This is a genomic window from Streptomyces sp. NPDC002958 (genome assembly GCF_055563255.1).
Genome location: NZ_JBVHDS010000025.1, coordinates 1 through 56,104, shown reverse-complemented (window position 1 = coordinate 56,104; position 56,104 = coordinate 1). Strand labels below are relative to the sequence as shown.

45 protein-coding genes and 11 pseudogenes (1 of these 56 cut by a window edge) are annotated in these 56,104 nt (G+C 69.3%); 33 read left to right on the top strand and 23 right to left on the bottom strand.

Annotation, left to right across the window (positions count from 1 at the left end):
- Nucleotides 1-707, bottom strand: the 5' portion of a protein-coding gene (locus tag ACZ3IC_RS28730; RefSeq protein ID WP_467420791.1) for a succinate dehydrogenase. The gene continues 1 nt to the left of window position 1, outside the view; the window shows 707 of its 708 coding nt (coding positions 1-707); it begins with the start codon at nucleotides 705-707; its stop codon straddles the left edge of the window (only 2 of its three bases are visible, at nucleotides 1-2).
- Between the two features lie 95 nt (nucleotides 708-802).
- Here ACZ3IC_RS28730 and ACZ3IC_RS28725 point away from each other — a divergent pair, with 95 nt between their 5' ends.
- The gene (locus ACZ3IC_RS28725; RefSeq protein WP_467420789.1) at nucleotides 803-1,714 is read left to right on the top strand and encodes a LysR family transcriptional regulator; all 912 of its coding nucleotides are present in this window, start codon (nucleotides 803-805) and stop codon (nucleotides 1,712-1,714) included.
- 57 nt (nucleotides 1,715-1,771) lie between these two features.
- On the opposite strand, the gene ACZ3IC_RS28720 is transcribed toward ACZ3IC_RS28725, so the two are convergent.
- From ACZ3IC_RS28720 to ACZ3IC_RS28710, 3 genes and pseudogenes are all read right to left on the bottom strand, one after another.
- A complete protein-coding gene (locus ACZ3IC_RS28720) occupies nucleotides 1,772-3,946 on the bottom strand; it encodes a putative bifunctional diguanylate cyclase/phosphodiesterase (protein WP_467420787.1) in 2,175 nt (724 codons plus the stop codon).
- Entirely contained in the window at nucleotides 3,943-4,761 is an 819-nt protein-coding gene (locus tag ACZ3IC_RS28715) for an SAM-dependent methyltransferase (protein ID WP_467420784.1), read from the bottom strand. The genes ACZ3IC_RS28720 and ACZ3IC_RS28715 overlap by 4 nt, the downstream gene beginning before the upstream one ends.
- A gap of 202 nt (nucleotides 4,762-4,963) precedes the next feature.
- A pseudogene (locus ACZ3IC_RS28710) lies at nucleotides 4,964-5,910 on the bottom strand (SCO0930 family lipoprotein).
- A 579-nt stretch (nucleotides 5,911-6,489) separates the two neighbouring features.
- Between ACZ3IC_RS28710 and ACZ3IC_RS28705 the strand changes: the two are divergent.
- The 4 genes from ACZ3IC_RS28705 (at nucleotide 6,490) to ACZ3IC_RS28690 (ending at nucleotide 8,549) form a co-directional block, all read left to right on the top strand.
- Nucleotides 6,490-6,633 (top strand): hypothetical protein, encoded by a 144-nt coding sequence (locus tag ACZ3IC_RS28705; RefSeq protein WP_467420782.1) that lies wholly within the window; start codon nucleotides 6,490-6,492, stop codon nucleotides 6,631-6,633.
- 15 nt (nucleotides 6,634-6,648) lie between these two features.
- On the top strand, nucleotides 6,649-7,416 hold the full coding sequence (locus tag ACZ3IC_RS28700) for a bestrophin-like domain (protein ID WP_467420781.1): 768 nt from the start codon (nucleotides 6,649-6,651) through the stop codon (nucleotides 7,414-7,416).
- A gap of 176 nt (nucleotides 7,417-7,592) precedes the next feature.
- Complete coding sequence (locus tag ACZ3IC_RS28695) at nucleotides 7,593-8,126, top strand: hypothetical protein (protein ID WP_467420780.1); 534 nt, start codon at nucleotides 7,593-7,595, stop codon at nucleotides 8,124-8,126.
- Between the two features lie 159 nt (nucleotides 8,127-8,285).
- Nucleotides 8,286-8,549 (top strand): hypothetical protein, encoded by a 264-nt coding sequence (locus ACZ3IC_RS28690; RefSeq protein WP_467420778.1) that lies wholly within the window; start codon nucleotides 8,286-8,288, stop codon nucleotides 8,547-8,549.
- Here ACZ3IC_RS28690 and ACZ3IC_RS28685 read toward each other — a convergent pair.
- Nucleotides 8,527-9,369: a polysaccharide deacetylase family protein gene (locus ACZ3IC_RS28685; RefSeq protein ID WP_467420776.1), complete on the bottom strand. Its 843-nt coding sequence runs from the start codon at nucleotides 9,367-9,369 to the stop codon at nucleotides 8,527-8,529. The genes ACZ3IC_RS28690 and ACZ3IC_RS28685 overlap by 23 nt on opposite strands.
- A 269-nt stretch (nucleotides 9,370-9,638) precedes the next feature.
- Between ACZ3IC_RS28685 and ACZ3IC_RS28680 the strand changes: the two are divergent.
- From ACZ3IC_RS28680 to ACZ3IC_RS28670, 3 genes and pseudogenes are all read left to right on the top strand, one after another.
- Nucleotides 9,639-9,752 (top strand): annotated as a pseudogene (locus ACZ3IC_RS28680) (universal stress protein); the annotation flags it as partial.
- 109 nt (nucleotides 9,753-9,861) lie between these two features.
- On the top strand, nucleotides 9,862-11,304 hold the full coding sequence (locus ACZ3IC_RS28675; RefSeq protein WP_467420773.1) for an amino acid permease: 1,443 nt from the start codon (nucleotides 9,862-9,864) through the stop codon (nucleotides 11,302-11,304).
- Nucleotides 11,305-11,559: 255 nt separating this feature from the next.
- Entirely contained in the window at nucleotides 11,560-12,129 is a 570-nt protein-coding gene (locus ACZ3IC_RS28670) for a sigma-70 family RNA polymerase sigma factor (RefSeq protein WP_467420771.1), read from the top strand.
- Here the strand turns inward: ACZ3IC_RS28670 and ACZ3IC_RS28665 are convergent.
- The 7 genes and pseudogenes from ACZ3IC_RS28665 to ACZ3IC_RS28635 all read right to left on the bottom strand — a co-directional run bounded on the left by ACZ3IC_RS28665 (nucleotide 12,063) and on the right by ACZ3IC_RS28635 (nucleotide 17,928).
- Entirely contained in the window at nucleotides 12,063-12,260 is a 198-nt protein-coding gene (locus tag ACZ3IC_RS28665) for a zf-HC2 domain-containing protein (RefSeq protein ID WP_467420770.1), read from the bottom strand. The genes ACZ3IC_RS28670 and ACZ3IC_RS28665 overlap by 67 nt on opposite strands.
- 175 nt (nucleotides 12,261-12,435) lie before the next feature.
- Entirely contained in the window at nucleotides 12,436-13,656 is a 1,221-nt protein-coding gene (locus tag ACZ3IC_RS28660) for a sensor histidine kinase (protein ID WP_467420767.1), read from the bottom strand.
- Complete coding sequence (locus ACZ3IC_RS28655; protein WP_467420765.1) at nucleotides 13,653-15,134, bottom strand: sodium/solute symporter; 1,482 nt, start codon at nucleotides 15,132-15,134, stop codon at nucleotides 13,653-13,655. Before ACZ3IC_RS28655 ends, ACZ3IC_RS28660 begins: the two co-directional genes overlap by 4 nt.
- A complete protein-coding gene (locus ACZ3IC_RS28650) occupies nucleotides 15,131-15,493 on the bottom strand; it encodes a hypothetical protein (protein WP_467420763.1) in 363 nt (120 codons plus the stop codon). Before ACZ3IC_RS28650 ends, ACZ3IC_RS28655 begins: the two co-directional genes overlap by 4 nt.
- Nucleotides 15,494-15,557: 64 nt before the next feature.
- Nucleotides 15,558-16,310 (bottom strand): LytR/AlgR family response regulator transcription factor, encoded by a 753-nt coding sequence (locus ACZ3IC_RS28645; protein WP_467420760.1) that lies wholly within the window; start codon nucleotides 16,308-16,310, stop codon nucleotides 15,558-15,560.
- A 118-nt stretch (nucleotides 16,311-16,428) separates the two neighbouring features.
- Nucleotides 16,429-16,533 (bottom strand): annotated as a pseudogene (locus ACZ3IC_RS28640) (DNA-formamidopyrimidine glycosylase family protein); the annotation flags it as partial.
- A 3-nt stretch (nucleotides 16,534-16,536) separates the two neighbouring features.
- Nucleotides 16,537-17,928, bottom strand: a complete 1,392-nt coding sequence (locus tag ACZ3IC_RS28635; protein WP_467420758.1) for a wax ester/triacylglycerol synthase family O-acyltransferase — start codon at nucleotides 17,926-17,928, stop codon at nucleotides 16,537-16,539.
- A gap of 466 nt (nucleotides 17,929-18,394) precedes the next feature.
- Here ACZ3IC_RS28635 and ACZ3IC_RS28630 point away from each other — a divergent pair, with 466 nt between their 5' ends.
- The 3 genes and pseudogenes from ACZ3IC_RS28630 (at nucleotide 18,395) to ACZ3IC_RS28620 (ending at nucleotide 21,503) form a co-directional block, all read left to right on the top strand.
- Complete coding sequence (locus ACZ3IC_RS28630) at nucleotides 18,395-19,762, top strand: FAD-dependent oxidoreductase (RefSeq protein WP_467420756.1); 1,368 nt, start codon at nucleotides 18,395-18,397, stop codon at nucleotides 19,760-19,762.
- 155 nt (nucleotides 19,763-19,917) lie between these two features.
- Nucleotides 19,918-20,034: pseudogene (locus tag ACZ3IC_RS28625) on the top strand (DUF1990 domain-containing protein); the annotation flags it as partial.
- 32 nt (nucleotides 20,035-20,066) lie between these two features.
- On the top strand, nucleotides 20,067-21,503 hold the full coding sequence (locus ACZ3IC_RS28620) for a lipase maturation factor family protein (RefSeq protein WP_467420754.1): 1,437 nt from the start codon (nucleotides 20,067-20,069) through the stop codon (nucleotides 21,501-21,503).
- Nucleotides 21,504-21,587: 84 nt separating this feature from the next.
- On the opposite strand, the gene ACZ3IC_RS28615 is transcribed toward ACZ3IC_RS28620, so the two are convergent.
- Entirely contained in the window at nucleotides 21,588-21,764 is a 177-nt protein-coding gene (locus ACZ3IC_RS28615; RefSeq protein WP_467420752.1) for a hypothetical protein, read from the bottom strand.
- A gap of 347 nt (nucleotides 21,765-22,111) precedes the next feature.
- The gene (locus tag ACZ3IC_RS28610) at nucleotides 22,112-23,596 is read right to left on the bottom strand and encodes an SDR family NAD(P)-dependent oxidoreductase (protein ID WP_467420750.1); all 1,485 of its coding nucleotides are present in this window, start codon (nucleotides 23,594-23,596) and stop codon (nucleotides 22,112-22,114) included.
- Between the two features lie 656 nt (nucleotides 23,597-24,252).
- Between ACZ3IC_RS28610 and ACZ3IC_RS28605 the strand changes: the two genes are divergently transcribed.
- Together ACZ3IC_RS28605 and ACZ3IC_RS28600 are read left to right on the top strand one after the other, a co-directional pair.
- Nucleotides 24,253-24,708 carry an ATP-binding protein gene (locus ACZ3IC_RS28605; protein ID WP_467420748.1) on the top strand — a complete coding sequence of 152 codons (456 nt, stop codon included), beginning with the start codon at nucleotides 24,253-24,255 and terminating at the stop codon, nucleotides 24,706-24,708.
- A 55-nt stretch (nucleotides 24,709-24,763) separates the two neighbouring features.
- Nucleotides 24,764-25,114: a hypothetical protein gene (locus ACZ3IC_RS28600; protein WP_467420746.1), complete on the top strand. Its 351-nt coding sequence runs from the start codon at nucleotides 24,764-24,766 to the stop codon at nucleotides 25,112-25,114.
- Nucleotides 25,115-25,250: 136 nt separating this feature from the next.
- Here ACZ3IC_RS28600 and ACZ3IC_RS28595 read toward each other — a convergent pair whose 3' ends face one another.
- Both ACZ3IC_RS28595 and ACZ3IC_RS28590 read right to left on the bottom strand, forming a co-directional pair.
- Complete coding sequence (locus ACZ3IC_RS28595; RefSeq protein WP_467420744.1) at nucleotides 25,251-26,621, bottom strand: peptidoglycan DD-metalloendopeptidase family protein; 1,371 nt, start codon at nucleotides 26,619-26,621, stop codon at nucleotides 25,251-25,253.
- Between the two features lie 287 nt (nucleotides 26,622-26,908).
- Nucleotides 26,909-27,145, bottom strand: a pseudogene (locus tag ACZ3IC_RS28590) (ATP-binding cassette domain-containing protein); the annotation flags it as partial.
- 349 nt (nucleotides 27,146-27,494) lie between these two features.
- Here ACZ3IC_RS28590 and gndA point away from each other — a divergent pair.
- The 5 genes and pseudogenes from gndA (at nucleotide 27,495) to ACZ3IC_RS28565 (ending at nucleotide 31,772) form a co-directional block, all read left to right on the top strand.
- On the top strand, nucleotides 27,495-28,937 hold the full coding sequence (gene gndA, locus ACZ3IC_RS28585; RefSeq protein WP_467420743.1) for an NADP-dependent phosphogluconate dehydrogenase: 1,443 nt from the start codon (nucleotides 27,495-27,497) through the stop codon (nucleotides 28,935-28,937).
- Nucleotides 28,938-29,306: 369 nt separating this feature from the next.
- Nucleotides 29,307-30,389, top strand: coding sequence for a Dyp-type peroxidase (locus ACZ3IC_RS28580; protein WP_467420740.1), 1,083 nt, complete (start codon nucleotides 29,307-29,309; stop codon nucleotides 30,387-30,389).
- A complete protein-coding gene (locus tag ACZ3IC_RS28575) occupies nucleotides 30,386-31,183 on the top strand; it encodes a family 1 encapsulin nanocompartment shell protein (RefSeq protein WP_467420738.1) in 798 nt (265 codons plus the stop codon). Before ACZ3IC_RS28580 ends, ACZ3IC_RS28575 begins: the two co-directional genes overlap by 4 nt.
- A 6-nt stretch (nucleotides 31,184-31,189) precedes the next feature.
- Nucleotides 31,190-31,324: pseudogene (locus ACZ3IC_RS28570) on the top strand (transcriptional regulator); the annotation flags it as partial.
- Nucleotides 31,325-31,439: 115 nt separating this feature from the next.
- Complete coding sequence (locus ACZ3IC_RS28565; protein WP_467420834.1) at nucleotides 31,440-31,772, top strand: hypothetical protein; 333 nt, start codon at nucleotides 31,440-31,442, stop codon at nucleotides 31,770-31,772.
- A 478-nt stretch (nucleotides 31,773-32,250) separates the two neighbouring features.
- On the opposite strand, the gene panD is transcribed toward ACZ3IC_RS28565, so the two are convergent.
- A complete protein-coding gene (gene panD, locus ACZ3IC_RS28560) occupies nucleotides 32,251-32,676 on the bottom strand; it encodes an aspartate 1-decarboxylase (protein WP_467420735.1) in 426 nt (141 codons plus the stop codon).
- A 530-nt stretch (nucleotides 32,677-33,206) separates the two neighbouring features.
- Nucleotides 33,207-33,653: pseudogene (locus ACZ3IC_RS28555) on the bottom strand (IS701 family transposase); the annotation flags it as partial.
- 15 nt (nucleotides 33,654-33,668) lie between these two features.
- On the opposite strand from ACZ3IC_RS28555, the pseudogene ACZ3IC_RS28550 reads away from it, so the two are divergent.
- From ACZ3IC_RS28550 to ACZ3IC_RS28540, 3 genes and pseudogenes are all read left to right on the top strand, one after another.
- A pseudogene (locus ACZ3IC_RS28550) lies at nucleotides 33,669-34,160 on the top strand (IS701 family transposase); the annotation flags it as partial.
- A gap of 145 nt (nucleotides 34,161-34,305) precedes the next feature.
- Nucleotides 34,306-35,694, top strand: coding sequence for a vanadium-dependent haloperoxidase (locus ACZ3IC_RS28545; protein WP_467420733.1), 1,389 nt, complete (start codon nucleotides 34,306-34,308; stop codon nucleotides 35,692-35,694).
- A 273-nt stretch (nucleotides 35,695-35,967) separates the two neighbouring features.
- Entirely contained in the window at nucleotides 35,968-37,266 is a 1,299-nt protein-coding gene (locus ACZ3IC_RS28540; RefSeq protein WP_467420731.1) for an MFS transporter, read from the top strand.
- 114 nt (nucleotides 37,267-37,380) lie between these two features.
- On the opposite strand, the gene ACZ3IC_RS28535 is transcribed toward ACZ3IC_RS28540, so the two are convergent.
- Together ACZ3IC_RS28535 and ACZ3IC_RS28530 are read right to left on the bottom strand one after the other, a co-directional pair.
- Entirely contained in the window at nucleotides 37,381-37,509 is a 129-nt protein-coding gene (locus ACZ3IC_RS28535; RefSeq protein WP_467420729.1) for a hypothetical protein, read from the bottom strand.
- A gap of 189 nt (nucleotides 37,510-37,698) precedes the next feature.
- Entirely contained in the window at nucleotides 37,699-37,935 is a 237-nt protein-coding gene (locus ACZ3IC_RS28530) for a hypothetical protein (RefSeq protein ID WP_467420726.1), read from the bottom strand.
- Between ACZ3IC_RS28530 and ku the strand changes: the two genes are divergently transcribed.
- Nucleotides 37,856-38,824 carry a non-homologous end joining protein Ku gene (gene ku / locus ACZ3IC_RS28525; RefSeq protein WP_467420832.1) on the top strand — a complete coding sequence of 323 codons (969 nt, stop codon included), beginning with the start codon at nucleotides 37,856-37,858 and terminating at the stop codon, nucleotides 38,822-38,824. The genes ACZ3IC_RS28530 and ku overlap by 80 nt on opposite strands.
- A 117-nt stretch (nucleotides 38,825-38,941) precedes the next feature.
- On the opposite strand, the pseudogene ACZ3IC_RS28520 reads toward ku, so the two are convergent.
- Nucleotides 38,942-39,088: pseudogene (locus tag ACZ3IC_RS28520) on the bottom strand (ATP-dependent DNA ligase); the annotation flags it as partial.
- 183 nt (nucleotides 39,089-39,271) lie between these two features.
- Here ACZ3IC_RS28520 and ACZ3IC_RS28515 point away from each other — a divergent pair.
- The 5 genes from ACZ3IC_RS28515 (at nucleotide 39,272) to ACZ3IC_RS28495 (ending at nucleotide 47,018) form a co-directional block, all read left to right on the top strand.
- Nucleotides 39,272-42,139, top strand: coding sequence for a peroxidase family protein (locus tag ACZ3IC_RS28515; RefSeq protein WP_467420724.1), 2,868 nt, complete (start codon nucleotides 39,272-39,274; stop codon nucleotides 42,137-42,139).
- A 13-nt stretch (nucleotides 42,140-42,152) separates the two neighbouring features.
- Entirely contained in the window at nucleotides 42,153-43,526 is a 1,374-nt protein-coding gene (locus tag ACZ3IC_RS28510) for a hypothetical protein (protein ID WP_467420721.1), read from the top strand.
- 10 nt (nucleotides 43,527-43,536) lie between these two features.
- Nucleotides 43,537-45,243, top strand: a complete 1,707-nt coding sequence (locus ACZ3IC_RS28505) for a thiamine pyrophosphate-binding protein (protein ID WP_467420719.1) — start codon at nucleotides 43,537-43,539, stop codon at nucleotides 45,241-45,243.
- Between the two features lie 911 nt (nucleotides 45,244-46,154).
- The gene (locus ACZ3IC_RS28500; RefSeq protein WP_467420717.1) at nucleotides 46,155-46,697 is read left to right on the top strand and encodes a molybdopterin cofactor-binding domain-containing protein; all 543 of its coding nucleotides are present in this window, start codon (nucleotides 46,155-46,157) and stop codon (nucleotides 46,695-46,697) included.
- A 150-nt stretch (nucleotides 46,698-46,847) separates the two neighbouring features.
- Nucleotides 46,848-47,018 carry a hypothetical protein gene (locus ACZ3IC_RS28495; RefSeq protein ID WP_467420715.1) on the top strand — a complete coding sequence of 57 codons (171 nt, stop codon included), beginning with the start codon at nucleotides 46,848-46,850 and terminating at the stop codon, nucleotides 47,016-47,018.
- A gap of 64 nt (nucleotides 47,019-47,082) precedes the next feature.
- Here ACZ3IC_RS28495 and ACZ3IC_RS28490 read toward each other — a convergent pair whose 3' ends face one another.
- On the bottom strand, nucleotides 47,083-47,610 hold the full coding sequence (locus tag ACZ3IC_RS28490; protein WP_467420713.1) for a DoxX family protein: 528 nt from the start codon (nucleotides 47,608-47,610) through the stop codon (nucleotides 47,083-47,085).
- Nucleotides 47,611-47,878: 268 nt separating this feature from the next.
- On the opposite strand from ACZ3IC_RS28490, the gene ACZ3IC_RS28485 reads away from it, so the two are divergent.
- The 6 genes and pseudogenes from ACZ3IC_RS28485 to ACZ3IC_RS28460 all read left to right on the top strand — a co-directional run.
- Nucleotides 47,879-49,894: an FAD-dependent oxidoreductase gene (locus ACZ3IC_RS28485; RefSeq protein ID WP_467420711.1), complete on the top strand. Its 2,016-nt coding sequence runs from the start codon at nucleotides 47,879-47,881 to the stop codon at nucleotides 49,892-49,894.
- A 90-nt stretch (nucleotides 49,895-49,984) separates the two neighbouring features.
- Nucleotides 49,985-50,533: a PadR family transcriptional regulator gene (locus tag ACZ3IC_RS28480; RefSeq protein ID WP_467420709.1), complete on the top strand. Its 549-nt coding sequence runs from the start codon at nucleotides 49,985-49,987 to the stop codon at nucleotides 50,531-50,533.
- A gap of 552 nt (nucleotides 50,534-51,085) precedes the next feature.
- Nucleotides 51,086-51,697, top strand: a complete 612-nt coding sequence (locus ACZ3IC_RS28475) for a TetR/AcrR family transcriptional regulator (protein ID WP_467420707.1) — start codon at nucleotides 51,086-51,088, stop codon at nucleotides 51,695-51,697.
- Between the two features lie 240 nt (nucleotides 51,698-51,937).
- Nucleotides 51,938-52,792 carry an SDR family oxidoreductase gene (locus tag ACZ3IC_RS28470; protein ID WP_467420704.1) on the top strand — a complete coding sequence of 285 codons (855 nt, stop codon included), beginning with the start codon at nucleotides 51,938-51,940 and terminating at the stop codon, nucleotides 52,790-52,792.
- 22 nt (nucleotides 52,793-52,814) lie between these two features.
- Nucleotides 52,815-53,655, top strand: a pseudogene (locus tag ACZ3IC_RS28465) (SPFH domain-containing protein); the annotation flags it as partial.
- Nucleotides 53,640-54,041 (top strand): annotated as a pseudogene (locus ACZ3IC_RS28460) (hypothetical protein); the annotation flags it as partial. The pseudogenes ACZ3IC_RS28465 and ACZ3IC_RS28460, both read left to right, overlap by 16 nt.
- Before the next feature lie 151 nt (nucleotides 54,042-54,192).
- On the opposite strand, the gene ACZ3IC_RS28455 reads toward ACZ3IC_RS28460, so the two are convergent.
- Nucleotides 54,193-55,419: a cytochrome P450 family protein gene (locus ACZ3IC_RS28455; protein WP_467420701.1), complete on the bottom strand. Its 1,227-nt coding sequence runs from the start codon at nucleotides 55,417-55,419 to the stop codon at nucleotides 54,193-54,195.
- Nucleotides 55,420-56,104 lie beyond the last annotated feature (685 nt).

Sequence of the window (56,104 nt, the reverse complement as noted above, 5' to 3'; positions counted from 1 at the left end):
CAGCTCACGACTCCGGTCATGACGGCGACGGGTACGGAGATGAAGCCCACCGTCAGCACCAGTGCGAGGACGTTGGCGATGGTCTTGAGGGCACGGTCACGGGTCGCGTTCCCCGCGCCGAGGGTCTGTGCGGCGCTCCAGAATCCGTGCTGGACGTGGAGTCCGAGGGCGAGCACGGCGACGATGTAGATGGTGTTGCCGTACCAGGTGGAGAAGGTGTCGATGACGTTCTGGTACGGGTTCCCGGACTGGAATCCGCCGGAGTGCACGGTGCCCGTCGTCAGGTCGAGGATGTGCCAGACGATGAACAGGGCGAGGATGATCCCGCCCCAGCGCATGGTGCGGGTGGCATAGCCGGAGCGCGGCTTCTTGTGTACGTACTTGGCGGGGCGCGCCTTGATGTCGCGGCGGCTGAGCTGGTACGCGGATATGGCGTGCAGCACCACGGCGGCGACGAGCACGACACGGAGGATCCACAGGGCCCACTCGTAGTGCAGGAAGGGCTCTCCCATGGTCCGCAGCCAGTGTGCGTAACGGTTGAACTCGCCGGATCCGAAGAAGATCTTCAGGTTGCCGACCATATGGGCAACCAAGTAGAGGAGCATGATCAGGCCGCTCACGGCCATGATCGTCTTCTTGCCGACGGACGAGTCCCAGAACCTACGCGTCATGGACGGCCGTCGGTCCGTCCGTGTTGCCAATGCCATGGACACGACGCTAGGGCCGAAGGACCTCATCAGTCCAAGACATGGAACCGCTCATATTCATAGGCGTGGGCTATCGTGGCCGCTAGGCTGAGTGTATGCAATTCCAGCAGCTGACGTACTTCGTGGCCGTGGCCGAGACCCGCCACTTCACCCGCGCCGCTGAGGAGGTGCATGTCTCGCAGCCCTCGCTCTCCCAGCAGATCAGGGCGCTGGAGAACGAGCTGGGGGCTGAGCTGTTCAGCCGGGCCCGCGGCAACATCACCCTCACCGACGCGGGCGAGGCCCTGCTGCCGCTGGCCCGCCGCATCCTCGCGGACGCCGACACCGCACGCCACGAGGTGCAGGAACTGGCCCAGCTGCGCCGGGGGCGGGTCCGGCTCGGCGCGACGCCCAGCCTCTGCACGGGCCTGCTCCCCGACGTACTGCGCGCCTTCCACGACCGGCATCCGGGGATCCAGCTGCTGCTGGAGGAGGGCGGCTCGCTGGACCTCGTACGGGGGCTGGCGCGCGGCGCACTCGATCTCGCGCTGGTCGTGCTGCCGCTGCCTGCCGCTTCTCCCGCCCTCACCACCGTCGAGCTGCTCCAGGAGGACCTGGTCGTGGTGTCGTCTGCCCGGGCGCCGCGGCCGGGCCGGGGCGGGAGCGTACGGATCGCCGACCTTCAGGGTGAATCCCTGGTGATGTTCCGGCACGGTTACGACCTGCGGGAGCTGACGGTCGCCGCCTGCCGGGCGGAGGGCTTCGAGCCTTCGTTCACGGTGGAGGGCGGGGAGATGGACGCGGTGCTCGGCTTCGTCCGCGCGGGGCTCGGGATCGCGGTGGTGCCCAGCATGGTCGCGATCCGGGCCGGCCACGACCTGCGGACCACGCCACTTGCCCGCCCGGGCCTGCGGCGCACGATCGCACTCGCGCACCGCAGCGATGTGGCTCCGCCGCGCGCGGCACGCGAACTGCAGAAGGTGCTGCTCGACAGCCGGACGGGCGGATCAAGCCCGTCCGGCGATTGAGGACATCCTTCAGCCCGTCCGGCGATCGAGGACTGGACCCGCGCCCAGCCGCGTCGTTCAGACCGCGTCGGCCAGCAGCAGCGAGTGGATCCGGTCGGGCGCACCGGGCCGGGCGTAGTACCACCCCTGGGCCGTGTCGCAGCCCAGCTCCCGCAGCTGCTCCGCCTGAGCCCCGGTCTCCACACCCTCCACCGTGACCGCGAGGTCCAGGCTGTGCGCCAGCGAGACGATTCCCTCGACGATCTTCAGATCGACCGGGTCCGCCGGATGCTGCTGCATGCCCTGCGTGAAGGAACGGTCCAGCTTGAGCACACTCACCGGAAGCCTGCGCAGGTTCGCCAGGTTCGAGTAACCGGTACCGAAGTCGTCGAGCGCTATGTCGACGCCCATTTCCGCCAGTTGCCGCAGCGGCTTGAGCAGATCGTCATCCGCACCGATGAGCGCGGACTCGGTGACCTCCAGGCACAGCGCCCCGGGTTCGAGCCCCGACCGCTCCAGCACGTCGACCGTCTCGGCGACCAGCCGCGGATGGTGCAGCTGGGTCGGCGAGAGGTTGACATTGATCCGCAGTGGACCGCCGTCGCTGTGCCGCTCCTGCCAGAAGTTGGCCTGGCGCACGGACTCCTCCAGCACCCACCGGCCGAGCGGCACGATCAGCCCGGTGTGCTCGGCGAGCGGGATGAACCGGTCGGGACCGAGCACCCCGTGCTGCGGATGGCACCAGCGCACCAGCGCCTCCGCACCGTGCACCGTGCCGTCGCCCAGGTGCACGAGCGGCTGGTACTCGATGAAGAACTCACCGCGCTCCAGCGCGACGGGCAGCGCGGTGGTCAGCCCGTGCCGGGTGATGGCACGGGCGTCCGCCTCGGCGTCGGCCAGCTCGAAGCGGTTGCCTCCGGCCGACTTGGCCCGGTACATCGTGATGTCGGCGCTGCGCAGCACCTCGGCCGCGTTGCGTTCACCGGCCGGCCCCTCGACGACCCCGATGGATCCGCGTACGGTCAGTTCGCGGCCCTCCAGCCGGATCGGGGTTCCGAGCACGCCGAGGATGCGGCAGGCCAGCTCGTCGACCTCCGTCCGGGTGTCGGGGCCGGTCGTCAGGGCCACGAACTCGTCGCCGCCGAGCCGCGCCACCATCTCGCCGGATGCGGTCGCACAGCTCTGCAGCCGGTCGGCCACCTCGACCAGCAGGCGGTCCCCCGACGCGTGGCCGAGGCTGTCGTTGATCGCCTTGAAGCCGTCGAGGTCGAGGTAGCACAGGCCGAAGCGGCTGCCGTCGTCGGCGGAGAGCGCCTTCTCCAGCCGTTCGAAGAAGAGCGTCCGGTTGGGCAGGCCGGTGAGCGCGTCATGGGTGGCCTCGTACCGCAGCCGCAGGTTGAGCAGACGACGCTCCGTGGTGTCCTCCATCAGCGCCAGCTGATACTCCGGCCTGCCCTCGGAGTCACGCAGCAGCGACACCGTCAGATTGGTCCACAGCACGGTGCCGTCGTTGCGGTAGTACGGCTTCTCGACCCGGTAGTGCTCGCGTTCGCCACGTACCAGCTCGTTGTAGTACTTCCACACCTGCGGCGAGTCCTCGGGGTGGACCCACTCGTTGAGCTTGTGGCTGCGCACATGGTGTTCGAGCCCGCCGAACATCCGGGTGAGGGTGTCGTTGACCTCCAGAACATTGCCGTCCAGGTCGGCGATCCCGATGCCGATGGCCGCGTCCTTGAAGACGGCTCGGAAGCGTGCCTCGGTGGCGTGCAGCGCCTGTTCGGCGTCCGAGCGGGCGGTGAGCGCCGAGCGGGCGATGGCCTCCTGTTCGGCGAGGGTCCGCTCGCGCAGTGCCTGGGTGAAGCCACCCGCGAGGGCGTGCTGGATCCGGGCGCAACGGGCTCTGCCGTCCTCGGTCGACAGCGCCGTCGCGCCGTTGCTGCCGCAGTAGAGCACGAGGTACGAGTCGATGACGCCGAGCGTGCTGCTGAGTGCGTCCGGGTCCGTGCAGTGCGCGGCGACGAGGGCGGCGCCCACCTCGCTCGCGGGCGCCGCGTCGAAGGGCCGCGCGTGCAGGATGTCGCTGAGCGCGCGCGCCGGGGGCAGCAGGTGCTGTTCGAACTCGGTGCGCGTCATGGAGGTGGCCGTCGACGGGAAGATGGCCCTGCTCCAGATCGTGGCGAATCTCCGGAGCCGGTCCTCGGGGCCGTCGGGCTCCGTGTCGGGCGTTCCGGAGGACTGGGCGGGAATGCTCACGCCTTGCGTCCCACTCCTGCGAAGCCCGAGAAGGCAAATGGGTCCTCGTGCTCCGGCGCTAGAGGGGTGTCGGGGCGCCAGTTCGGCATCGACACGAGTCCGGGCTCGACCATCTCGTACCCCTCGAAGAAGCTGGCGACCTCGTCGCGCGACCGCATGACCAGGGGGTTGCGGATCTCCCTGTAGACGCGGACCGTTTTGCCCGCCTCCTCCCGGGTGAGCGGAATCCCCTCGTACGAGGCGTGGGTGACGACGATGAGGCTGCCGGGGGCGAGTGCCTCGCGCAGCTCGGCGACCGCGGTGTGCGGGTCGTCGGAGTCCTCGATGAAATGGAGTACGGCGACGAGCAGCAGAGCCACCGGACGGTCCAGGTCGAGCAGTTCGGAGATCTCCGGGTTCTTCACGATCTCCTGCGGGCACCGCAGATCGGCGGCTGCGATCAGCGCCCGGTCGTTGCCTTCGAGTACTGCCCGGCTGTGCGCGACCGCAACCGAATCGTGATCGACATACGCCACCCGGGCCTCCGGGTCGGCCGCCTGTGCTACTTCGTGCACATTACCGAAAGTCGGTATTCCGGAGCCGATGTCCAGAAACTGGGTGATGCCCTCGCTCACCGCATAGCGCACGGCCCTGCGCATAAAGGCGCGATTCGCCTGCATGATCTTGGGGAGTCCGGGCATGAACTCCATGGCCTTGCGAGCCGCTTCCCGGTCCACCTCGAAATTGTGCGATCCGCCCAGATAGAAGTCATACATGCGAGACACGCTAGGCACCGAAATGTCTATGCCTTGCGGTGCCCAGGCGGGACGCTCCATCGATGTCTCCAACAAGTCGCCACGGCGATCCGGCCATGTTCATGGTCAGTGTTGACCAGAGGCTACTGATCGACCGCCAGGAGAGCGAGCGGAAACGGAAATTAGCCGTCCGTTATTGGTCACACACCAGCGGCATGTGCAACCGGCCCGTCGCAGCGTGTGACATTCGGCGACGGGCCGGCCCGCGGGAGGCACTTTCGGACTACTTGGGGGCGCCCACCAGTTCGGCGTCGGGGGACACCGCGTACCATGTACCTTCGACGCCTTGGCTGTTGGCGTCTCCCAGCGTCACATCGCCGGAGAAGGTATGGACCGGCCAGCGGTCGAGGAACTGTTACTTGAGCCCGTCGGGCCGATTGAAGGTGACAAAGCCCTTGGTGATGACGCCTTTTGACGTCTTTCTTTCTCAATGAAGCAGCAACCGGCCGCTTCGCGAGGCAGGCACCTGTGCAGGCCGACTTCATCGGCCATGCGAGGTACTGCTTGAACCGATAGACCGTCATGCCGCGCTTGTCCACGACGATGTCCCCGAGTCTCGGATCCTTACGGACCGAAAGTCCGGTGAGTTCGGCGCCGGCCGGTCCGTCAGCATTCAGCGCGGCCTTCTGGCCGTCCGGCGCGGACACGAACCAGGTGCCGCCCCCTGCCCATTGGCATCGCCGGGCGTGGCGTCCTTGGCGTAGCGGTACATCGGCCGGCCCACAATGGTGAGTTGCCGGGTACGTCGGAGCAGGGGACCTTGCCGATCAGTGCGGGATCGGTTCCGGGCGCCGCCGTCGCATTGCCCGCGGCTACCACCGGCCAGATCTTCGCGCAGTCGCCTTCGCAATTCGACTCGGGAGGACCGGCGGTGTCCTCATCGAAGCGATAGAGCGTGAACCCCGCTGTCCGTGAGGGCATTGCCGAGCTTCTCGCTGTCCCACACCGCGAGCCGGGCGGCCTGCTTGCCGGTGGCGGTGGCACCCCCGTCCGCACCGTTGGAGCCGTAGCCGATGCCCGATCCGCAGCCGCTCTCCGCCGCCTGCCCGGCGTTGCCCACATTCTGCCCGTCAGAGGTCTCGGTTCCCTTGTCCTGACCGCACACCGCGGTCAGCGCCAACAGGGCAGCCGCCGTCACTGCGAGCGAGAGATGTTCCGCCAGATACTCATGTCAACTCCCGTTCATATGGGGACGGTTATGATGATTTTTCGCGTCGCCCCTGGTCCTGGGTACGGGCGACGGTCCCTGCTTCGTTCAACGCGTTCACAGAATTCCCCCGAGCCGCAAACACCCGACGCCCCATGTCCCCACCATCAGGGGAATCCGCACCGCCCGCGGCGTGCCCGGCGACCGGCCGGAACATGCTCCCCATCGTGTACGGATCACTCATAGGACGGCTCACGGCGGCCGTCGTACTCCTCTGGCTTCTGACCGCCCCGGCACCCGCGGCGGCGGACAACTGCGCGTACGCCTCCATCGGGGAGAGCGGCGGGAGTTCGGCGGTCGCCACGTCGGGCAATGGGCACTGTCAAGCGGGCCCGGCGCCCAAGCCGACTCCACCACCCGCACCCCCGCCGCCCCCACCGCCCCCGCAGCCTCCTCCGCCACCACCACCGCCGCCGCCCGCGCCGCCCCGACCAGAACCGGAGCCCGTGCCACCACCGCCGCCGCCCGCGCCGCCCCGACCGGAACCGGAGCCCGTGCCACCGCCCCCTTCACCCTCGCCCTCCGTACGCCCCACACCCCCCGTGCCCCGGCCCGTGGCCCTCCCCACCTACCGCAAGCCGCCGCGCAAGGTCCCGCGGCGCGGCACCTCCCTGGTCACCCTCACCCTGCTGATCACAGCCCCCGCGGTGTTCGCCGTCGCCGTGCTGCGTCCCCGCTCCCGATGACCTCCGGAGAAGCCCATGTCGGAATGGCTTGTTCTCACCCTCGCCATGGTCGCGGCCAGCGCCGTCGTCCTGACCATCGCCGTACTCAACAACCGCCGGATCGGAGAGGATGACGACCCGTCCGAGACCCCTGACGTCATCGAGTACATGACGATGATGATCGGCGTGGTCTACGCGATCGTGCTGGGCCTCGCCATCGCGGGCGTCTGGGAGGGCCGCAGCGCCGCCCAGGAGTACGTACGCCAGGAGGCCCAGGCGCTGCACGAGGTGAACGTCCGCTCCGCCGTCTACCCGGCCGAGGTGCGTACGCGCATCCGTGCCGATGTCGACGCCTACGTCCGCCACGTCGTCCACGACGAGTGGCGGACGATGGCCGAGCACGGTTCGCTCACCGACGAGGGGACCCGGCTTCTCGGCCGGGTGCGCGCCGATGTCACCGAATACCGGCCGGGAAACGATCACGAGGGGCAGGCATATCAGCCACTGGTCGATCAGGTCGCCGCGGCCGACGACGCGCGCAACGCACGCGGGCAGAGTGCCGGCGCGACCATGCCGGGCGTGGTCTGGTTCGGCCTGATCACCGGGGCGCTGGTGACCGTAGGACTGATCTTCACACTGCAGATCCGCAGAACCTTCCGCGAACTACTGCTGGCCGGCCTCTTCAGCGTCCTGATCGCCTTTCTGCTCTTCCTGATCTGGGACTTCGATTCCCCCTTCGGCCGTGGTATCTCGGCCACCGCGGCGCCGTTCCTCGATCTGTTTCCCGGCGCGGCGGACACATAGCGATCCGCCGGAATACGGGTGGGTACGCCGCTCGGGGGAAGGCGGTGCCCCGAGCGGCGCACTCCGATCGCGAGCAAAATGCGCGACTTCTAGCGTTTGGCGCGTCGAGGTGCATTTCTTACGCTATGTGGAAATTCGTTCCGCAACTGCTCCTCGGGGACCCGGAGGATTCACCCATGCGTGCAATAGGTGTCGCACCCGTCGCCCTGCCTGGCGCCGCCGCTCTCGCCCTGACCGCTCCGGCTGCAACCGCATACGCCGCGACGTCGGGAGGCGCGCCCTGTGCGACCCGGTACACCGTCACTCCGTCGGTGATCGCGCCGGGAAGCCAGGTCACCCTGGCCGCCCGGGGGTGCTCTACAACCGCCACGGCCGACTCCGGAGTGTTCGACACGGTCACCATCCCCAGGGGTGGCGCCGCCGCGGCCACGCTCGACTGGGACCCACGACCTGGCGCCGCTTACGAGGTGACGTTCATCTGCGACACGGCACCCGGCTCGACGGCGAAGGTCGGTCTCACGTTCAGCGCGGCCTTTGACGCATCCGCCACGAGTTCCGCGGTCTCCTTGACCGATGTGCAGGGCGGACTCGGAGGCGGCGTCGACAGGATGAACGCCGCAATGATCGCCGTCGGAACGGCGCCGGCGGTGGTCACGGCCACCGGCACCATCCATGTGGTGCGTCAGCGCAAGGAGGGCCGCCCGCACTGAGAGCAGGGCAGTGCGGTCCGATCCGCCGTCGCCCCGGGTCCTGTCCCGGGACTCGGGGCGACGGGCGGATCGGACCGGGCACCACCCGTTCGCCCGTCCCTGATCGCCGCCCGGCCGTCCCGCGCCTGGCGTACCGAGCGTCGCGACGAAAGGAGCACCATGGGCCGGAACAACTGGCGCGTCCACCGGACCAGGCACATGCCGTGGGGCGCCCTCGCCCTGGTGGTGCTCGCCTGCCTGGCCTTGACGCGGAACGGCGCGGACTTCTCACTGGGCCCTCCCCGGCTGGTGGCCACGGTTTCGGCCGAGCTCCATCGGGCAGCCCCCGGGGTGCCGGTGACGGCCGACGCCGCGGAGCCGCACCCGGCGGGGCCGCTGCCCCTCCGTGGCCGCCTCGCACTCACCGGCGCTGCGGCACCGTGATCCGGTAGCCGTCGTCGAGCAGTTCGGGGAGATACCGCCGCAGCGCGGACACGCTCTGCGAACGGTCGCCCCCGGCGTCGTGCGACAGCACCACGACGCCGGGCGCCGCCCCCTCCCGGACTCTGCGGACAATCGTGCGGACACCGGGATCGGTCCGGTCCAGGGTGTCGACGGTCCAGGCCATCGGCTCCATTCCCATCTCGGCGCCGATCTCGAAGGAGCTCCGGTTCCACGCTCCGTACGGCGCCCGGTACCAGACCGGCGGAGCGCCGGTGATCTTCTCGATCAACTCGCTGGTGGGGCCCAGCTCATCGCGGATGCCGGCCCTGGACAGCTGGGTGACCAGGGGATGTGTCCAGGAGTGGTTGCCGATGGTGTGACCGTCGTCGGCGATCGCCCGCACCAGGTCCTGATTGTTGTTGGCCAGTTCTCCGCAGACGAAGAACATCGCGCGAACATCGTGTTCGCGCAGGGTGGCGAGCATGTGCGGAGTGTAGAGCGGGTCGGGGCCGTCGTCGAAGGTGAGCACCATGGCATGCCCGAGTTCGGGCAGTTCCTCGAAGGGCCTGGTGCGGACCGGTGGCGCCGCGGGCCGGAAGCGGGACGCGGTCTGCGCGGTCATGGGCCGGAGCCGATAGGCGGAGGACCGCACGCCGAGGGCGGACGGGGGTCCGGCGGCCCCCTCCGGGAGCGGTGCCTCGGGCCGGAACGGTTCTCCGGCCGGATCTGCGGCGATCACGCGCACGGCAGCGGCCGTACCGAGTCCGGCGACCAGTCGCAGCAGCGCCCTGCGCCCCGGCAGCCTCTGATCATTTTTCATGAACAACTGCTCGCATGTCGGCGGAGCCACCCCGGTGAACGACACCGGGAGCAGGCGGTTTTGCACCCGATGGAGGTACCGCTTCCGAGGCAACCGGCAGCTTCGTCCCAGGCCGTGCCGGATCCGGAGCCGGGGTCAATGCCCGGGTCCACGTCGGCGCCCGGGTCCACGCCGGCGCCGGGGTCCACGTCGGCGCCAAAGTCGGCGTCGGGAGCGGATGGCCTCACCGCCGTGACAGACCAACAGCCCCACCAGTTCGAACGTGGCACAAGGCCGATGCCGTCGTGGTGGGCGCGTCGAAGTCGGCCGGGCACCGGTTCATCAGCTCGGTGGCGATCCGTTCGGTGAAGGCGGGTCGTTGGCCCGTCACGGTGGTCCCGTAACCGTCCCGGAATCCTCGCCTCCGCTGGACGGCACGCCGTCTTTCGTACCGACCTCACCTGGGCCATCATGAGCGCCCGTCAGGGACAGCCGTCAGCGGAGAGGTGACTCATGGCAAGGCTCCGAGTGGGCGAGGGTGTACTGCGTCGCAAGCCGATCGAGCGGATCGACGAGAAAGCGCTGGCGGGAGACGTCACCACTCAGCTCACCAGATCGCTCGGGCTGTGGCAGCTCACGGCGATCGGCGTGGGCGGCATCATCGGCGCGGGAATCTTCACCCTGGCCGGCACCGTGGCGAACGGAACCGCCGGGCCCGCGGTCCTGATCTCCTTTCTGATCGCGGGTGTGGCGAGTGCGGCGGCCGCGTTCAGCTACGCGGAGTTCGCGGGCCTGATCCCCAAGGCCGGCTCCGCCTACACCTACGGATACGCGGTACTGGGCGAGCTCGTGGGATGGCTCATCGGCTGGGACCTGCTGCTGGAGTACACGGCGATCGTCGCCGTCGTCGCGATCGGCATCTCCGGCTACTTCAGCTTCCTGCTCGGGGAGACGGGACTCGAACTGCCGCAGTGGATGCTGGGCGCGCCAGGCACCGGGGCGGGTCATCAGGTGGACCTGTTTGCCGCGCTGCTCTGTCTGCTCGTGGCATACCTTCTGACCCTCGGCATCAAGAACGCGGCCCGCTTCGAAACGATCGTGGTCGTCCTCAAGGTCCTGGTCGTCCTGCTGGTCGTCGGCGTCGGCGCGTTCCACATCAACACCGCCAACTACAACCCCTTCTTCCCGTTCGGGGTGAGCGGCGCCTTCACCGGTGCGGCCACGGTGTTCTTCGCGGTGTTCGGCTACGACGCCATGTCGACGGCCGCCGAGGAGTCCAAGGACGCCCAGCGGCACATGCCGAAGGCGATCCTGTACTCCCTCGCCATCTCCATGGTGCTCTATGTGGCGGCGTGTCTGGTGCTGACGGGAATGCAGAGCTACGAGGACATCGACCCGGAGTCCGGATTCTCCACGGCCTTCAAGTCCGTGGGGCTCAGCGGACTGGCCGATGTGATCGCGGTTGGCGCGATCATCGGAATCCTGACGGTGATGTTCACCTTCATGCTCGGCGTGACCCGGGTGTGGTTCTCGATGAGCCGCGACGGACTGCTGCCGAAGTGGTTCGCCAAGACCCACCCGACCAGGCACGTTCCTACCCGGGTGACCTGGATCGTCGGCGCGGCATCGGCCGTGATCGCCGGGTTTTTGCCCATCGGCGAGGCTGCCGAACTGACGAACATCGGCATTCTGCTCGCGTTCGTGGTGGTGTGCATCGCGGTGATCGTGCTGCGATACAAGCAGCCCGATCTGCCGCGTACGTTCCGCACCCCCGGCATGCCGTTCGTGCCGGCCCTGGGCGTGGTGTTCTCGATCTGGCTGATCACCTTCCTGCAGTGGCAGACGTGGGTGCGGTTCGCTATGTGGTTCCTGGTCGGTCTGGTGATCTATTTCGGTTACTCGTACCGGAAGTCGGAGATGGCGCAGACACCGGGCACGGGCCCGGGCACGGGTTGATCCGACGCCCCGTGCGCCTCGGTTCCGTCCGCCGAGGGAATGGGCGGAGGGCGGCCGGAGGGCGACGCAGCGCACGACCGATGCCCGTACGAACGCCGCTCCACCCGCCGCCCGACCGTTCACCGCACCATTCGCCGCACTGTGCGACCGCTCGTCGCACGGGGCCGCCCTTCGCCTGTTCCTCGACGCCCCGATGCGTTCGTATACGCAAGTCGGCAGCGAAACGGCAGGAGCCTCGGGGGAAGGGCGTTCACGATGACCACCACGACGACCGATGAGCGAGCCCTCGCGGACCTCCAGCGGGAGCACGGCCCCGCCCTGTTCCACTTCCTGCTCGGGCTGACCTTCGGCGACCGCCAGCGGGCGGAGGACCTGCTCCAGGAGACGCTGGTGCGGGCCTGGCAGCATCCGGAGGCCTTCGACGCCCCGTACGACTCGATGCGGCCCTGGCTCTTCACCGTCGCACGGCGCCTCGCGATCGATGCGCGCCGCTCCAGGCAGGCCCGGCCGACCGAGGTCAGTGACGTCGTGCTGGAAGCGGCCGCGGGCGAGGACGACACCGCCGAGTCCACGGTCTCGGCGCTCGACCTGCGCAATGCGGTACGCACCCTCAGCCCGGAACACCGTGCGGTCCTCGTCCAGATATATTTCCGCGGGCTGAGCGTGGCCGAGACGGCCCGTGCTCTCGGTATTCCGGCGGGCACGGTCAAGTCCCGGTCCTACTACGCACTGCGTCAGCTCTCCCGCAACCTGCCGGGCTACTCCAGCAGATCCTCCTCGCTGAGCAGGGCGAGCAGCGAAACGGCCTCCGCGACCTCCACATAGTCGGCGGCGCAGCGGTCGCAGGACTGCAGATGGCGGGAGACCCCGCGGGTCTCGCCGGCCGTGAGCGCATCAAGAACATAGGCGCCGAGCAACTGCCGCACGTGCGGGCCTCCCCCGGGATCGGCGGTCATCGCATCCTCGTGTCGTGGACGGATCCGGTCGTGACAGATCCTGTCCTTCTGGCCACGCGGGGCGCGGCCTGCCGGTTCAATGCTCCGAGAAACCCGGTGCCGAGATGAGAAGAGGCGAGACGGGATGCGCCCGGAACGTCAGGGCCACTCCACTGAACGCCGTCCCGCCCGGTAGTCAGGAACCGTGCACCCCCGCACGGTACTTCGGCAGCCGTACCGTGATCTTCATCCCGGCACCGATGCCCGTCTCGATGACGAGTCCGTAGTCGTCCCCATACACCTGGCGCAGCCGTTCGTCGACGTTCAGCAGCCCGATCCCGGTGGAGTGACCGCCCTCGCCACGCAGGATGTTACGCAGGCGTTCCGGGTCCATTCCGGTGCCGTTGTCCTCGATGACGACCTCGGCCTCGGAGCCTGCGTCGAATGCGCTGATGGTGATGCGGGTCGGAGTCTGCCCTGCTCGAACGGAATTGAGAGCTCGAGGAAGGGTGGCGGCCCCTTCGAGGCCGTGTTTGACGGCGTTCTCGACCAGCGGCTGGAGGCAGAGGAACGGCAGGGCGACGGGCAGCACTTCGGGGGCGACCTGAAGCGTGACCGCGAGCCGTTCGCCGAAGCGGGCCCGAACCAGTGCCAGATACTGGTCGATGGAGTGGAGTTCGTCGGCGAGAGTGGTGAAGTCGCCGTGACTGCGGAACGAGTACCGGGTGAAGTCGGCGAATTCCAGCAGCAGTTCGCGCGCCTTCTCGGGGTCGGTGCGGACGAACGAGGCGATGGCGGCGAGCGAGTTGAAGATGAAGTGCGGGGAGATCTGGGCCCGCAGTGCCCTGATCTCGGCCTCGATGAGCTGGGTGCGGGAGCGGTCGAGTTCGGCGAGTTCCAGCTGTACGCAGACCCAGCGGGCGACCTCTCCGGCCGCTCGTGCCAGCACCGCGGACTCGCGCGGAGCGTAGGCGATGAGGGCGCCGAGGACCCGGTGATCGACGGTGAGCGGCACGGCGACGGCCCAACGCAGTGGGCAGTCGAGGTCGTCGCAGTCGCTGTGGAATGCGGTGTCACGGCCGCTGGCGAGGAGGCCCTGGACCTGCTCCATGACGTGCCGGCCGTGGTGTTCTCCCGCGCCGTCCCAGACGAGCACCCGCTCGCGGTCGGTGAGGCAGAGGGCGTCGGTGCCGAGGAGGGAGCGGAGCCTGCGGGCGGATTTGCGGGCGCTCTCCTCGGTGAGTCCGGCGCGCAGCGCGGGCGCGGCGAGCGAGGCGGTGTGCAGGGTCTCGAAGGTGGCGTGCTCGACGGGGGTTCCGACGTCGCTTGTGCGGACGGGGCGGGCGGTGCGGCGGCCGAGCAGGAAGCCCGCGCCGAGCAGCAGAAGGACGAGTACGGCGTATCCGGCCCCGGTCATCGGTGTCTCCCCGAGGTCAGCGCTTCCGGCAGATGGAAGCGGGTCATGGCGGCGTTCGTACCGGGAGGTATGCGGCCGGGAGTGGCGAGGGACACCAGGACCATGGCGAGGAAGCCGACGGGCACCGACCAGACGGCGGGCCAGGCGAGCAGGGCGTGCGGCCAGCCGGGCGGACGCACCGCACCGCTGACCGTGACTGCAACGGACAGGAACGCGGAGCCGCCGCCGAGCAGCAGTCCGGCGATCGCGCCGGGCGGGGTGAGCCGCCTCCACCAGATGCCGAGGACCAGCAGCGGGCAGAAGGAGGACGCGGAGACGGCGAACGCCATCCCCACCGAGTCGGCCACCGGCACTCGGCTGACCATCAGCGAACCGGTCAGCGGTACGCACATGGCGAGGACGGTGGCCAGCCGGAAGTGCCGTACCCCGCGCGAGGGGAGCACGTCCTGGGTGATGACTCCGGCGACGGCCATCGCGAGGCCGGAGGCGGTCGACAGGAACGCGGCGAAGGCGCCGCCCGCGATGAGTGCGCCGAGCAGATCGCCACCGAGCCCGCCGATGACCCGGCCGGGCAGCAGCAGTACGGCGGCGTCCGCGTCCCCGCCGCGGATCAGTTCGGGGGCGTACAGCCTGCCCAGTGCGCCGTATACCGGCGGCAGCAGGTAGAACACGCCGATCAGGGCGAGGACGGCGACCGTCGTGCGGCGGGCGTCGCGGCCGTTGGGGCTGGTGTAGAAGCGGACGACGACATGCGGGAGGCCCATGGTGCCGAGGAACGTCGCGACGATCAGCCCGTAGGTGGCGTACAGCGGATGGTCGGCGCGGAAGACGGAGAGCTGCTCGTCGAAGCTGACGCGGGGCCGCCCGTCTCCCTGCCAGGCGAGCATCAGGAAGATCGCGGGGACGAGGAGTGCGGTCAGCTTCAGCCAGTACTGGAAGACCTGTACGAAGGTGATGGACCGCATGCCTCCCGCGGCGACGGCGATGACGACAACGGACGCCACGAGCACATCGCCGAGCCAGCCGGGCGCCCCGGTCAGGGTCTTGAGCGTCAGTCCCGCGCCCTGAAGCTGTGGTATGAGATAGAGCCAGCCCGCCGCGACGACGAAGACGCTCACCAGCCTGCGAACCTGCCGCGATTCCAGCCGCCCCTCGGCGAAGTCGGGCAGGGTGTACGCCCCCGAGCGGCGCAGCGGTGCGGCGACGAAGACCAGCAGCACCAGATAGCCCGCCGTGTATCCGACCGGGTACCAGAGCATGTCCGGGCCGTGTACGAGCACCAGGCCCGCGATGCCGAGGAAGGAGGCGGCGGAGAGGTATTCGCCGCTGATCGCTGCGGCGTTGAGCCGGGGCCGTACGGTGCGTGAGGCGACGTAGAAGTCGGAGGTGGTACGGGAGATGCGCAGCCCGAAGCCGCCGACGAGGACGGTCGTGAGAACGACGACGGCGACGGCCGTCACCGCGTACGTGCGGCTCACTGTGCGGGGCGGCCTTCCACGAGCCGGGCGAAGTCGCGTTCGTTGCGCTCGGCCCTGCGCACGTACCACCAGGCGGTCAGGGTCAGTGGCGGATAGGCGGCGAACCCGAGGACCGCCCAGACGAGCGCGGCGCTGTGCAGGGCTTCGAAGACCAGCGGCAGTGTCCCGACGATCACGGCGAGGACAGTGAAAACGGTGAGTCCGGCGCGCAACTGACTGCGCATCAGTGAACGGACGTACGCGCCGCCGAGTGCGGTCTGCTCGTCGATCTCCGACTGGGTGCGGTAGCGCGGCAGCGGGCGAACCCGCCGGGGCTCCCCCGTCACCACTTCACGCCGTGGCGTTGGCTCTGCGGACATGGGCCCGGAGTGTACGCAGCACCGGTCCTCCGTGGGAAGGGCTTCGAACCTGGGTAGGCCCTGGTCAGCTACCGGTCTGGCGCATCAGCAGATCGCGCAGCGCGCGGCTGTGGCGACGGCTCACGGCGAGTTCCGCGGTGCCGATGCGCACGCTCATGCTGCCCGCGTCGAGGCGGAGTTCGTCGATGCGGCCCAGCGCGACGAGGTGGCGGCGGTGGATGCGTACGAAGCCGCGCGAGCGCCAGCGTTCCTCCAGGGTGGTGAGGGGGACGCGGACGAGGTGGCTGCCGGTGCCGGTGTACAGCCGGGCGTAGTCGCCCTGGGCCTCGGCGTAGGCGATGTCGTCGATCGGGATGAAGCGGATCACTCCGCCGAGCTCCACCGGTATCTGGTCGTTGGCGGTGTCGAGTACGGGGGCGGAGCGGTCGCCGACCTGTTCGGCCACGCGGCGTACCGCTTCGGCGAGGCGTTCACGGCGGACCGGCTTGAGGACGTAGTCGACGGCCTTCAGGTCGAAGGCATGGACGGCGAAGCCCTCGTGTGCGGTGACGAAGACGATGAGCGGGGGTTCGGCGAATCCGGCCAGCAGTTGGGCGACGTCGAGACCGGTGAGTCCCGCCATGTGGATGTCGAGGAAGACGACGTCGATGGCGGACGGGTCGTCGGGGCCCGCCTCGACGGCGCTGCCGATGCGGCGCAGCGCCTCGGTGGCCCCGGTGGCGCCCTCGGCGCTGCGGATGCGGGGATCGGCGCGCAGGAGGTAGAGGAGTTCCTCCAGGGCGGGTTCTTCGTCGTCGACGGCGAGTACGCGCAGCATGGGCCGGAGTGTAGAGCGTGCCGGGGGGTGAAGGGCTGAGTGATTCACCCGGTCTTTCCGTACCGGACAGCATGACTTGATGCGGCGCGAGTGCCGGTGGTGGGGCGTGCTCCTACGCCTTGAGGACGCTGACGGTGAGCGGCAGGACACGGTCGATCTCCTTGCCGACCAGGTGGTCGTCGAGGAAGACCCGCAGGGCTTCGACTTCCGGCAATTCGGGCATGGTTCAGCAAGTGGGCAGCAGCGCGAGCAGCTGCGCCACCTCGTCGTCGGCGCAGCGCGCCAGCCGCCCCAGATCGGGCAGCGCCTTGCCGTCGGCCACCAGTCCGACCTGCACCCGGCCGCCGTACGTGGCCAGGGCGATGGCCAGGGACTGGCCGCGGGCCAGCGGCGCCATGGGGTAGACGGCGCGGAGCGGGCAGCCGCCGAGCGAGAGTGCCGAGCGCGGCAGGGGCACGCTGGTAACCAGGACGTCGAAGAGCATCCTGGCCGCGTTCCCGGCGATCGGGGCGCCGAAGCGGTGGGCCAGTGAGGGCAGTTGATCGGCGAGCACCGCGACCGCACCGGCACCGCGGAAGGGCCCTGCGGACTTGTTGCGGTCCATGGCGGTACGGACGGCACGGAGCCGTTTCCACGGGTCGGGCTCGGAGACGGGGAGCCCGAGCAGATAGGCGGAGAGCTTGTTCCCGGTCGCAGCGGCCTGGCCCGGTCTGCGGCGGGAGACCGGCACCAGGGCGCGCGGGTCCTCGGCGGGCAGTGGCTCTCCGCGCTCCAGCATCCAGCGGCGCAGCGCCCCGGCAACGATCGCGAGCAGGACATCGTTGGTCGTGCCCCCGGCGTCCCGGCGGATCCGCTGAACGGCATCGAGATCCAGGTCCGCGGTTGCCAGCCGCCGGGTGCCGCTGGAGCTCGCGGTGAGCGCGGGCGCGCCGCGCAGATCGAGGCGGCTGGCCCGCACCATGGAGGCACCGACCCCGAGCGCCCGCCCGAGGTCCTCGATCCGGCCCAGCGCGAGGCCGGCCACCTGGCGCGGGCCCGGCATCCAGGAACGGGGCGGGAACGCGCGCGCCCTGCGGGCGGGAACGCCGCTGCGGGCACGCCCGGCGACGGAGGCGATCTCGTCGAAAATCCCGGCACCGATGGCGACCGCGCGCATCCCGTCGGCGAGCGCGTGATGGAGCTTGACGAGTACGGCGAAGGGTCCGCCTTCGGCGCCACCGATCACGTACATCTGCCAGGGCGGCCGACCACGTTCGAGCGGCCGCTCCATCAGCTCACCGGCGAGCCGGGTGGCACCCGCCATGAACCCGCCGTCCTCGCCCCGCGACTCCGCCTCGCTCAGCCGCACCCGCCCGATGTGCCGGTGCACGTCGAAGTCCTTGTCCACGAACCAGGCCGCACCGCCGACCGGAAGCAGTACGTCCCTGACCCGCATGCGAAGCCGGGGAATCGCGGCGGCCCGGGCGCCCAGCAATTCCAGCACGGCCTCCGTGTCGGCGCCGCACGCCGGGTCCGGAGCCGGGGAGAAAACGGCTAGCGCGCCGAGGTGCATGGGGTGGGCATCGGATTCGAGGTGCCAGAAGGCCAGATCGAGAGGTGCCAGTAGCTCAGTGCCCAACGGGTCCTCATGTCATCGGAAGACAAAGACTGACGGAGTCGCAGTCAATCGCTTGCGGTCGGTTACGGTCAAGCACAGACATGTTACTTTCTGTTACTGTCGAGTAATGCTCAGCTTTGCAGTCATCCGCGTTCCGGAATGATGAATTCGCACCACACGCACGTGCCGCCGCCCTGCGATTCCAGTTCGCGGCGGGCGGTCGAGTCGGCCAGCTCCTGGATGGCGTCACGGGCGATGCCGACGACGCGACGGGGGCGACCGGGGGCATCCGGTGCCGCGCAATCGGAAAAGCGTCCCGACTCGCGCCGGGCACCGGGCCACACCGCCCGGACCGCCCGGAGGACCGCCCGCCCAGAGGTCGCAGGCCGGCAACGGCTACCGTGTCCCGTGGAGCACGGTAAGCCCATCCTTACTTCTACCCTGCGCCGCACTGCCCGCGTCGCCCCGTTCTAAGGACCTGCACTTCATGACCCGCCCCGTCCGCGTCGCCATAGTCGGAGCCGGCCCCGCCGGAATCTACGCAGCGGACGCACTGCTGAAATCCGAGGCCGCTCAGGACCCGGGTGTTTCGATCGACCTCTTCGAGCGGATGCCCGCCCCCTTCGGCCTGATCCGCTACGGAGTGGCCCCCGACCACCCGCGCATCAAGGGCATCGTCCAGGCACTGCACCAGGTGCTCGACAAGCCGCAGCTGCGGCTGTTCGGCAACGTCGACTTCCCCGCCGACATCGACCTGGACGACCTGCGGTCCTTCTACGACGCGGTGATCTTCTCCACCGGCGCCGATGCGGACCGCGCGCTCGACATCCCCGGCAGCGCCCTGGCCGGCTCCCACGGCGCAGCCGACTTCGTCTCCTGGTACGACGGAAACCCCGACGTGGCGCGCACCTGGCCCCTGGAGGCGGAGAAGGTCGCCGTGCTCGGGGTGGGCAATGTGGCCCTCGACGTGGCACGCATGCTCGCCAAGACGGCGGACGAACTCCTGCCGACCGAGATACCCGCGAATGTCTACGAGGGCCTCAAGGCCAACAAGGCCCTGGAGGTGCATGTCTTCGGGCGTCGCGGTCCCGCGCAGGCCAAGTTCAGCCCGATGGAGCTGCGGGAGCTGGACCACTCGCCGAACATCGAAGTCATCGTCAATCCCGAGGACATCGAGTACGACGAGGGTTCGATCGAGACCCGGCGCGGCAACAAGCAGGCCAACATGGTCGCCTCCACGCTGGAGAACTGGGCCATCCGCGACGTGGGCGACCGGCCCCACAAGCTGTTCCTGCACTTCTTCGAGTCCCCGACGGAGATCCTCGGCGAGGACGGCCGGGTCGTCGGTCTGCGCACCGAGCGAACCGAACTGGACGGCACCGGGAACGTCAAGGGCACCGGACGTTTCACCGACTGGGACGTACAGAGCGTCTACCGGGCGGTCGGCTACTACTCGCAGGAACTCCCGAAGCTCCCGTTCGACGTGGCCTCCGGCACCGTCCCGCACGCCGCGGGGCGTGTCATCGAGGGCGAGGAGCCCATGCCGTCGGTGTACGTCACGGGGTGGATCAAGCGGGGCCCGATCGGCCTGATCGGCCACACCAAGGGCGACGCCAACGAAACGGTCGCCTGCCTCCTGGAGGACCACGCTTCGGGGCGGCTGACCGCCCCCGTGCAGCCCGAGCCGGAGGCCGTCACCGCGTTCCTGGAGGAGCGCGGCATCCGCTACACCACCCGCGAGGGCTGGTACCGCCTGGACGCGCACGAGCAGGCCCTGGGCGCGGAGCAGGGACGCGAGAGGATCAAGGTCGTGGAGCGCGACGCCATGCTGGACGCTTCCGAGCCCCGTTCCTGACGGTACGGCCCGATGGCCCGGCCGGCCGCCGCGGCGGCCGGCCGGAAGGACGGCTCCGTCCACCTAGGCCGTGACCGGCAGTGTCCTCCTGCGCGGCGCTCGGCGTTGCACCAAGCAGCGTGCGAATGTCATGATCCTGACATGCACTCTCGACGGCCTGGAACACCCGGCTCGCGAAGCCTCTCGTACCGCTGATCCAGCGGTGGTACGCCCGTCGGCTCGGCACCACACTGCGCAGGGTCGTCGCCGCAGGCCGCAATGCGCGGGGCTGAAGGGCCGGACCTCCAGGCCGATACTGGAAGCAATGGAGTGGTTCACCGCAGAGGGGTACTGGCTCAGCCGGCTGATCTTCCAGCGGGCTCTCGCCGGCGTCTATCTGGTCGCCTTTCTCACCGCCGCGCTCCAGTTCCGGGCGCTGATCGGCGAACGCGGCATGCTGCCTGTACCCGAATTCCTGCGGCGTACGAACTGGCGCAGCACGCCCGGCCTCTTCCGGCTCCACTACTCCGACCGCTTCTTCGCCCTCGTCTCGTGGACCGGCTGCGCGCTCGCCGTCGCACTGCTCGCGGGCGTGGACTCGTACGTTCCGCTCTGGGCGGCGATGGTGCTCTGGGCAATGCCCTGGGCGCTCTATCTGTCGATCGTCCAGGTCGGCCAGACCTGGTACGGCTTCGGCTGGGAGTCCCTCCTGCTGGAGACCGGCTTCCTCGCCGTCTTTCTCGGCAACGCGGACACCGCTGCGCCGGTACTGGTGCTGTGGCTGCTGCGCTGGGTGCTGTTCCGGGTGGAGTTCGGCGCCGGGCTGATCAAGATCCGCGGCGACGAGTGCTGGCGGAAGCTGACGTGTCTGTACTTCCACCACGAGACCCAGCCGATGCCGGGACCGCTGAGCTGGTTCTTCCACCGGCTGCCGCGGCCCCTGCACCGGGCCGAGGTGGCGGCCAACCACGTCACCCAACTCCTGGTACCGGTGCTCCTCTTCACTCCACAGCCGGTGGCGAGCGCGGCCGCGGGGCTGATGATCGTCACCCAGCTGTGGCTGGTGCTCTCGGGGAACTTCGCCTGGCTGAACTGGCTGACGATCACCCTCGCCCTGTCCGTCGTCGACTGGTCCCTGTTCGCCGAACCGCCCGCACAGTCCGCGCCGCCGCTCTGGTACGAGGTCGTCGTCATCGCGGCCACCGCGCTGGTCGTGTTCCTCAGCTACCGCCCGGCGCACAATCTGATCTCCCGCCGCCAGGTGATGAACCGCTCCTTCGACCCGCTGCATCTGGTCAATACCTACGGTGCGTTCGGCAGTATCAGCCGGGTCCGGCTGGAGGTCGTGGTCGAGGGCACCGACGAGCAGGTGATCCACGACGGCACTGTCTGGCGGGAGTACGGTTTCCGCGGCAAGCCGGGCGATCCGCGCCGTATGCCCCGCCAGTTCGCCCCGTACCACCTGCGGCTCGACTGGCTGATGTGGTTCGCGGCGCTCTCCCCCGCGTACGCGGGCCCCTGGTTCGGCCCGTTCGTGGAACGACTGCTGCAGAACGACCGGGACACGCTGCGGCTGCTGCGTCACAACCCGTTCCCCGATACCCCGCCCACACATGTCCGCGCCAGGGTGTACCGCTACCAGTACACGACCTGGCGCGAACTGCGGGCCACGGGGCGCTGGTGGCACCGCACCTACGTGCGGGACTTCATGCCGCCCGTCTCGCTCGCTCCCTCCTGGCTCAGACCGACCAGGCAATCTTGAACACCCAGGCCCCCCGAACAGCCGAGCTCCGGCCCGCCCCTTGCAGGGTGTGGGCCGGAGCTCGGGTGTGAAGGTGTGAAGCGCTCAGTCGATGCCGGGCAGGATGTGCGGCTCGGCGAGGTCCTCCTCGTAACCGGCCAGCCGGATCGGCGCGGATCTGGCCCAGACTTCGATGTTCCGGAGCTTCTCGGGTCTGCGGGTCCGCTCTCCGTGCCGTTCGGCCGGTCGCTTCTCGTGCTGCGTCGTTTCTGGTGTCGTCACCGCGCACTCCTTTGTGTCGCGTAACCCCGGGCGGCGCCGACGCTCCGGCCTCATTACCGGGAGTCGACCGCCCGTGAGGGGCAGGGGCAAGAACAGTTCGGTCGCGGTGGCGCCGGTACGGGGCGGGACGGCGACTCGGTTGACAAGTCTGTCCCAGGACGGCCGAGGAGGATTCGTGGACTCCTCGATGATGTCCGTTCGGATCAGCCTAACCAAATGAGCGCGTTCATGCTCGATGGAACGTTTGGCCTGGGTCACTTTCGGCCACGGGACAGAAAAAGACCCGGCCCGGGAGTCACTCCCGGGCCGGGTCCCCGGCGCCGCACACACGCCGCGCCACCGGTTGACTACCAGTTGGCGGGCGCGTAATCCTTGAGGAAGCAGCCGTACAGGTTCTCGCCCTCCTCGCCGCGCACGATCGGGTCGTAGACGCGGGCGGCGCCGTCGACCAGGTCGAGCGGGGCGTGGAAGCCCTCTTCGGCGAGGCGGATCTTGTCGGGGTGCGGGCGCTCATCGGTGATCCAGCCGGTGTCCACGGCGGTCATCAGGATGCCATCCTTCTCGAACATCTCCTGGGCGCTGGTGCGGGTGAGCATGTTCAGCGCGGCCTTGGCCATGTTGGTGTGCGGGTGGCCCGCGCCCTTGTAGCCGCGGCTGAACACGCCCTCCATCGCGGAGACGTTGACCACGTAGGCACGCTTGGCGGCGGTCGCCGCCATCGCCGGACGGAGTCGGCTGATCAGGATGAACGGCGCGGTGGAGTTGCAGAGCTGGACTTCCAGCAGCTCGATCGGTTCGACCTCTTCGACCGTCTGGATCCAGCTGTTGGTGTCCTGCAGATCGGGTACGAGACCGCCCGCGTCGATCGCCGTTCCGGCGGCGATCCGCTCCAGGGAGGCGGACCCGGTGACCAGGGCTAGTTCGGTGACGTCCTGCGCGCTCAGGCCTTCCTTGCGGGCGGCCGGCAGAGCCGCGACACGGTCGACGGTGCCGCTGCCGAAGGTGCCGATGACCTCGGCGGCGGGCAGCTCGCCCGCCGGAAGCGGGGCGGACTCCGCGTTGACCAGTTCGCTGTACGCGTTGGCGGAGCGGCGCACGGTCTGCGCCGCGTTGTTGATCAGAATGTCCAGCGGGCCCTCGGCCGCGACAGTGTCGGCGAGCGCGACGACCTGGGCGGGATCGCGCAGATCGATACCGACGATCTTCAGCCGGTGGATCCATTCGTCGCTGTCCGGCATCGCCTTGAAACGACGGATCGCGTCATTGGGGAAACGGGTGGTGATGGTGGTGTGCGCACCGTCGCGCAGCAGCCGCAGCGCGATGTACATGCCGATCTTCGCGCGGCCTCCGGTGAGGAGCGCGCGCCGACCGGTGAGGTCGGTCCGCGCGTCGCGGCGCGAGCGGTTCTCCTTGGCGCACTGCTGGCAGAGCTGGTGGTAGAACGCGTCCACCTCGACGTACCGGGTCTTGCAGACGTAGCAGGACCGGGGCCGCTGGAGGACGCCCGCGATCTCGGCACGGGCGGAGGACGACGGCAGGACGCCCTGGGTCTCGTCATCGATGCGGTCGGCCGAGCCGGTCGCGGTGGCCTCGGTGACGGCCTTGTCGTGCGCGGTCTTGGCGGCGCGGCGCTCCTGGCGGCGGCGCTGCTTCACGGTCCGGTAGATTCCCGCCGTGGCACGGCGCACGGCGATCGCGTCGGGGTGGTCGACCTCAATGGTGTCGAGTTCGTCGAGCACGCTCAGGCAGACAGCCAGCCGCTCCGGGTCGATACCGGGACCGAACTCCTCAGTACCGGGAGCAAGCTCCGGGCTGTCCTCTGTCACCGTCATTGCCGTTCCTCTGTCGCTTGTCACTCGTGGCGCCGACCGCCGTACCTGGTCCTGTCGGGCCGCATGCCCCGGTCAAGTTTGCCATGTACCGGATGCTGCTCCGTTCGCGTGACTGCACGGACGTTCGCCGCAGACTGGGTTCATCTGATTCTCGCCGTCTTCGTACTGGTCGTCTGCGCCGGGTACTGGTCTGCGCCGGCCTTTGACCGTCGGTGGTCCGGTGCTGTCCCGGATATCCGACCGCATTACCGAGCCGCTGGTCGACGCGGTCCGGCGGGATGGCCCGGCATCCGAGTCCTCGCACCCGATCCGGCGGAGCAAGGACGCATTCGATGTGCTGCGGCGGCTCTACACGGCGCAGCACGTGCATCTCGACGTGGCGCGCGACCGGACCCGCGCCGATCTGGGCATGGCCCGTACCACTCGGAACCAGGTGCTCGTCTCGCTGGTCGTCGGCTTTCTGCTCGCAGTTGCCTCGCTGAGTCTGCTGCTGAACCGGATGGCGGGCCGGCCGCTGAGCCGTGGACAACGTCGCCGGGCGGCCCGGCCATGGCTGAGATCTGCCGGGTTCTCGTCGGAGTGGGACCGTTCGTCGCGGGTAGGCGAACGTCGACGAGCTGTCACCGAACACCCCTGCGTCGCCCTGGCTGGAGCACATGAACGAACAGGTCACCTCGCGACCGGCCGACCGCCCCTGTGGAGACCGGCTCACCGAGGTATTGCACAGCGCCGAGGTGTTCGACGGCGAGCCCGGCTGCATTGCGCAGGCCCGGGCCCTGGCCGATCGCTTTCTGGTCCGGCTCGCCGCCGAGTGGCTGGCGGTGTTCGGCGAGCGCACCCGCGGCGATCTGATGCTGGCGGTGAGCGAGCTGGTCACCAATGCGGACCGTTACAGCCAGGGTCCGTACCTGCTGGAGCTGGAGGGCACCGCGGAGCGCGTCAGCGTCACGGTGTACGACAGCAGCACGGCCCTGCCACGGTTCTGCTCACCCGACCCGACGCGCCCCGGTGGCCACGGCATGGAGATCGTCGTGGCACTGTGCGACCGGCTGACCGCCGAGCGCGTGCCGGTGGGCAAGCGCGTCCGGGCCGAGTTCGAGCTGAGCAGCTGAGCTGTGGGGCGGGCGGGACGCCGCCCGCCCCACGACCACGGTCGCGGCCTGGGCTGTGGCCGACACTCTGGGCGGCCCGGATCAGCTGGTGCTCGCCGGCGTGACGCTCGGGGCGGTTGCGGCGTTCTTCCTGATCTCCAAGGGTGTGCACCGGCCGGTGGTACGGAGCGCGATCCTGGCCGGGGCCGCAGGTGTGGCCTTCGGTATCGCCTTGGCGGACGGCACAGAGGCGAAGGTCTCGGCCCCGGAGCCGGACGCCGAAGGTGCTGCGGAACCGACGGTGGATCCGGCTGGGCCCGCTGACACACAGACGGTCGTCGTTCTCCCCGGGCCCGCACCGTCGACGCCCGCCGGGGCCGTTGAGGCCATCACGGAAACGTTCCCGGCAGCCCCTCCGCTCCGCTGATTTTGCCGCTGGAGCGTCGGTTCGGGCAGATGGAGTTCGGGCCCGTGCGGTCGTCGCACACCGGCACCGAACGGCGGGGCGGCATGTCTGCGGGGTCTGCCGCACCGGCTGACCCGGCCGGGCCGGAAGGGGCCGTTCAGACGCTGACACCGCCCGCCCTGAGGTAGGCCAGCGGGTCGATGTCCGAGCCGTAGTCGGGGCCGGTACGGATCTCGAAGTGCAGGTGCGGACCGGTGACGTTCCCGGTCGAGCCCGAGCGCGCAATCCGCTGGCCTGCGGAGACATGCCGGCCCTCACGCACATGAACTGCGGACAGATGCGCGTACTGGCTGTACTTGCCGTCGCTGTGCCGGATGACGATCTGGTATCCGTACGCCCCCGCCCAGCCTGCCGAGACGACCGTGCCGGACCTCACCGCCTTCACCGAAGTGCCGGTCGGGACGGGGAAGTCGATACCGGTGTGGTAGCCGCTGGCCCAGGAACCGGCCTGGAGGTATGGGGTTCCGATACCCGCCGCAACCGGCGCGACGAGGCCGGAGTGCGTCTGCGCCCGCTCCGGCTTGTTGCTCTCCCGCTTGTGGCTCTCCGGCTTGTGGCTCTCCGGCTTCTTCGGATGCTGCTGCTTGGGCTTCGCGGTCTGATGTCGGGGATTCGCGGCCTGGTGCAGCGGCGTGGTCGATCGCTGGTTCGGCTTGGTGGCCTGGTGCTGCGGCCCTGCCGTCTCGTGCTTCGGTTCTGCCTTCCGGTGCGGCGCGGTCGTCGCCTTCGGCCTCGGCGTCGACTTCGGCTTCGCTGCCGCGGTCGAGCCCGTCTCGGAACCCGTCCTCGGCGCCTGGGCCACATCGAGGCTCAGTCGCTGCCCGGGAAGGATGAGATCCGGGTCATCCCCCACGACCTTGCGGTTCGCCGCGTACAGGTGCTGCCAGCCGCCCCGGACATGCTCGGTCGCCGCGATCGCGGAGAGCGAGTCACCGCGGGCCACGGTGTACGAGTCGCGCTTGCCGGGCACAGTGGTCGGCGTGGCGGTCGTGGACGTCCGCTTCGTCTCCGGCTTCCCTGCGGCAGCCTTCCCGGGCGCCTTCACCTGGTCGGTCCGCTCCGACTGCGGGTTGATGTCGGGGGCGTCCCCGCCGCTCGTCAGACCCGCCCGCGTCGAGCAGCCCGGCCAGGCGCCGGGCCCCTGCCCTTCGAGCACCTCCTCGGCAATAGCGATCTGCTGGTCCTTGGTGGCCAGATCGGCGCGAGGGGCGTAGACCGTGCCGCCGTAGGCCGCCCAGGTCGACCGGGTGAACTGCAGGCCGCCGAAGTATCCGTTGCCGCTGTTGATGTGCCAGTTGCCGGCGGACTCGCAGGCGGCGACCTTCTCCCAGACATCCGTCGATGCGGCTCCTGCCGAGGCGGCCGCTATGAGCGGGAGCGCGATGCCCGCACCGCCGGCGGTGACCGTGAGCGAAACACGGTTGAGCCGGCTCGGCTGATATCTGCGGTGCCGTCCGTTCGCGGCCATGACTTGGCTCCCCCACTGGCAGTAGGACACGTCGCAAGCGCCCAACTTAGGGGCAGACAAAGGCCGATGACAAGAGAGCAATATCGGCTCACCCGTCACGGACGGCTCAGGGGGCGCACAGTGGACACTGCCGCCGGTGGTTCGTGGCCGGTGCACTCGTCAGCCCTCGTACTGCGGTGTCGGGTACGAAAGCTGACGACTGAGCCTGACCGTCCGGCCTTTTCCGGTGGGGAGTTGTCTGGCCTCACGGCAAGTTGCCGGTCACGGCACTGGCGTGTGGCGTCGCGGTCCACCGCAGAGAACTGGCCGGTGACGCCGATCGCGGCGCGTACGGCTTCGGCTTCGGCTTCGCGGACCAGATCGTGGCCCGCGACCAGCACCTCGCCGGAGTCGGCGGGGATGAACATGGAGAGGATCTGCACGGTGGTCGTCCTGCCGGCACCGTTCGGCCCGAGCAGGGCGAAGACGGTGCCCTCGGGGATGTGCAAGTCGGAAGCTGATCCGCGCCGTACCGCCCTCGTCACCGTCCGAGGGCACGGGCGGCACGGGCGCCCCCGCCGCGCCGGTCAGGCTCTGGCGCTCGTCGGCTTCCCGGTACGGCTCCGGGACCGGCGGTGGTGTCACCACGAACTCGCGGTCGATCCCGCGCAGTCGTGCGTCGACCGAACCCTGCGCCGCCCAAATGACCCGGCAGCCGGGCACCCGGAATCGCCGTGAGCAGGGTGTGGGAGTCCTGCCCGGCCCGGTGATCAGCTTCTCCGCACCGCGCCCGAGAGGAGGGGCCCGTACGGCCGATGCTGAACAGGCCGTCCCCGCGTCCCGTATCCATACTGAAGATCCCGGCATCCCCGACACAGATTGCAGAGCACACAGATGAGCGGCACTGCGCAGATCGGCGTCACAGGACTCGCGGTCATGGGCCGCAATCTCGCTCGTAATTTCGCCCGCAACGGCTTCACGGTCGCCGTGCACAACCGCACGACCGCGAAGACGCACGCCCTGGTCGAGGAGTTCGGCGACGAGGGGTGCTTCATGGCCGCGCATACACCGGAGGAGTTCGTCGCGGCGCTGGAACGTCCGCGCCGGCTGGTCATCATGGTGAAGGCGGGCGATCCGACGGATGCCGTGATCCAGGAGTTCGCCCCGCTCCTCGATGAGGGCGACGTCATCATCGACGGCGGCAACGCACACTTCGAGGACACCCGCCGCCGCGAGAAGCAGCTGCGTGAGCGCGGCATCCACTTCGTGGGCATCGGCATCTCGGGCGGGGAGGAGGGCGCATTGAACGGGCCGAGCATCATGCCGGGCGGCTCGTCCCAGTCGTACGAATCGTTGGGGCCGCTGTTGGAGAAGATCGCCGCCAAGGCGAACGACGGCACCCCGTGCACCACCCACATCGGTCCCGACGGGGCCGGGCACTTCGTGAAGATGGTCCACAACGGCATCGAGTACGCGGACATGCAGCTGATCGCGGAGGCGTACGACCTGCTGCGTGCCGTGGCGGGCTACTCCCCCACGAAGATCGCCGAGACGTTCCGGAGCTGGAACACCGGCCGCCTCGACTCGTATCTGATCGAGATCACGGCGGAGGTCCTCGCCCACACCGACGCGGCCACCGGAAAGCCCTTCGTCGACATCGTGCAGGACCGGGCAGAACAGAAGGGCACGGGCCGCTGGACGGTGCAGATCGCACTGGATCTGGGGGTTCCCGTCTCCGGTATCGCGGAGGCCGTCTTCGCCCGCTCGCTGTCCGGCCATGCGGATCTGCGCGAGGCGGCGAAGGCCCTGGCGGGCCCGTCGCCCAGGGCGCTCGGCGAGACGGAGGCCGCCGCCTTCGCCGACCGGGTCGAGCAGGCACTGTACGCGTCCAAGATCGTCTCGTACACGCAGGGGTTCCACCAGATTCGGGCGGGCAGCGAGGCGTACGACTGGAACATCGGCCTCGGCGCGGTGGCGTCGATCTGGCGGGCCGGGTGCATCATCCGGGCCGCGTTCCTGGACCGGATCCGGGCGGCCTACGACACCCGCCCCGACCTGCTGAGCCTGCTCTCGGACGAGCAGTTCGCCGAGGAGATCGGTGCGGCGCAGGACGACTGGCGCACGGTGGTCGCCGAGGCGGTGCGGCAGGGTGTGCCGACGCCCGGGTTCGCAGCCGCGCTCTCGTACTACGACGGGCTGTGCGCGGACCGACTGCCCGCGGCGCTCACCCAGGGCCAGCGTGACTTCTTCGGCGCACACACCTATCGGCGTACGGACCGCGAGGGCTCATTCCACACGCTCTGGGGCGGCGACCGGTCGGAGGTTGAGGCGGGCTGACGCGAGGGACGCCGGTGCGCGATCCTCGTCATCGACGGGGGCAGCTTTCGAGATGCCCTCGCCGAGCCACGGAACAGTCCGTCAATGATCCGGTCACGCTTCAACGCCCGTGCGCGCCTCGTGCTGCCCGACGATTCCGACCGTCTTCTGCAGCCCATGGACCATGGTCCGCGACGCCCTCGCCCTCGCCCGCGCCCGCGCCCGCGCCGGAGGATCGCGGGACCCCGTCCGCACGCGGTCGCCCGGTCGGGTGGCCCGGGGTGCGGCATCGCCGTACGTGTGCGTAAGTAGCAGCGGGCCCTCTTTTGTCACCCCCGCACCGTGAGCCCGCCGTCGTTCCGTACCGCTGACGCCCCATGGAGCCCCTGTATGCCCGACGCCATGCCGGACCCCGTCGCGGCCCAGCCCGTCGTTGCGCCACTGACCAGCGCCGCGCTGATCCTGGTTGCCACGATCGAGCCCGGTGGTGAGCCCGTCGTACGCGAGGTGCTGCCGGATCTGGCGGCGATCGCCCGCTCCATCGGATTCCGGTTCCCGGGCGCCGGCCTGGTCTGTGTGACCGCCTTCGGCTCCGACGCTTGGGACCGGCTGTTCGCGGGACCGCGACCGGCGGGGCTCCACCCGTTCCAGGAACTGCACGGTGCCCGCCACCATGCCCCCGCCACCCCGGGGGATCTGCTGTTCCACATCCGGGCCGAGCGCATGGACGTGTGCTACGAGTGGGCGGCCCAGGTGCTCGACCGACTGCGCGGGGCGGTGAAGGTCGTCGACGAGACACAGGGGTTCCGCTACTTCGACCACCGGGATCTCCTCGGTTTCGTCGACGGCACCGAGAACCCGGTGGGTTCGGGTGCGCTGTCGGCTGCGCTGGTCGGTGCAGAGGACCCGGAGTTCGCGGGTGGCAGCTATGTCGTCGTGCAGAAGTATCTGCACGACCTCGCGTCCTGGAACACACTGAGCACCGAGGAGCAGGAGCGGGTCATCGGCCGCACGAAGTTCGCCGACATCGAGCTCTCCGACGACGTCAAGCCCGCCGACTCGCATGTCGCTCTCAACACGATCACCGAACCGGACGGCACGGCACGCGAGATCCTGCGGGCCAACATGCCGTTCGGCAGCTTCGAACAGGGCGAGTTCGGCACGTACTTCATCGGTTACGCCGCCGATCCGGGCGTGACCGAACAGATGCTCCGCAATATGTTCCTCGGCAGTCCGCCCGGCACGCACGACCGCATCCTCGACTTCTCGACGGCGGTCACCGGCACGCTCTTCTACGCCCCGAGCGCCGACTTCTTCGGCGCCCCGCCGCCATCGCCCGCCGTGACCGGGACCGAGTCCCTGCCCGAGCCGGCGTCCGCGCCGGCGGTGGCGGTGGCGAAGGGCCCGGTCCTGGTCCGTCCGGGCGACGGCTCGCTGCGCATCGGCAGCCTGCAAGAAAGCGCCCAGCGATGAACAATCTCCACCGCGAGCTCGCCCCTGTCACGGATGCCGCCTGGGACCAGATCGAAGAAGAGGCCCGGCGCACCTTCAGCCGCCATCTGGCGGGCCGCCGTGTCGTCGATGTCACCGGGCCGGACGGCCCCGAGCTGGCGGCCATCGGCGACGGTCATCTGCGCAACATCGATCCGCCCACACCGGACGTGATCGCCCGGGCCCGTACCTCGGTGCCCGTCATCGAGTGGCGGGTGCCCTTCACCGTGACCCGGTCGGCCGTGGACGACGTCGAGCGCGGTTCCGACGACAGCGACTGGCAACCCGTCAAGGAAGCGGCCCGCACATGTGCGTTCGCCGAGGACATGACGATCATCGACGGGTACGCGTCGGCCGGTATCACCGGACTCAGGGACGGCTCCTCGCACACACCGCTGCCGCTGCCGGCCGACGCCCGCGACTATCCGGCCGCCGTCAGCCAGGCACTGACCCAGCTTCGGCTGGCCGGAGTCGACGGGCCGTACCGGCTGCTGCTCGGTGCCGACGCGTTCACCGAGGCGACCGAGACCTCCGATCACGGATACCCGGTGGCCACCCATCTGGCCCGGCTGCTCGACGACCAGATCCTGTGGGCGCCCGCCGTCGCGGGCGGCGTGCTGCTGTCCACCCGTGGCGGCGACTTCGAACTGCGCCTGGGCCAGGATCTGTCGATCGGCTATCAGGATCACGACGCGACCAGCATCCGGCTCTACTTCCATCAGGCGTTCACCTTCCGGATGCTGACGCCCGAGGCCGTGGTCCCGATCATCGCTTGAGGCGTGGTGTCCGATCCGGAGCTGGTCGCAGGACTGCACCGGAGCGTCGCCCGCACGCTCATCACCGCGGGCCGCACCACGGAGGCGGACGCCTCCCTCGCCGAGGCGACCGAGATCTACCAGCAGCTCCAGATCCGTACGGCGGCGCAGGAAGGCATGGCGCAATCCTCGTCGCCTCGCGTGCCTGGCCCATTACGCCACACGGGCCGTTCTCGAACGGCTGCCGGCCGCCACCGGAACCACGTTCCACCAGTCGGTGGCACTGGACGTCATCGCGGACAACGGCGAGGCGACCGAGCGCGGCCGACTCGTCGACCGCATGACCAGCAAGCTGAAGATCGACGCACAGGTCGCCGAAGCGGCGCCGGCCGAACTGACCGCCGCCGGGCTCCTGGGGGAGGTCCCGGGCGACACACCCGATGTCGGCCTCACGGCCGCAGGTCGTGACCGGCAGCATGCGAACAGGGCCGGCATCGCCGATATCTCGGCCCGGCTGTACGCGGGCCTGCCGACCGAGGACCTGGCCGCGGCAGGCCGCGTACTCACCGAGGTCACCGCGCGGGCGAACGTCGTCCTGGCCGGGGCCTGAGACGCGCCGCCCAGGACCACCGAACCCGCGAAGCGCACCTGGCAGCGGTCATCCGGCCCGCTGGGGTGACGGCTGCGGTTCTGGGGGCGGCGGAGGCGGCTGCGGAATCGGGTCCGGCGCCGGGCCGGGCGGGACGGGGCCGGGCGGCGGAGGCGGCGGCGGCTCCGGCAGCGGCGACGGAGGCCCGGGCATCGGTCCGGGGGTGGGCGCCGGTGGCACGGGGTCGGGGTACGGATGGGTCATCGGAGGCCTCCGAACGGTTCGGGTGGATCTCCTTCCACCGTCTCCCGGAGCGGCTGCCCGCGCCTGGTGGGTCCGTGCGTACGGGTTCCGTATGATCTGTCCGCGTCCGGAACCCGCATGGCAGAGTCAGCGCGCGGCGGCGAGGCCCGGCCGGGGGCTGGAGAGCACGGAGACGCCGAGCTCGATCCGGTCGGCCTGTTCTGCCATGACGATTGCCCCCGGCGGTCGAGCCGGTTCAGCGCGCCGCAGGCACGGCATGCGGGCTCCGCTCGGTGGCGGTGCCGGGTACGGGCGCCGAGGCGTCGGCGCCGAGCGCGACGATCCGGTTGTCCGCGTCGACGTGCACGATACGCGGGGTCAGGGCGCGAGCCTCTGCGTCGTCGACCTGTGCGTAGCTGATCAGGATGACCAGGTCACCTGGGTGGACGAGGTGGGCGGCGGCACCGTTGATGCCGATGACACCGGAGCCGCGTTCGCCCTCGATGACGTACGTTTCCAGACGGGCGCCGTTGTCGATGTCGACGATGTGCACCAGCTCGCCGGGCAACAGGTCCGCTGCTTCCATCAGCTCGGCATCGATGGTGACGGAACCGACGTAGTGCAGGTCGGCCTGCGTCACGGTGGCCCGATGGATCTTGGACTTGAACATTGTACGCATCATCGAGGTGCTCCTGGATCTAGGCTCCCTGCCTGCATTTTTGCAGGTCAAGTGCGGTTTCCCTACCCTACAACGAGTCGCATGTTCGGGCAGCGTTCCCCAAGTTTTTCAGGACTCACGCTGACCAGTTGCTGACTTTTCTGACGCGTCGTCAAGCAACTGTAGGAGGGCTTAGCCCGCGCTCCCGGACCCCACCGCGACGACGGCACAAGCCTAAGCGGCACCTCCCAAGGGTCGTCAGTGATCACCGTCACTCCGGCGGTCTGGGCGGCAGTCAGGAACGAAGGCGGTCGACCGGGAGTCGGGCCGCGCACCGCCATAAATCAGCTGACCCAAGCCCCTTCTACTGCGCCCTAGTACTCCAGCCGGACTTCTTCATTCGTGCTGGTCAACGGCTTGGGTGTGGGGAGTGTAGCGGGCTGGAGCGGGGGTGTGGCGGTCTTTGCCGGGTGGTCCCGCGAAGGTGTGGCCGCGCTGCTTGTAGTGGCAGCGGCGGGCGCGTGCTTGGTGGCGGCGACGCCAGTGGGACCACCTCATCGTGTGGTCACGGTCCGGAGCACGGCGGCGGGGTCCAACTGCCAGCAGACGTCGAATCTCGGCCGGTGTGAGGTCCACGAGGTCGGGTGTGTCCCGCTCGGTTTCCCCTTTTTCCTTTCCTGGCTGGCCAGGACGGCGAGGAAAGCGTGCGCGAGCATGGCGAGTGTGATGTGCCGGTACCAGCCCACGTAGCGGCGGACTTCGTACTGGTCCAGGCCGCATTCGTTCTTCGCGCTCTGGATGCATTCCTCGACCTTCCAGCGTCAGCCGGCGATGCGTGCGAGGTCGGCGACGGTCGCTTCCAGAGGTGCGCTGGCGAGGCAGTAGGCGATCTCGTCGGGCCTGGCGATGCTGCGGCGGGCCAGTAACCAGCGTTGCCGGGTGGGTTCGTCGCCGTCGAACTCCCACACGGCCGGCAGGCGGGCTGCGGCCCAGTCGTAGAGGCCAACAAGCCGGAACTCGGCACCGACGACCACCGCCACCTGCTGATCCGCCGCAACCGCACCACCGGGGAACTCGCCTTCTACCTGTGCTGGTCACCCACCACGGTCACTCTCACGGAACTCGTCCGCGTCACCGGCGTCCGCTGGAGCGTCGAGGAGTGCTTCCAGGCTGCGAAGAGCCAGGTCGGACTCGACCACTACCAGGTCCGCAACTGGACCTCATGGCACCGGCACATCACGCTCGCCATGCTCGCCCTGGCCTTCCTGACCGCCCTCGCCGCCGACGCGGCACCGAAACGGCCCACCGATCCGTACCGCCCAGCTCACAGCAGCCATCCGATCTCCTTGACCGTCCCGGAGATCCGCCACCTGCTTACCACCGTCTTCGGCCCACCGGCCGTGACCGCTGCCAGGCTGCTGCACTGGTCAATCTGGCGCAGACGCCACCAGGCGACAGCCCGTCACAGCCACTACCGACGACGACCCGCCGACGAGCCCGCTGGATGATCACGAAACCGCACTGGAGTACTAGCCATCAACTTGACTACGCAGCCTGCCTCCTTCGGCTTACTACGCCCCGGTCACGGCGATTGATCTTGATCGTGCTCCCGGCCGCTGCTAATCCGGTTGAACCAACCCAAGGGAGTGCGCTGTGCGGCAGAACCACCCTGTTCCACCTCCTCCTACTCCGCGTTCACGTATCCGGGACGTCATCGGCGCCGTCGCGATGCTCGCCCTCGTCGGGCTCACGGCCATGACCGGTCCGAGCGCCGCCGATCCCCGCCGAGCAGCTGCTTCGAACCCGGCAGCCGTGGTTCGCGACTGGAACGCCATCGCCACCGAGACGATCCGCGCCAGCCTGGGCGCCCGTCCTTCCGGGCAGGGCGCCGTCTGGCACGGGTTCGTCTCCGTCGCCGTCTACAACGCCGTGGTCGGCATCGAGGGTGGCTACGCCCCGTACGAGTGGCGGGAACGCGGCCCCGCCACCGCATCCTCCGCGGCGGCTGCCGCAACGGCGGCTCACGACGTGCTGCTCACCTACTTCCCCGCCTTCAAGAGCGGGCTCGACGCCGCCTACGCCGACTCCCTCTCCGGGATTCCCGAGGGCCCTGCGAAGGACCAGGGTGTCGCCTTCGGGAAGCGCGCCGCCGCCCACATCGTCGAACTCCGCGAGGGAGACGGCCGGTTCGCGGACGTACCCTTCACCGCGTCGCCCGCTCCCGGGGTCTGGCGGCCCACCCCGCCCGCCCATCAGCCCTTCATCGACACCTGGCTCGCCAAGCTCCGCCCGCTGCTGCTCACCTCCCCGCAACAGTTCCGCCCCGGCAGGCCGCCTGCGCTCTCCTCGGCCCGGTACGCCCACGACGTCAACGAGCTGAAGACCATGGGGTCGAAGACCAGCTCGGGCAGAACCCCGCAGCAGACCGAGACCGCCCTCTTCTTCAGCGGCAACCTGGTGGTGCAGGTCCAGACGGCCTTGCGGGACTACGCCGCCCGGCACGGGCTCGGCGCCGCCACCACGGCGCGGCTGTTCGCCGCGGCGAACGCGTCGGCGACCGACGCCGTCATCACCGCATGGGACGCGAAGCTGCACTACGCCTTCTGGAGGCCGATCAGCGGCATCCGCCTGGCCGACACCGACGGCAACCCCGCGACAACGGCGGACCCTGCCTGGGAGCCACTGCTCGCCACGCCGCCCCATCCCGACTACGTCGCCGGCCACACGACCGTCGCCGCAGCAGTGATGCGCGCCGTGACCGGCGTCCTCGGCACCTCGCGTCCCGACCTCTACGTCCCTTCCGAGACCACCGGCACCACCCGGCTCTACGAGTCCGCTGACGACATCAACAGGGACGTGATCAATGCCCGCGTGTGGGGAGGCATCCATTCCCGTACGGCGGACATCGTCGGCTGCCGGGCTGGCAACCGCGTGGGCACCTGGGCGCTGACCCACTTCTTCCAGCCGGTACGCAAGACGAACGCACCGGCGCCGCAGTCGGCCCGGCCTGCCCAGCCGCAGTGCCCCGGCGAGGCCGGCTGAACCGCCGGGCCGCAACGGACCACCTCGGCTTCCGGGCCGGAGGCGCCCCCCAAGGTGAAGTGTGTCAATTTAACGGCCGATCTTGGTTGTTGAGTTGGTGACGGATACGTACCTGGTCGAGGACTTCGAGAAGGCGGCGGGGATGCGGAGGCGGGGCGGGGGCTCGGGGGACTGACTTTTGAAGGGGGCAGGAGTTCTCGGGTGCTCACGACATATCTACAGGCGCCGGAAATCCCCTTGGGCGTTGTCGGTGCCGGCCTCTAGCGTCGTCCCGTGAGCTACCGCGACGTCGCCTCGAAGCAGGTCCTGATCTGGTCCTGCACCACCGTCGGCGCCCGCCTGCCGGTGGCCATGGCCCCGTTGGCCCTGGTCTTCCTGGTGCGCGAACGCTCCGGCGGCTACTCCCTGGGCGCGATCCTCGCGGCGGCCTACGTCATCGGCGAGATCGTCGGCGCCCCCGTCCTCGGGATGCACCTGCGCCCCGACCGCGCCCGTGTTCACCTGGCCGTCGGGCTCGCGGTCGGAGCCGTCGCCTTCGCGGGCCTCGGGGTGTTTCCCGACGCGCATCCGGCGGTCCTCGCCGGGTTTGCGTGTCTCGCCGGTGCCGCCCCGGCCGCTGCCACCGGTGGCCTGCGCACGCTGCTCACTGTGCTTGTACCGAAGCGTGCGACAACGCAGGCGCTGTCCGTCGAGTCGGTATTGACGGCTGGCATCTGGGCCGTCTCCCCGGCCGCGGTTGCCGGCCTGGCCCTCGGTGTCGCATCGCCCGTCCCGCTGTTTCTCGGTGCCGCCCTGATGGCGTCGTCGGTCGCGGGCCTGTGGCTGCTTCCGGCCGGCTGGGGCGCGGACGACACGGGCGGCGAGGACCGGACAGGCGCGTCGCTGCTGCGACTCCTGACCGGCGCCTGGCCGGTGTACGTCATGGGCGCGGCCAGTCTGGCCCTGCTCGGTCTGGCTGAACTCGTGCTGCCAGCTCTTCTCGAACAGCGCGGCGTCGGCGTCGGCTGGTCCGGTCCGCTGCTGACCGGGATGGCGGTGGGCGGGGGGCTCGGCGCCTTCGTCCACGGTCTTCGGTCCTGGCCTGGGCGGCTGCGCACCCGCAGCGTGGTGCTGATGGCCGGGACATCGGCCTGCGTGGCCCTCGCTGCGCTGACGCCTCACCCGGCCGGGATCGCCGCCGCGCTGGTCGTGGCGGGCACGCTCCAGTCGTGCGCGATGCTCACCCGCAACCTGTCCCTGCGCGAGGCACTTCCGCCGGGCGCTCTGGCCGCGGGTTACTCGGTGATGTACGCGGCGGCGGGTGCGGGTTACGCGGCGACAGGGTCGCTCGCCGGCGCCCTCCTCAAGGTGGTGGCACCCTCCACGGCCATCCTGGCCGGAGTCGGCCTCACCCTGGTGCTGACGGGGGTCGGCTGGTGGGGCGAGGTACGCCGGGCTGGCCGTTCAGTGACGGGATCCGACACCGCCGTGACTCTCGGCTCCGCCGCTTCCCGTCCCGCCGCTTCCGATCCCGTCGCCCCCAGCCAGGAACGTTCGGAGATAGGCGGTCGGGGTGATGCTGAGCGCCTGTAGGTGCTGCCGCATCGACTGGGCCGTGCCGAACGCCAGCAACCAAGCACCCAAACAGACTTGACAGGGAATTGTGCTCCTGCGAGCACTGCACGGTCATCGCCGGATCACCGATGGCTACGTAGGTGAGAACGAGGAACGCTTGTTGCCGAGTGCGGAAAGCATCCGCGCATCGGTGGTGACTGAAATGTTGGCGAGTTCTGGGAAGACCTCTTCGGCGTGCCGGGCCAGGCTCGCGGTCAACATGGTCCGTGAGGTGAAATGGGGGCGCTTGGCGTCACAGGACAGGCAGCAGGACTGGAGTGCGTGGTGGGGACGATCCTCAAGGGCATGAGCCGCGTCCGGTGGCATGAGTTGACGCATGCGTACGGATCAGCGGTAGAGGTTCCGGGTCGACTGTCACGCGTCGCGTGGGGTGATGCCCGGACCAGCGCTTCAGCGTTGAGTGATCTTGGTCTGTGGCTCGGTGAGCCGGCCGTCTTCGACGCGACCGTCGAGGCGGTTCCGTTTCTGTGGGATCTCGCGGTGACCGACTCGGTCACCAGTCGGTCCGGCGTGATCGAGTTGCTGCAGACGATCCTCGAGCACGCCAATCCTCCCAAGATCGAGGTGCAGCAGGCGGCTCACTTCTTTTGGCCTGGTCACGATCCCGATCAAGGTCGTCAGCGCCACCGAAGACCACGCGATCCACTTCCACCAGGTCCACCTGGAGGACATGGGCAGGGTCCGCACGCGCAAGGTCTGCTCGATCGAGGACGAGGTCGTGCCACAGGAGGAGATCGGAAGAGGGTACGAGGTCACCAAGGACGAACTCGTCCCGGTCACCGATGAAGAGCTCGACGAGATGCCACTGCCCACCGCAAAGGCCATCGAGATCTGCGCGTTCGTCGACGCCAACAGCATCGACCCGATCCGGATCAGCGACAGCTACTACCTCGCGATTGACGGGCAGGTCGCGGCGAAGCCGTACACCCTGCTCCGCAAGGCGCTGGAGCGGTCCGACAAGGTCGCCGTCGCCAAATTCGCCTGGCACAACCGTGAACGCCTCGGGCTGCTCCAGGTGCGCGACGACGCGATCGTGCTGCACGCGATGCGGTGGCCCGACGAGATCCGCAGCCCCGAGTCCCTCGCTCCCAAGATCGTCGACCTGGACGACGACGAGATCGAGCGTGCCGTCCAGCTCACCGACACCATGTCCCTCGACGACATCTCCGGCTTCCGGGACCAGTACCGCGACGCCCTGGAGAAGCTGATCGAGGCGAAGTCGCAGGGCACCGAGCTCCCGGAGCCGGCCGAGGACGAGGAACGGGAGGCCGGGAAGGTCGTCGACCTGATGGCCGCTCTGAACGCCTCCGTCAAGGCGGCCAGGGAATCGCGCGGCGAGCACGGCCAGGACGCCACCGTGCGCACGATGCAGCCACGCAAGAAGACCACGGCCAAGAAGAAGGCCGCCCCGGCCAGGAAGACCACCGCGAAGAAGACCGCGGCCGGGATGAAGCGCACGGCGAAGAAGGCCACCACGAAGAAGACCGCGGCCGGGAGGAAGCGCAGCGCGTCCTGAGCGGGCGCGGAGCGGGATGGTCATGATGGTGGGTTTGCCGCAGATCGCTCCGATGCTCGCCACGCCGGGCAGCCTGCCGCCCGCGGACATCGAGGGCCGGTGGGCGTTCGAGGTCACCGTGAGTTCCGGGTATGCGGTGGTGATGTCCGCCCCGGACCGGGACCGCAGGAGCACCGTCCCGTCACCGGGCAGGTAGACCATGGCCCGCTGCCCGTCCTGCTTCACTCGGAAGACTGGTCCCTTGAGGAGTTGGTTGACCGGCAGCGAGAGGGTGTACGGCTGGTGGGGGTGGCGGGCGTGGTCATCGCCCCTCCTTCGGGCTGGACGCCCAAGGCCCACTCCGAGGAATCAACCTCGGTACCCGTCTGCCTCACTCCGCGCGACAGCGCCCCGGAGGTGAGGCAGGGTCGCGAAGTGCAGAGAAGCCCCCTTCGCGAAGAGGCACGCATGCACAAGGTCGAGCAGTACGAGCGCTACGTCGGCGGCAGCCCGGAGGCCGAACGGCTGGTCTTCGAGCGACTCGCAGGTGACCTCCTGCGGGTGCAGCTCAAGGCGAAGAAGCGAAGCGGCTCCCCCGCTCTCGAACGGACCTTGCACGCCAAGGCGGTCCTAGGCGTGGAGAACGGCCGTCTGAGGTTCCACGACGACCTTCCCGAGGCCCTGCGGACGGGTTTCGCCAGGCCCGGAGCCGAGTACCCGGTCACCGTACGGCTGTCCAATGCGAGCGGCGTCCGTCAGCCCGACTTCGCACCCGATCTGCGCGGGGCGGCACTGCGCGTCGAGGTGGGGCCCGAGGAGACCCACGATCTGCTGATGACGAGTTTCCCGGTCTCCCATGCCCGCAACGCACGCGAGTTCGTCGCCTTCGCGCAGGCCATGGCGGGTGCCGACTCGCGGCTCGGCAAAGGGTACGCCCTGTTCGTCAAGCTGCCCCTGGCAGTCGGCTGGTCCACGGCTGTCCGCATGCGGCGCAACGTCGCCGCGGGAACCCGGCGCACGGTGTCCAGCATGGCGCTGGAGACGTATTGGAGCCGCGGCGCCATCCTGTGGGGCGACTCCGGACCGGTGCGCTATCAGCTGCGGCCCGCCGCAGGCGCCTCACCGGCCCCGGCAACGCCCCGCACCGACCCCGATCACCTGAGGCATGAGATTTCACAGCGGCTGCGTCAGACGGATGTCGTCTTCGAGCTCTGCGTGCAGCTCTACGTGGACGCCCAGCGCACCTCCATCGAGGACGGTGCGGCCGAGTGGAGGGAGGAGGACGCGCCCATCCTGCCGGTGGCCACGCTGACCATCCCGCGCCAGGACATCCACACCGCCGATGCGCGCGCCTCCGCGTCGCGGGTCGACCTGCTGGCGTTCAACCCGTGGCACACCACGGAGAGCTTCCGGCCCCTGGGCAACCTCAACCGTGCCCGCAAGCTCGCTTACGAGGCAAGCAGCGCTCACCGCCTGGGCCACCGCTTCCTGACCGTCGAGCCACGGCGCAATGCTCTGCTCGGGGCACCGCTTCGGGCCGCCTTCCGCACCGTGAACCGCTTCGTCCCATGGCACCGGCTGCCCACCCCCCTCGGACTGCTCAACCTCATGGCCTTCCGGCAGACATTGCGCCGACACAACCTCATCGACACCGAAGTCCATGAGGCTCCGCCCGAGGCCCGGCCGGTGGAGGCCCCGTTCGACGAGGAGCTGCTGGTCAGGCGCAGTTACGACGGCACATACAACGATCTGTCGGCGCCGCGGATGGGCGCTGTCGGCGCGACATTCGGCCGCACCATGCCCCCCGTTCACCGCCCGGACCAGTTCGACACGCCCAATCCGGTGACCGTCAGCAGGCAACTGCTCCAGCGTGACGTGTTCATCCCCGCGACATCGCTGAACATCATCGCCGCCGCGTGGATCCAGTTCCAGGTGCACGACTGGGTCAACCACAAGAGGTTTCCCGTCGGCACCAAGAGCGTCGAGGTGCCACTGCCGCCCGGCGACACCTGGCAGAACACCCCGGGCGGACCGCAGGAGAAGGTGATGCGCTTCGGCGAGGACGAGGCGGTGAATCCACCTGGCAGCGGGCAGCCGCCGATCCTGTTCGCCAGCGGCGTCTCGCACTGGTGGGACGGTTCGGAGCTCTACGGCGGCGACCGGTCCGTTGCGATGTCGCTTCGTGAGCCCGATGGCGGCGCTGGGCTCCGACTGGAGGAGGGGCACCTGCCGAACGGCACGAACGGCATCCCGCTCAGCGGATTCACCGACAACTGGTGGCTCGGCCTCAGCGCTATGCACACCCTGTTCGCCCGTGAGCACAACGCGGTGTGCGAAGCCCTGCGGCACGAATATCCGCGCATGGACGAGGATCGGGTGTACCACACGGCGCGGCTGGTCATCTCCGCCCTGATCGCGAAGATCCACACAGTCGAGTGGACTCCCGCGATCCTCGCCACCAAGACGCTCGATATCGGTATGAAGACCAACTGGCAGGGGCCGCCGAAGAACTGGCTCGACCAGTTGGGCGTCTGGCTGCTGGAGGCGAACGGGCAGCAGGGCATCCCCAAGAGCCTGCCCGACCACCACGGGGCCCCGTACTCCCTCACGGAGGAGTTCGTCACCGTCTACCGGATGCACCCTTTGATCCCCGACGACTACGAGCTCATCGACCACCGATTCGGCCGCCGGCTCGACACCCTGGGCTTCACCGACATCCAAGGCGCCGCCGCAGAGCCACTCATCCGTAAGACCGGTCTGGTGAACACCCTGTACTCGCTGGGCATCGCCCAGCCAGGGGCGATCACCTTGCACAACTTCCCGCGAACCCTGCAGGCGTTCAAGCGGGACGGGGAAGTGATCGATCTCTCCGTGGTCGACCTGGTGCGCACCCGACGCCGCGGCGTCCCGCGCTACAACGACTTCCGCGCCGGCCTGCACAAACCGCGGATTCGGCGGTTCGAGGACCTCTCCTCCGATCCGGAGACGGTCGCACGGCTTCGCGACGTGTACCACTCAGTGGACGACATCGACACCATGGTGGGGCTCTTCGCCGAGAATCCGCCCGCAGGCTTCGGCTTCAGCGACACCGCCTTCCGCGTCTTCATCCTGATGGCCAGCAGACGGTTGCAGAGCGACCGTTTCCTCACAGTCGACTTCCGGCCAGAGGTCTACACGCCCCTCGGCATGGACTGGATCGAACGCAACGGTATGACGAGCGTCATCCTGCGGCACTGCCCCGAGCTGGCGGGCATCCTGTCCCGCGCGGCCAGCGCGTTCGCGCCTTGGCGCCCGGTCCATCCCGTCCGGAACACCAGCGGCTCCCGCCGCGGCTGAGCGGGAGAAGACCATGTCCGCACCCGACAATGCAGGCCACCCCGGCCTGGAAGACCTTCTTTCCCGTCCGCTGTGGGAGACGGTCTTCAAGCGGCGCACCCACCGCGTCAGCAGGGGCGCGTCCGTGCCGGCCGGGTCGATGAGCTATCGATCCGCGCACCGGCCGGAGCCGCTGGGCGAGCTCGAGGAGGCGGTGCTCATCGCCCTCACCGGCTCCTCGGGACTCACCATGCCCGACCGGCCCTTCGAAGACCCGCGCGATCACAAACCCATCATGGCCAAGCCGAACCTGAACATGACGGGGCGGACCGCGGGCAGTCCCGACAACGCGCAGGCCACCCACTTCTTCATGATCAACGACAGTGGCACGTACTACCTGAGGAAGCTGCCTCCTTCCCTGGACCATGCCTTCGATCCAGACACCCTGATCGAACGTGCACGCCAGTCGAAGGTGCGGGTACTGGACCGCCGCCTGGACGTCGCCGACAAGGTGCGCGACTTCCCGGCGTACCTCGACTCCAACCGGTTCCTGTCCAATCTCCCGGGCACCACGCTCTTCCTGCCGGTGGTCGATCTCTCCCATCAGTACATCAACGCGCTGATGTATCTGCTCACCCAGCCCGAGGGAGCCCGGCCCACGCTCGTCGACGACCGTAACTTCTACCGCCCGGCCGGGGTGCGGAAATGGGTGCGGAACGGCTTCCTCAACTCCGCCATCAAGCTGCCGCTCGGTTCTCTGGGGCCGATGCGTACCCAGGTCGAAGCCGACCTGCTGCTGCAGAACATGATGCTGGTCGCGGACGCCATGGGACTCGGTGCCTGGATCCACGCGACGGTCAGCCCCCAGATCATGCTGGGCGACCCGAAGTTCTCGCGGACCTACGGCCGCATGCTGGGCTTCGACTTCGTCACACCGAAGTTCCGCCCTGCCGACATCCTGCGCTGGCAGGTGCCGCTGCCGAAATACGCTGACCTGCGCGCCCACCCAGTGGGGCTGCGGGCCGGCGGTGAACACCTCATCAAAAGCGCTTGCCCACCCAACTACCCGTCGATGCAGGACGCCGTCGACTCCGTCGTCCGCTCCAAGTTCGGGAAGAAGGGCATCTATGCGGACAAGGATTTGTTCACCCGCATCTACAAGGACGACTACGCGCAGCGTTACCTCGCCGAAGCCAGTGAGTACAACCGGCAAGTGATCGAATGCGCGCGGGACATCTGCGTGTACATCCACGAGACCCACGGGCGGTTTCCGGCACACACCGACGCCATCCATGTACCCGGCATCTGGCTGCAGGCGCACCACGTCGAATCCGAATACTACGACCGGTTCTTCCAGGGCGGCCTGACCGAAGCTCACCGTCGGCACCCCTCGCGCTGGGACGGATGAGGGAGACCCGATGAGAGTCTACGAGGCCATCGTCAAGGGGCTGGAAGGCATCGGGGTACGAGCAGCCTTCGGCGGTGCCGGGGAGAACGCGGCCGGTCTGATGCTGGCGCTGAAGCATTCGCGCCAGATCCGGCCGGTCATCACGCGACACGAGCAGGCCGCTTCCTTCATGGCGTGCGGCTATGCCATGTACACCAACCGGCTGGGCTTCTGCTTCGCGACGGCCGGGCCGGGCGCGTTCAATCTGTTCTCGGGGCTGGCCGTGGCCATGTCCGACTCCTATCCGGTCCTGGCCGTCTCGGGGTACGCAAGCATGAAATGGCGCGGATGGGGCTCGCTCAATGAGACTTCGGGAGTCAACCGCACGCCCGACTCCCAGGCCATGTTCGCGGCCACGACCAAGAAGTCCTTCCTGCTCACCGACATCGCCGACACATGCGATGTCCTTGAGGAAGCGGTCAACATCGCATTCGAGGGAAGGCCCGGGCCCGTGCACATCCACGTGCCCGAGGACCTGACCCACCGCGGCGTCGAGGTCACGAACTTCCGGCCGCTGATGCTCGACGTAAAGCCCGTCCTGCCGGACCCGGCACGGGTGGTGGAGATCGCTGCCGTACTGGCGGACGCCCTGGCACGGGGGAAGCGAATCGTGGCGCTCGTCGGCTTCGGTGCGGTACGGAGCGGGGCGGGACCGGAGGTCGAGCGGCTGATCGAGCGGTTCCAGATCCCCCTGCTCACCACCCTGGACGGCAAGGGCATCGTGTCCGAGGGACACCCGCTCGCGGTCGGGGTCTTCGCTGACAGCGGCCACTCCAGTGCGTGGAAGGCCTTCCGCCGGGCCGACGTCGTCCTGTGCATCGGCAATTCCCTCAATCAGCACGCCACGTTCAATTACCGCGAGGACCTGTTCGAGAACAAGCTGCTCATCCATGTGAACATCTCCGAGGGCGAGTTCTGCAAGGCCTATCGGCCCGACTACACCCTCGTGTCCGACGCGCGTCCCGCAGTGGCTGCCCTGGCCGACGCGCTGGAGCGGATGGTCGGCGAAGTACCGGCGGTCGAGGTCGACGGCCGGGACTACGAGGCCCGGAAGATCATCCACCTGACGGGAGAGATCCACCCCGGAGAACTCGCGCAGTCGATCGGGCGAATGCTGCCGCCACGGGGTGTTCTGCTCGCGGACGCGGGCGCCCACCTGGCGTGGCTCGGGTATTACGTGGAGCTTGAACAGGGGCAGAACTTCCGCAAAGCCGGCTCCTTCGGGCCGATGGCCGGACACGTCAACGGAGCCATCGGCCTGAAGGTCGCCCACCCGGACCGGACCGTTGTCGTCGGCTGTGGCGACGGATGCTATTCGCTGTCCGGTTTCGAGCTGATGACCGCCGTCGAGCACGAGATCCCCGTCATCTGGGTCATCTTCAACGACGGGGAATTCAAGCTGATCAAACTCTTCCAGATCGTCACGTACGCCGAGTCCGCCCTTGTCGAGTTCCAGAATCCGGACTTCGCTTCGTATGCTCGTGCATGCGGCGCGGACGGCTACCAGGTGGAGACACTCGAGGAATTCGAGGAGGCGTTCCGCACGGCGCTGGCCTCCGGCCGGCCCACGCTCATCGACGCCAGGATCACGCGATGGGCCGTGCCGCACTACAGCCCGTCACCCGACGGCGTGATCGATGGTCTCGTCGAGACCCTCGAAGCACGCTTCCGAGACTGACGGCCCGTCGCCACCCTGGCCGCCGCGGCGGCCGGCGATTGCGCGCTGCCGCGAGCTCGGCCTCCACCGGCGTCCGCTCCGCCGGACCTCGGCAAGCCCGGTACGGAGCTCCGCTCCCGGCCGGATGCTGCCCACGTCGGCCCAGTGTCCTGATCGACCAGCCAGAGCGGGTGGCTGTCGGTCGCCGTGATGGCGGCGGGCCCTTGATCGGTGGTGACGGTGAGCCTCGTGAAGTCCTTGTCGTCCTCGGTGGTGATGACGTTGGTCACCGCTGGGCGGTGGTGATCCGACGTTCCGGATCGGTGGCGGTCACCCGGTCCCCGACGCGGATGCTGCTCGGCACGCTTGAACGCGCGGCCCGGGCCGGTCGCCTGCATGTACCTGTCGAGGCTGCCGCCGAGATGATCCAGGCCACCAGTGCCGGCGTCGCCCTCGCCCTCATCACCGCCCCGCCGACGCCCGCGACATGGCCCTGCCCGACCGCACTCGGGACACGGTGCCGGCCGCCCTCACCACAGATCCCGCACCCACCGACCGCGACACCACCCCCGCCTCCCACGCAATTGCTCTCGACGCCGTGCTGGCCCCGGGCACGAATCCCTCACGGCGAGTGAGGTCACCCTGCTCCGCGAGTGGCTCGCACGCCTCGCATCGGCCTGACCGCGCCCGGCCTGCACGTTGGTCACGTGGCGCGCGTACACCCGCGCTGCCGTAGGTGGCGCGGCCGGTCGGTCTGCCGGATGGCATTGCCGATCAGTTCGCCGGCCAGTAGCCCGACAGTGCCGACGCGATCGTCCAGGCCCTCAGACCCACTCACACTTCCCGCTGCGTACGGTGCCCGAGCGGGTGCACCAAGTGGCAGTCCGCTTTCGCTCGCGACACGATGAACCCCACCTTTGGGAGGTAATTTCGTGTCCGTAAGGCAACCGCCCGCCGTGGAGGCCGCCGCTTCCGTTCTGCCGGAACGCGGGCCCGGCCCGGAGAAGGTCACGCTGACGGTCAACGGCGTCGAACGGTCCATGGAGATCGAACCCCGGGACCAGTTCGCGGAGGTCGCCGTCGACGCCGATCTCGGCGTGGTCCGGGTCCGTCGGATGGTCGGCGCCTTCGCCCCCGGACGGGTACTCAACCCCAAGACGGCCCGCAGCCAACTGATCGGCGGCATGATCTGGGGTCTCGGCCAGGCGCTCCTCGAAGCGAACTACATGGACCCGCGCCGCGGCCGCTGGGTCGCCTCCAGCCTGGGCGACTACCTGATCCCGGTCAACGCCGACGCCCCGGAGATCGACGTGGAACTCATCGAGGTCGAAGACAAGATCGTCAACCCGCTCGGCGTCAAGGGGGTCGGCGAAGTCGGCCAGGTCGGCGCTGCCGCAGCCATCGCCAACGCGATCCACCACGCCACGGGCCGACGCGTACGCAAAATGCCCATCACCATCGAGGACCTGCTCTGAGCGGAGTCTTGACGCGGGAGCCGACCGCCGCGGGGCGACACGACACGCACGCGACCCCAACCAGACCTTCGTGATCGCTTCACCGGGAAGTCAGCCGGGCCGCACCACAACCTGGCGCACGGCACCTGACGTCTCTGGTTCGGACCGGTTATGCATCCCGAACCGGACGCGATCCTGTCCAAGGGCGACGTGCGCAACGACAACGGCGACGGCAAGGGCCCACCTACCGGACCACAGACAGTGGTGCGTAGCACGGTGGTCGTCGCCGTCGACGTGTACGGGAACGCCTCCCCGGCCGCGTCCCTGATGTTCCGTGGGTAGCCCGCGGCCGGGACCGGGCGGCTCCCTCCCTGGGGTGCCGTCCGGTCCCTGTCCTGCCGGGTGGTCAGGTCGCGTCGGGGTCGACCGCGACCCGGCCCTTGGAGCGCTTGCCGACGACGGCTGCCGCTGCGACCGCGCTGCCCGCGAAGGCGAGGGCGACCATCCATGGCTGGTTGAAGACATGCCGAGTGGCATGGTTGACGGAGTACCGGCCGGGTCCGATCAGGCCGATCGCCGCGGCGGTGAAGCCGAGGAAGGCCGGGTACTCGTAGCCGCCGCCCTGTGCGAAGAACCCGGCGGGTGCGTGGACGGCCACGGCGCCCGCCATCGCCCCGGCCGCGGCCGCACCGGCCGCACCGGTCGCGAGACCGAGAGCCAGCAGTACGCCGCCGCCCGCCTCGCCGAGCCCGGCGGCGACCGCGCTGTGCTTCGGCGGGTGGAAGCCCATGGCCTCCATCGCGGCGGTGGTTCCTTCGATGCCTGCGCCGCCGAACCAGCCGGCCAGCTTCTGGGTGCCGTGCGCAGCCAGGACCGCGCCGGTGCCGACACGCAGGACGAGCAGGCCGAGGTCACGCCGGTCGAGGCAGGCCATGAGGGTCTCCGCAAGGGTTCGGGGGTGGGTGGGCTCGCAGGCGCCGCCCGTGCCGTGGCGGGGGGGTGCCGCGGTTCCACATTCCGTGACGGGTGGGTGCCGCGGTTCCACTTTCCGTGGTGTGGGGCGCCGACGTGTCCTGGTGTTACGCCATCCGAGGGACGATCGCTTTCACGGCTCTGCAACGAACGCCATTATGCAACTTGTTGCACAATGGCATTTCGGTGGTCTACAACTGGCGCAACGACACTGCGTGAGGAGCCGCCGCATGAACCCGTACCCGAATCTGCTGAGCCCGCTCGACCTCGGGTTCACCACTCTTCCCAACCGGGTGCTGATGGGGTCGATGCATATCGGTCTGGAGGAGGTCGAGCGCGGCTTCGAGCGGATGGCCGCCTTCTACGCGGAACGCGCCCGGGGCGGTGTCGGCCTGATGGTCACGGGTGGGATCGCCCCGAACGCCCGGGCCTGTTCGTTGCCGGGTGGCGCCAAGATGACCACCGAGGCGGAGGCGGAGCAGCATGCGCGCGTCACCGCCGCCGTGCATGAGGCGGGCGGCCGTATCGCCATGCAGATCCTCCATTTCGGCCGGTACGCGCACCATCCCGACCTGGTTGCGCCGAGCGCGATACAGGCACCGATCAGCGCCTTCACTCCGCACGCCCTCACGGACGACGAGGTCGAGCAGACCATCGAGGACTTCGCCAGGGCCGCGGAGCTCGCGCAGCGTGCCGGGTACGACGGTGTCGAGATCATGGGCTCCGAGGGCTATCTGATCAACGAGTTCATCACCGCCGCCACCAATCACCGCACCGACCGCTGGGGCGGCGCGTACGAGAACCGCATCCGGTTCCCCGTCGAGGTCGTGCGCCGGGTCCGCGAACGGGTCGGCAACGATTTCATCCTGATCTACCGGCTCTCGATGCTGGATCTGGTGCCCGGCGGTTCCTCACTGGAGGAAGTCGTGCAGCTCGCGCGCGAGATCGAGTCGGCCGGCGCGACGATCATCAACACGGGGATCGGGTGGCACGAGGCGCGCATCCCGACCATCGCCACATCCGTGCCGCGCGGTGCCTACACGTGGGTCACCGAGAGGGTGCGCGGTGCCGTCTCCGTACCCCTGGTGACGAGTAACCGCATCAACACTCCCGAGGTCGCCGAGGAGATCCTCGCCTCGGGTCGGGCGGACATGGTGTCGATGGCCCGGCCGTTCCTCGCCGACCCGGACTTCGTCGTCAAGGCGGCCGAAGGCCGCGCCGATGCGATCAATACCTGCATCGGGTGCAACCAGGCCTGCCTGGATCACGTCTTCAGCGGCCGAGTCACCTCCTGCCTGGTCAATCCGCGTGCCTGCCACGAGACCGAACTCACCCTGTCACCGACCCGAACCGTCAAGCGGGTGGCGGTCGTCGGCGCCGGGCCCGCCGGTCTCGCGTGCGCCGTCTCGGCGTCCGAGCGCGGGCACGAGGTGACACTCTTCGACGCGGCCGAGGAGATCGGCGGCCAGCTGAATGTGGCGCGCCGGGTTCCCGGCAAGGAGGAGTTCAACGAGACGCTGCGCTACTTCCGCACACGGCTCTCGGAGGAGAAGGTCGAGCTGCGGCTCGGTACGCGGGCCACGGCCGATGCGCTCGACAGCTTCGACGAGGTCGTCCTCGCCACCGGTGTCACGCCCCGCTCCCCCGCGATACCGGGTCTGGATCACCCCAGCGTGGTCAGCTACCTCGATGTCCTGCGCGACGGCGCGCAGGTCGGTGACCGGGTCGCGATCATCGGGGCGGGCGGGATCGGTTTCGATGTCGCCGAGTTCCTGACCGATTCGGGCGATGCGGCAAGCCTCGACCCCGAGGCGTTCTTCCGGCAGTGGGGCGTGGACACCGGCTACCGCGACCGGGGCGGTCTCCGCGCCCCGGAGCGTGCGAAGACGCCACGCACCGTCCATCTGATCCAGCGCAAGACCAGCAAGGTCGGTGCGGGGCTGGGGAAGACGACCGGGTGGATCCACCGCACCGAACTGCGGCACCGCGGCGTCACGATGATCGCAGGCGCCGCCTACGACCGGATCGACGACGAAGGACTGCACCTGACGGTCGACGGAGAGCAGCATCTCCGGCCGGTCGACACGGTGGTGCTCTGTGCGGGCCAGGAGCCGCGTCGCGAGCTGTACGAGGAGCTGATCGCCGCGGGCCGTCCGGCGCATCTGATCGGCGGCGCCGATGTGGCCGCCGAACTGGACGCCAAGCGCGCGATCCGCCAGGGCACGGAGCTCGCGGCTTCGTTGTGACGGATGCGAAAACCCTTGGCCCGAGGGATTCCGACCGGCCCGGCCCCTCCGTCATGGGGCCATGACCCGACCGTCCTTAGGATGCACCCCATGTCACTCCCGCATGCGATCCTCACCGCCCTGCTCGAGAAGCCGTCGTCGGGGTTGGAGCTGACCCGCAGGTTCGACCGGTCGATCGGCTACTTCTGGTCCGCGACGCACCAGCAGATCTACCGCGAGCTGGGGAAGCTGGAGCAGGCCGGGCAGATCCGGGCGCTGCCGTCGGAGCAGCCCGCCCGCGGGCAGAAGAAGGAGTACAAGGTGCTGCCCGCGGGCCGGGAGGCGCTGTCCGCATGGGTGGCCCGTTCCGAGGATCCCAAGCAGATCCGGGATCCGCTGCTGCTGCGGATGCGGGCGGCGGCGGTCGTCGGGGCACCCGGCCTGGATGCGGAACTGCGCCGCCATCTGGGGCTGCACCGTCGACAGCTGGCGGAGTATCTGGAGATCGAGGAGCGGGACTTCCCGCCCGAGCAGAACTCCGACGAGGACCGGCTGCGGCATCTGGTTCTGCGTGGCGGCATCGATCTGGAGAACTTCTGGATCGGTTGGCTGACACGGGCACTGGCCCGGGACGAGGATCCGAGTCCGTCCGGCGGCTGACGGCGTGGCGTCCAGCGGGCCGGCTTGCGGGTGACGGGTCGGCGGGTGGGTTGTTCTCCAGCGTGGCAGTTCGGCGGGCAAGCGTCACGTCCTCGCGACATGCCCCCCCGGCGGCAGACGTCGCTTCCTCTTGTCACGGTCCGCCCACCGGGGTCCGGCCCAGTTCCGGTCGCAGCGTCGGCCGGTCCGTCGGCGCCCGGCTCCCGATCACGACCCGCGACGGTGATCCGGCCCCTGGTATCGGCTCCGCCATGGCCTGGTCGGCGATGGTCGGGGTCCCCGCGTGTGCGCGTCTGAGCAGAATCACGCCCCGTACCGCCGCGGCCGAGCAGGGCCTGGACCTGACTGATCGGTCGGGCAGAACTGTCCGGCTCCTGATCTGCGGGCTCGCTACCGGCATTCCTCACCCGGTGCCCCTTCGCTGACGAAGCAGTGTTACGGCGGCATGGTGCGGCCCATGCCGTACCGATACGCGAACGTATCGGTACACATGCGTTTCGGTACACTGGCGTATCGATGGACCTCGTCGCAGAATCGCCGAGAGGCAATCGCATGCCTCCGCAGGAACCGGCACACACGCCACGCCGCTCGAAGATCACGCCGACGCGGGCGCAGGAGATCTACGCGGCCGTGCTCGACATGCTGAGAGAATCCGGTTACGAGGCCCTCACCATGGAGGGGGTCGCCTCGCGGACGCGCTGCGGCAAGTCCACGCTCTACCGGCAGTGGGGTTCCAAGCCCGAACTGGTCGTGGCGGCGCTGCACGGCACCCGGCGGATGCTGCTTTCGGACATCGACACCGGCACACTGGCAGGAGATCTGCGCGAGGCCGCCCGGGCCATCGGGGCGGACTCAGGCCGCGACACGCCGTTGATGCACGCGTTCAGCCATGCCGCGCTACAGAGCCCCGAACTGCTGTGCGCACTACGCGAGGCACTGATCGTGCCGGAGATCGCGGCGATCGCGGCGATGGTCCGGCGCAGCGCGGAGCGCGGCGAGATTCCGGCGGAGACTCCCGCGGCGGAGTTCGTCTCCGTGCAGCTGCTGGGTGTGATGCGTGCCCGGCCGCTGCTGGAGGGGAAGTACGCGGATGGGGCATATCTCACCCGCTTCCTGGAGAGCGCCGTCTTTCCCGCACTTGGACTGGGCGCGTCCGCGCCCTAGTCCCGACAGATGTGGGCCGTCGTCCGAGCGGATGACGAGGGCCCGCTCACGCCGCACCGTGGGGACGGGGGCGGCGTACCATCCGGGCGGCCGGTGACCCCCCGCGGGGGCCACCGGCCGCCCGTGTTGCGCCCCCACTCACCCATCCCGCCCGGCCGAAGCGGCGACTGTTCCACCAAACAAACGATTGGTAGCTTTATCGAACCGGACAGCACACTTCGGCTACAGCAGAGGCGGACCATGAACATCGGCGATCCCATCGATTTCACGGGACGGGCAGTGATCGTCACCGGTGGCACGAAGGGCATCGGCGCCGCGATCGCCGAGGCCTTTCTCTCCGCCGGTGCGGATGTACTGGTCTGCGGGCGCGGCGAACCGCCGGAATTGCCGAAGAGTGGCGCCCGGCAGGCCCACTTCCGCTCAACCGACGTCCGCGACCCGGCGGCCGCCGCCGCGCTGGTCGACACCGCGGTGGAACGGTTCGGACGGCTGGATGTGCTCGTCAACAACGCGGGCGGCTCCCCCGACGCCGACGCGGCCACCGTGTCACCGCGGTTCGTCGAGAAGGTCGTCGCGCTCAATCTGCTGGCCCCGTTCTATGTGGCGCAGGCCGCCAACCGGGTCATGCGGAGCCAGAGCGAGGGAGGCTCGGTCATCAATATCGGCAGTGTCTGCGCGCACACCCCGCAGCCGGGCGCGGCCGCCTACACGGCGGCCAAGGCCGGGCTCCTGGGACTGACTCGGGCGCTGGCTCTCGAGTGGGCACCGAGGGTTCGCGTCAACCACATCACGACCGGATTGGTCCGCACCGAGAGCGCGGCATCGGTGTACGGGGAGGACGGCGGCGCCGCGGTGGCCGGAGTGATTCCCATGCGACGGATGGCCGCGCCGAACGATGTGGCACACGCCTGCCTGTACCTGGCGGGTGGCCTGGCCCCGTACGTCAACGGCGCCGATCTGGCGGTACACGGCGGAGGCGAGGTGCCGGCCAGATTCCTCGCCGCTCAAGGCGAACAGGGCGGCGGCGACCGGCGAACCGGCGACCATTCTCGTCTCCTTGACGATATCAACCGATTCCCCTTATCGTCCTCATGACGAGAACAAGGGGGATTCCGACATGGCCGACATCACCAGGCGCTTCGGCTGGCGCCACCTGCGCTCCGCGCCCACTGCCCACATCCGCCACCACAAGCGCGGCCGACTCGCCCACGACGGAACGGGACTGAGCTTCTGGTACCGGTCACTGACTGCCGCACTCTCTGAAATTCCGGTCAACGACCGGGAGTTGGCGATGGCCTTCCATGCCCGTACGTCCGACTTCCAGGACGTCACCGTGCAGGCCACCGTGACGTACCGGATCAGCGACCCGGCCGAGGCCGCCGCCCGCCTGGACTTCTCGGTCGATCCGGACACCAGGGTCTGGCGCGGCGCGCCGCTGGAGCAGATCGCCACGTTGCTCACCGAGACCGCCCAGCAGCACACCCTGGACGTACTGGCCCGGACGGCGCTGGCCGAGGCGCTGGTCGACGGTGTCGCAGCGGTACGCGACCGAGTCGCAGCGGGGCTCGCCGCCGAACCCCGGCTGCCCGCCACCGGTATCGACGTCGTCGCGGTGCGGGTGGTCGCCATCCGCCCCGAGGCCGAGGTGGAGCGCGCCCTGCGCACCCCCGCCCGCGAGCAGATTCAGCAGGAGGCCGACCGGGCCACCTACGAGCGCCGCGCCGTCGCCGTGGAACGGGAGCGGACCATCGCCGAGAACGAGCTGGCCAGCCAGATCGAACTGGCCCGCCGCGAGGAGCAGTTGGTCGAACAGCGCGGCACCAACACCCGCCGCGAGGCCGAGGAGAACGCCGCGGCCGACGGGGAACGGGGTGTGCGCCGAGGCCGAGGCGGCACGCAAGGTGCGGCTGGCCCGGGCCGAGGCCGAAGCCGCACGCGAGGTCTCGGCCCGCCCGGCCACCAGACCGCCCGCTACCGGCTCGGCCCCGACGCGCCCGACGCCCCCACCGAACCGCAGGCCTCGTCGGGCGTACTGGTCGGCACGGGCACAGGCGCCACGGGCTGGCTCCGCTCGCTTTGGCAGGAACGCCACAGCGCCCTGCGACTCCCGGCGCCCCCCGAGCCGCGGCTCCTCTGGTTCGTCCGCGAGGCTTGGCCCTCACCCGCGACCCGCACCTCACTGGTGGCGGGCGAACTGGGGCGCGGACAAGGGCTGCGGCTCACCGTCGAGTCCGACCGGGTGGTGGTCTTCGGCGACGGAATGGAGACGGACGCCCTGGAACTGACATGGGGTCAGACAGCGCGGCTCGGCATCTCGGCGACGTCGCTGCGGCTGACCATCTGACGACCCGGACTTCGGGCTCTGCATGATCACTGTGCCGGAACCCGCTCTCCGCCGTCGAGCTCCCGCGGCCCCGGCACGGTCAGCGGACGACCGTAACACCTCGGGTTCCGGCTCGCCCGATCGCTGTGCGCGGCGTGCACGGTGCGCACGGTCAGTCCCGGGCGCCGGGGGTGAAGGTGACCGGCAGGTGTTCGGGGCCGCGCAATCCGCCCGGCCGCCACCGCAGTTCGTCGGGGGGCACGGCCAAGGTGAGGCCGGGGAGCCGGCGCAGGGCGGTGCCGATGGCGATCTGGCCCTCGAGCCGGGCCAACGGGGCGCCCAGGCAGTAGTGGATGCCGTGCCCGAACGCGAGGTGGTCGTTGTCCTGACGGGCGATGTCCAGGCGGTCGGGTTCGGGGAAGTGCTCCGGGTCCCGGTCTGCGATGGCGGAGGCGATCAGGACGGTCGCACCGCGCGGGATGTTCACCCCTGCGATCGTGACGTCCTCGCGCGCGAACCGGGCGATGCCGGGGTTGACCGGTCCGTCGTAGCGCAGGAATTCCTCGATCGCGCCAGGCAGCAGCGCCGGATCGTCCCGCAGCATCCGGAGCTGGTCGGGGTGGGCGAGCAGTGCGGCAATGCCACTGCCGATCAGATTGACCGTGGTGACGTATCCGGCCGCCAGCAGCAGAAAGGCCATGGCGATCAACTCGTCCTCGTCGAGCCGCTGCTCCTCGTCCCGAGCGGTGATCAGCGCGCTGAGCAGGTCGTCCCCGGGCCGGGCTCGTTTGGCCTCCAGGAGCCCGGTCAGGTACGAGCGCATCCGCCGCCACGCCTCGTCCACCCGGGCCCGGTCCGGTGGCTCCGCCCCCTGGAGGATCATGTCGTCGGTCCACTGCTGGAAGTCGCGCCGGTCGGTCACGGGCACCCCGAGCAGTTCGCTGATCACTGTGACCGGGAGCGGCAGCGCGTAACTCTCGACGAGGTCGGCGCGACCGGTCGGCACGATTGCGTCGAGCAGTCGGTCTGCGATCTCCTGTACGCGCGGCCGCAGCTTCGCCACCCTGTGCGCGGTGAACGCCTTGGAGACCAGGCGGCGCAGGCGGGTGTGGTCGGGTGGATCGGAACGGAGCATGTTGCGCACCATGGACTCGCGGTCGGTGGCGGGCAGCCGCTCGATGAGCCGGGGATCCGACGCATCGCGGATGTCGCTGCTCAGCTGCGGGTGGGACAGTGCCATGAGGCCGTCTTCGTACCGGGTGACCAGCCAGGCTTCCATGCCTCCGGCGATGACGGCGCGCCGCACCGGGCCGTCGTCGCGCAGTTGTCGGTAGAGCGGAAAGGGGTCCGCCACAAAGGTCGGGTCGGTGTAGGGCAGGAGGACCGGCTGCTGGCTCATCATGCCTCCCGTAGGGCATCGCGCCTCTTCGCGCGCACGTGAAATGTTTTGAGCTGATATGTCCCAGCGTAAGGGGCAAGGGAGCCATCGAGGGGAAGGACAGGCCGAGCCGGGGTCGGGCTCGTCGGCCTGCACGGGCGGGTGGGACGATCCGATGGTGGTCGGGCGAGGGGCACACACCTCGCCCCGGAGCGGCGGGACGGGGATGCTCAGCTCGACGTGTCCGCGCGGGGGCGGGACGCTGTCGCGACGGCCGTCGCGTCCGGCGGTGGAGTGGCGGCGAGACCGGCCCCTACCGTGTGGTCCCCAACTGGTCCCCACTCGCATGTCACATGCTCTGCCGCCAGGCCACTCCGTGATATGTCCAGACGACAACGAAGCTGCGGACTACCCCACTCTTTCCGGCGGAGTGCCGATAGCATCCCGTTCTTAGGCTGGGGTAGTCCATTCACGGGTGCATGTCCAGTCTCATGGCGCTCCATTGCAGAAGAGGAACGGACACCCTGTGAGCATGCTCGCATAGACGTGCGGGTACAGCCTGCCCGCACTGGTGACCCGAAGCGGGTCGGTCCCTACCGGATCATCGGCCGCCCCTCGCCGCACTGGCCAGCGCTCTCGTGGCCGCCTCCCACGACCAGTACTCTGTCGTCACACACGGATCCTGGGCGCCCTCTGCCCGCTCCGG

What these genes read in the sequence shown, in the direction of transcription:
- ACZ3IC_RS28725 (WP_467420789.1), top strand. Translation starts at nt 803, where the DNA reads ATGCAATTCCAGCAGCTGACGTACTTCGTGGCCGTGGCCGAGACCCGC.
- ACZ3IC_RS28480 (WP_467420709.1), top strand. Translation starts at nt 49,985, where the DNA reads ATGTCACTCCCGCATGCGATCCTCACCGCCCTGCTCGAGAAGCCGTCG.
- ACZ3IC_RS28665 (WP_467420770.1), bottom strand. Translation starts at nt 12,260, where the DNA reads ATGACCGCCGATCCCGGGGGAGGCCCGCACGTGCGGCAGTTGCTCGGC.
- ACZ3IC_RS28595 (WP_467420744.1), bottom strand. Translation starts at nt 26,621, where the DNA reads ATGGCCGCGAACGGACGGCACCGCAGATATCAGCCGAGCCGGCTCAAC.
- ACZ3IC_RS28645 (WP_467420760.1), bottom strand. Translation starts at nt 16,310, where the DNA reads ATGCTGCGCGTACTCGCCGTCGACGACGAAGAACCCGCCCTGGAGGAA.
- ACZ3IC_RS28685 (WP_467420776.1), bottom strand. Translation starts at nt 9,369, where the DNA reads ATGAAAAATGATCAGAGGCTGCCGGGGCGCAGGGCGCTGCTGCGACTG.
- ACZ3IC_RS28575 (WP_467420738.1), top strand. Translation starts at nt 30,386, where the DNA reads ATGAACAATCTCCACCGCGAGCTCGCCCCTGTCACGGATGCCGCCTGG.
- gndA (WP_467420743.1), top strand. Translation starts at nt 27,495, where the DNA reads ATGAGCGGCACTGCGCAGATCGGCGTCACAGGACTCGCGGTCATGGGC.
- ACZ3IC_RS28515 (WP_467420724.1), top strand. Translation starts at nt 39,272, where the DNA reads ATGCACAAGGTCGAGCAGTACGAGCGCTACGTCGGCGGCAGCCCGGAG.
- ACZ3IC_RS28650 (WP_467420763.1), bottom strand. Translation starts at nt 15,493, where the DNA reads ATGTCCGCAGAGCCAACGCCACGGCGTGAAGTGGTGACGGGGGAGCCC.
- ACZ3IC_RS28475 (WP_467420707.1), top strand. Translation starts at nt 51,086, where the DNA reads ATGCCTCCGCAGGAACCGGCACACACGCCACGCCGCTCGAAGATCACG.
- ACZ3IC_RS28510 (WP_467420721.1), top strand. Translation starts at nt 42,153, where the DNA reads ATGTCCGCACCCGACAATGCAGGCCACCCCGGCCTGGAAGACCTTCTT.
- ACZ3IC_RS28605 (WP_467420748.1), top strand. Translation starts at nt 24,253, where the DNA reads ATGAACGAACAGGTCACCTCGCGACCGGCCGACCGCCCCTGTGGAGAC.
- ACZ3IC_RS28505 (WP_467420719.1), top strand. Translation starts at nt 43,537, where the DNA reads ATGAGAGTCTACGAGGCCATCGTCAAGGGGCTGGAAGGCATCGGGGTA.
- ACZ3IC_RS28690 (WP_467420778.1), top strand. Translation starts at nt 8,286, where the DNA reads ATGGGCCGGAACAACTGGCGCGTCCACCGGACCAGGCACATGCCGTGG.
- ACZ3IC_RS28495 (WP_467420715.1), top strand. Translation starts at nt 46,848, where the DNA reads ATGCATCCCGAACCGGACGCGATCCTGTCCAAGGGCGACGTGCGCAAC.
- ACZ3IC_RS28675 (WP_467420773.1), top strand. Translation starts at nt 9,862, where the DNA reads ATGGCAAGGCTCCGAGTGGGCGAGGGTGTACTGCGTCGCAAGCCGATC.
- ACZ3IC_RS28695 (WP_467420780.1), top strand. Translation starts at nt 7,593, where the DNA reads ATGCGTGCAATAGGTGTCGCACCCGTCGCCCTGCCTGGCGCCGCCGCT.
- ACZ3IC_RS28580 (WP_467420740.1), top strand. Translation starts at nt 29,307, where the DNA reads ATGCCCGACGCCATGCCGGACCCCGTCGCGGCCCAGCCCGTCGTTGCG.
- ACZ3IC_RS28490 (WP_467420713.1), bottom strand. Translation starts at nt 47,610, where the DNA reads ATGGCCTGCCTCGACCGGCGTGACCTCGGCCTGCTCGTCCTGCGTGTC.
- ACZ3IC_RS28660 (WP_467420767.1), bottom strand. Translation starts at nt 13,656, where the DNA reads ATGACCGGGGCCGGATACGCCGTACTCGTCCTTCTGCTGCTCGGCGCG.
- ACZ3IC_RS28700 (WP_467420781.1), top strand. Translation starts at nt 6,649, where the DNA reads ATGTCGGAATGGCTTGTTCTCACCCTCGCCATGGTCGCGGCCAGCGCC.
- ACZ3IC_RS28630 (WP_467420756.1), top strand. Translation starts at nt 18,395, where the DNA reads ATGACCCGCCCCGTCCGCGTCGCCATAGTCGGAGCCGGCCCCGCCGGA.
- ACZ3IC_RS28610 (WP_467420750.1), bottom strand. Translation starts at nt 23,596, where the DNA reads ATGACGGTGACAGAGGACAGCCCGGAGCTTGCTCCCGGTACTGAGGAG.
- ACZ3IC_RS28670 (WP_467420771.1), top strand. Translation starts at nt 11,560, where the DNA reads ATGACCACCACGACGACCGATGAGCGAGCCCTCGCGGACCTCCAGCGG.
- panD (WP_467420735.1), bottom strand. Translation starts at nt 32,676, where the DNA reads ATGATGCGTACAATGTTCAAGTCCAAGATCCATCGGGCCACCGTGACG.
- ACZ3IC_RS28455 (WP_467420701.1), bottom strand. Translation starts at nt 55,419, where the DNA reads ATGAGCCAGCAGCCGGTCCTCCTGCCCTACACCGACCCGACCTTTGTG.
- ACZ3IC_RS28470 (WP_467420704.1), top strand. Translation starts at nt 51,938, where the DNA reads ATGAACATCGGCGATCCCATCGATTTCACGGGACGGGCAGTGATCGTC.
- ACZ3IC_RS28620 (WP_467420754.1), top strand. Translation starts at nt 20,067, where the DNA reads ATGGAGTGGTTCACCGCAGAGGGGTACTGGCTCAGCCGGCTGATCTTC.
- ACZ3IC_RS28715 (WP_467420784.1), bottom strand. Translation starts at nt 4,761, where the DNA reads ATGGAGCGTCCCGCCTGGGCACCGCAAGGCATAGACATTTCGGTGCCT.
- ACZ3IC_RS28535 (WP_467420729.1), bottom strand. Translation starts at nt 37,509, where the DNA reads ATGTTGACCGCGAGCCTGGCCCGGCACGCCGAAGAGGTCTTCCCAGAA.
- ACZ3IC_RS28485 (WP_467420711.1), top strand. Translation starts at nt 47,879, where the DNA reads ATGAACCCGTACCCGAATCTGCTGAGCCCGCTCGACCTCGGGTTCACC.